This is a genomic window from Embleya sp. NPDC020886 (assembly GCF_044333915.1).
Taxonomy (GTDB): domain Bacteria; phylum Actinomycetota; class Actinomycetes; order Streptomycetales; family Streptomycetaceae; genus Embleya.
The window spans coordinates 1-57,671 of sequence record NZ_JBIRRX010000023.1; the positions used below are offsets into that span (position 1 = coordinate 1).

At 70.6% G+C, this 57,671-nt stretch carries 47 protein-coding genes (1 of these 47 running past the window's edge); 21 read left to right on the top strand and 26 right to left on the bottom strand.

The window, feature by feature from the left end; genetic code table 11:
* The first annotated feature begins 283 nt into the window (after window positions 1-283).
* On the top strand, window positions 284-886 hold the full coding sequence (locus tag ACH4U8_RS42650) for a transposase domain-containing protein (protein ID WP_395783765.1): 603 nt from the start codon (window positions 284-286) through the stop codon (window positions 884-886).
* 1,479 nt (window positions 887-2,365) lie between these two features.
* Here ACH4U8_RS42650 and ACH4U8_RS42655 read toward each other — a convergent pair.
* Window positions 2,366-3,019 carry a cutinase family protein gene (locus ACH4U8_RS42655; protein ID WP_395783767.1) on the bottom strand — a complete coding sequence of 218 codons (654 nt, stop codon included), beginning with the start codon at window positions 3,017-3,019 and terminating at the stop codon, window positions 2,366-2,368.
* 551 nt (window positions 3,020-3,570) lie between these two features.
* On the opposite strand from ACH4U8_RS42655, the gene ACH4U8_RS42660 reads away from it, so the two are divergent.
* The 10 genes from ACH4U8_RS42660 (at window position 3,571) to ACH4U8_RS42705 (ending at window position 18,588) form a co-directional block, all read left to right on the top strand.
* On the top strand, window positions 3,571-4,182 hold the full coding sequence (locus ACH4U8_RS42660; protein ID WP_158696086.1) for a TetR/AcrR family transcriptional regulator C-terminal domain-containing protein: 612 nt from the start codon (window positions 3,571-3,573) through the stop codon (window positions 4,180-4,182).
* A gap of 152 nt (window positions 4,183-4,334) precedes the next feature.
* Window positions 4,335-5,210: an alpha/beta fold hydrolase gene (locus ACH4U8_RS42665; RefSeq protein ID WP_020552717.1), complete on the top strand. Its 876-nt coding sequence runs from the start codon at window positions 4,335-4,337 to the stop codon at window positions 5,208-5,210.
* Window positions 5,211-5,704: 494 nt separating this feature from the next.
* The gene (locus ACH4U8_RS42670) at window positions 5,705-7,960 is read left to right on the top strand and encodes an ATP-binding protein (RefSeq protein ID WP_395783769.1); all 2,256 of its coding nucleotides are present in this window, start codon (window positions 5,705-5,707) and stop codon (window positions 7,958-7,960) included.
* Between the two features lie 2 nt (window positions 7,961-7,962).
* Window positions 7,963-10,776, top strand: coding sequence for an ATP-binding cassette domain-containing protein (locus ACH4U8_RS42675; protein ID WP_395783771.1), 2,814 nt, complete (start codon window positions 7,963-7,965; stop codon window positions 10,774-10,776).
* An 83-nt stretch (window positions 10,777-10,859) separates the two neighbouring features.
* Window positions 10,860-12,167: an ABC transporter substrate-binding protein gene (locus tag ACH4U8_RS42680; protein ID WP_395783773.1), complete on the top strand. Its 1,308-nt coding sequence runs from the start codon at window positions 10,860-10,862 to the stop codon at window positions 12,165-12,167.
* Between the two features lie 88 nt (window positions 12,168-12,255).
* On the top strand, window positions 12,256-14,718 hold the full coding sequence (locus ACH4U8_RS42685) for a beta-glucosidase (protein WP_395783775.1): 2,463 nt from the start codon (window positions 12,256-12,258) through the stop codon (window positions 14,716-14,718).
* A 207-nt stretch (window positions 14,719-14,925) separates the two neighbouring features.
* Window positions 14,926-15,975, top strand: a complete 1,050-nt coding sequence (locus ACH4U8_RS42690; protein ID WP_395783777.1) for an SGNH/GDSL hydrolase family protein — start codon at window positions 14,926-14,928, stop codon at window positions 15,973-15,975.
* Window positions 15,976-16,296: 321 nt separating this feature from the next.
* On the top strand, window positions 16,297-16,812 hold the full coding sequence (locus tag ACH4U8_RS42695; protein WP_395783779.1) for a MarR family winged helix-turn-helix transcriptional regulator: 516 nt from the start codon (window positions 16,297-16,299) through the stop codon (window positions 16,810-16,812).
* A complete protein-coding gene (locus tag ACH4U8_RS42700; RefSeq protein ID WP_395783781.1) occupies window positions 16,809-17,564 on the top strand; it encodes an SDR family NAD(P)-dependent oxidoreductase in 756 nt (251 codons plus the stop codon). The genes ACH4U8_RS42695 and ACH4U8_RS42700 overlap by 4 nt, the downstream gene beginning before the upstream one ends.
* A gap of 70 nt (window positions 17,565-17,634) precedes the next feature.
* Window positions 17,635-18,588, top strand: a complete 954-nt coding sequence (locus ACH4U8_RS42705) for an SDR family NAD(P)-dependent oxidoreductase (protein ID WP_395783783.1) — start codon at window positions 17,635-17,637, stop codon at window positions 18,586-18,588.
* A gap of 159 nt (window positions 18,589-18,747) precedes the next feature.
* Here the strand turns inward: ACH4U8_RS42705 and ACH4U8_RS42710 are convergent, their stop codons facing one another.
* From ACH4U8_RS42710 to ACH4U8_RS42800, 19 genes are all read right to left on the bottom strand, one after another.
* Window positions 18,748-19,815, bottom strand: coding sequence for an XdhC family protein (locus ACH4U8_RS42710; protein ID WP_395783785.1), 1,068 nt, complete (start codon window positions 19,813-19,815; stop codon window positions 18,748-18,750).
* Between the two features lie 50 nt (window positions 19,816-19,865).
* Window positions 19,866-21,374, bottom strand: a complete 1,509-nt coding sequence (locus tag ACH4U8_RS42715; protein WP_395783787.1) for a carboxyl transferase domain-containing protein — start codon at window positions 21,372-21,374, stop codon at window positions 19,866-19,868.
* A gap of 188 nt (window positions 21,375-21,562) precedes the next feature.
* Window positions 21,563-22,315 (bottom strand): SDR family oxidoreductase, encoded by a 753-nt coding sequence (locus ACH4U8_RS42720; protein ID WP_395783789.1) that lies wholly within the window; start codon window positions 22,313-22,315, stop codon window positions 21,563-21,565.
* 8 nt (window positions 22,316-22,323) lie between these two features.
* The gene (locus tag ACH4U8_RS42725; protein ID WP_395783791.1) at window positions 22,324-23,955 is read right to left on the bottom strand and encodes an urease subunit alpha; all 1,632 of its coding nucleotides are present in this window, start codon (window positions 23,953-23,955) and stop codon (window positions 22,324-22,326) included.
* Window positions 23,952-24,623: an urease subunit gamma gene (gene ureA, locus ACH4U8_RS42730; RefSeq protein ID WP_395783793.1), complete on the bottom strand. Its 672-nt coding sequence runs from the start codon at window positions 24,621-24,623 to the stop codon at window positions 23,952-23,954. The genes ACH4U8_RS42725 and ureA overlap by 4 nt, the downstream gene beginning before the upstream one ends.
* A complete protein-coding gene (locus tag ACH4U8_RS42735; protein ID WP_395783795.1) occupies window positions 24,614-25,012 on the bottom strand; it encodes a (2Fe-2S)-binding protein in 399 nt (132 codons plus the stop codon). The genes ureA and ACH4U8_RS42735 overlap by 10 nt, the downstream gene beginning before the upstream one ends.
* Entirely contained in the window at window positions 25,003-28,275 is a 3,273-nt protein-coding gene (locus tag ACH4U8_RS42740; protein WP_395783797.1) for a molybdopterin cofactor-binding domain-containing protein, read from the bottom strand. Before ACH4U8_RS42740 ends, ACH4U8_RS42735 begins: the two co-directional genes overlap by 10 nt.
* Complete coding sequence (locus ACH4U8_RS42745; RefSeq protein ID WP_395783799.1) at window positions 28,272-29,069, bottom strand: ABC transporter ATP-binding protein; 798 nt, start codon at window positions 29,067-29,069, stop codon at window positions 28,272-28,274. The genes ACH4U8_RS42740 and ACH4U8_RS42745 overlap by 4 nt, the downstream gene beginning before the upstream one ends.
* A complete protein-coding gene (locus tag ACH4U8_RS42750) occupies window positions 29,066-30,010 on the bottom strand; it encodes an ABC transporter ATP-binding protein (RefSeq protein ID WP_395783801.1) in 945 nt (314 codons plus the stop codon). Before ACH4U8_RS42750 ends, ACH4U8_RS42745 begins: the two co-directional genes overlap by 4 nt.
* Window positions 30,010-30,831 (bottom strand): ABC transporter permease, encoded by an 822-nt coding sequence (locus ACH4U8_RS42755; RefSeq protein ID WP_395783803.1) that lies wholly within the window; start codon window positions 30,829-30,831, stop codon window positions 30,010-30,012. Before ACH4U8_RS42755 ends, ACH4U8_RS42750 begins: the two co-directional genes overlap by 1 nt.
* A complete protein-coding gene (locus ACH4U8_RS42760) occupies window positions 30,828-31,781 on the bottom strand; it encodes an ABC transporter permease (RefSeq protein ID WP_395783805.1) in 954 nt (317 codons plus the stop codon). The genes ACH4U8_RS42755 and ACH4U8_RS42760 overlap by 4 nt, the downstream gene beginning before the upstream one ends.
* A complete protein-coding gene (locus ACH4U8_RS42765) occupies window positions 31,765-33,393 on the bottom strand; it encodes an ABC transporter substrate-binding protein (RefSeq protein WP_395783807.1) in 1,629 nt (542 codons plus the stop codon). Before ACH4U8_RS42765 ends, ACH4U8_RS42760 begins: the two co-directional genes overlap by 17 nt.
* A gap of 11 nt (window positions 33,394-33,404) precedes the next feature.
* Window positions 33,405-34,790: an NAD-dependent succinate-semialdehyde dehydrogenase gene (locus ACH4U8_RS42770; protein WP_395783810.1), complete on the bottom strand. Its 1,386-nt coding sequence runs from the start codon at window positions 34,788-34,790 to the stop codon at window positions 33,405-33,407.
* Window positions 34,791-34,873: 83 nt separating this feature from the next.
* Window positions 34,874-35,830: a hypothetical protein gene (locus ACH4U8_RS42775; RefSeq protein WP_395783812.1), complete on the bottom strand. Its 957-nt coding sequence runs from the start codon at window positions 35,828-35,830 to the stop codon at window positions 34,874-34,876.
* Window positions 35,830-36,849 carry a dihydrodipicolinate synthase family protein gene (locus ACH4U8_RS42780; RefSeq protein ID WP_395783814.1) on the bottom strand — a complete coding sequence of 340 codons (1,020 nt, stop codon included), beginning with the start codon at window positions 36,847-36,849 and terminating at the stop codon, window positions 35,830-35,832. The genes ACH4U8_RS42775 and ACH4U8_RS42780 overlap by 1 nt, the downstream gene beginning before the upstream one ends.
* 69 nt (window positions 36,850-36,918) lie before the next feature.
* Complete coding sequence (locus tag ACH4U8_RS42785; RefSeq protein ID WP_395783816.1) at window positions 36,919-37,800, bottom strand: VOC family protein; 882 nt, start codon at window positions 37,798-37,800, stop codon at window positions 36,919-36,921.
* Window positions 37,797-38,051, bottom strand: a complete 255-nt coding sequence (locus tag ACH4U8_RS42790; protein WP_395783818.1) for a hypothetical protein — start codon at window positions 38,049-38,051, stop codon at window positions 37,797-37,799. The genes ACH4U8_RS42785 and ACH4U8_RS42790 overlap by 4 nt, the downstream gene beginning before the upstream one ends.
* Window positions 38,023-38,514, bottom strand: coding sequence for an aromatic-ring-hydroxylating dioxygenase subunit beta (locus ACH4U8_RS42795; RefSeq protein WP_395783820.1), 492 nt, complete (start codon window positions 38,512-38,514; stop codon window positions 38,023-38,025). The genes ACH4U8_RS42790 and ACH4U8_RS42795 overlap by 29 nt, the downstream gene beginning before the upstream one ends.
* Complete coding sequence (locus tag ACH4U8_RS42800) at window positions 38,511-39,836, bottom strand: Rieske 2Fe-2S domain-containing protein (protein WP_395783822.1); 1,326 nt, start codon at window positions 39,834-39,836, stop codon at window positions 38,511-38,513. The genes ACH4U8_RS42795 and ACH4U8_RS42800 overlap by 4 nt, the downstream gene beginning before the upstream one ends.
* Window positions 39,837-39,943: 107 nt before the next feature.
* On the opposite strand from ACH4U8_RS42800, the gene ACH4U8_RS42805 reads away from it, so the two are divergent.
* The 8 genes from ACH4U8_RS42805 (at window position 39,944) to ACH4U8_RS42840 (ending at window position 48,745) form a co-directional block, all read left to right on the top strand.
* Window positions 39,944-40,597 (top strand): GntR family transcriptional regulator, encoded by a 654-nt coding sequence (locus ACH4U8_RS42805; RefSeq protein ID WP_395783824.1) that lies wholly within the window; start codon window positions 39,944-39,946, stop codon window positions 40,595-40,597.
* 54 nt (window positions 40,598-40,651) lie between these two features.
* The gene (locus tag ACH4U8_RS42810; protein ID WP_020552687.1) at window positions 40,652-41,503 is read left to right on the top strand and encodes a polysaccharide deacetylase; all 852 of its coding nucleotides are present in this window, start codon (window positions 40,652-40,654) and stop codon (window positions 41,501-41,503) included.
* Window positions 41,500-41,817, top strand: coding sequence for a 2Fe-2S iron-sulfur cluster-binding protein (locus ACH4U8_RS42815; RefSeq protein ID WP_395783826.1), 318 nt, complete (start codon window positions 41,500-41,502; stop codon window positions 41,815-41,817). The genes ACH4U8_RS42810 and ACH4U8_RS42815 overlap by 4 nt, the downstream gene beginning before the upstream one ends.
* 13 nt (window positions 41,818-41,830) lie before the next feature.
* Window positions 41,831-42,970 carry an NAD(P)/FAD-dependent oxidoreductase gene (locus ACH4U8_RS42820; RefSeq protein ID WP_395783828.1) on the top strand — a complete coding sequence of 380 codons (1,140 nt, stop codon included), beginning with the start codon at window positions 41,831-41,833 and terminating at the stop codon, window positions 42,968-42,970.
* Window positions 42,949-44,322 carry an amidase gene (locus ACH4U8_RS42825; protein ID WP_395783830.1) on the top strand — a complete coding sequence of 458 codons (1,374 nt, stop codon included), beginning with the start codon at window positions 42,949-42,951 and terminating at the stop codon, window positions 44,320-44,322. Before ACH4U8_RS42820 ends, ACH4U8_RS42825 begins: the two co-directional genes overlap by 22 nt.
* 150 nt (window positions 44,323-44,472) lie before the next feature.
* Window positions 44,473-45,699 (top strand): CaiB/BaiF CoA transferase family protein, encoded by a 1,227-nt coding sequence (locus tag ACH4U8_RS42830; protein ID WP_395783832.1) that lies wholly within the window; start codon window positions 44,473-44,475, stop codon window positions 45,697-45,699.
* Window positions 45,700-45,805: 106 nt separating this feature from the next.
* Window positions 45,806-47,440 carry a CocE/NonD family hydrolase gene (locus ACH4U8_RS42835; RefSeq protein ID WP_395783834.1) on the top strand — a complete coding sequence of 545 codons (1,635 nt, stop codon included), beginning with the start codon at window positions 45,806-45,808 and terminating at the stop codon, window positions 47,438-47,440.
* A gap of 630 nt (window positions 47,441-48,070) precedes the next feature.
* Window positions 48,071-48,745 (top strand): hypothetical protein, encoded by a 675-nt coding sequence (locus ACH4U8_RS42840; protein ID WP_395783836.1) that lies wholly within the window; start codon window positions 48,071-48,073, stop codon window positions 48,743-48,745.
* A gap of 147 nt (window positions 48,746-48,892) precedes the next feature.
* Here ACH4U8_RS42840 and ACH4U8_RS42845 read toward each other — a convergent pair whose 3' ends face one another.
* Window positions 48,893-49,108 carry a hypothetical protein gene (locus ACH4U8_RS42845; RefSeq protein ID WP_395783838.1) on the bottom strand — a complete coding sequence of 72 codons (216 nt, stop codon included), beginning with the start codon at window positions 49,106-49,108 and terminating at the stop codon, window positions 48,893-48,895.
* Between the two features lie 143 nt (window positions 49,109-49,251).
* Between ACH4U8_RS42845 and ACH4U8_RS42850 the strand changes: the two genes are divergently transcribed.
* Window positions 49,252-49,410 carry a hypothetical protein gene (locus ACH4U8_RS42850; protein WP_395783840.1) on the top strand — a complete coding sequence of 53 codons (159 nt, stop codon included), beginning with the start codon at window positions 49,252-49,254 and terminating at the stop codon, window positions 49,408-49,410.
* A gap of 1,319 nt (window positions 49,411-50,729) precedes the next feature.
* Here ACH4U8_RS42850 and ACH4U8_RS42855 read toward each other — a convergent pair.
* From ACH4U8_RS42855 to ACH4U8_RS42865, 3 genes are all read right to left on the bottom strand, one after another.
* On the bottom strand, window positions 50,730-52,028 hold the full coding sequence (locus tag ACH4U8_RS42855) for an MFS transporter (RefSeq protein ID WP_395783842.1): 1,299 nt from the start codon (window positions 52,026-52,028) through the stop codon (window positions 50,730-50,732).
* Window positions 52,029-52,129: 101 nt separating this feature from the next.
* A complete protein-coding gene (locus tag ACH4U8_RS42860) occupies window positions 52,130-52,864 on the bottom strand; it encodes a TetR/AcrR family transcriptional regulator (protein ID WP_395783844.1) in 735 nt (244 codons plus the stop codon).
* Between the two features lie 10 nt (window positions 52,865-52,874).
* A complete protein-coding gene (locus ACH4U8_RS42865) occupies window positions 52,875-54,122 on the bottom strand; it encodes a serine hydrolase domain-containing protein (RefSeq protein WP_395783846.1) in 1,248 nt (415 codons plus the stop codon).
* 162 nt (window positions 54,123-54,284) lie between these two features.
* On the opposite strand from ACH4U8_RS42865, the gene ACH4U8_RS42870 reads away from it, so the two are divergent.
* Entirely contained in the window at window positions 54,285-54,530 is a 246-nt protein-coding gene (locus tag ACH4U8_RS42870) for a hypothetical protein (protein WP_395783848.1), read from the top strand.
* 329 nt (window positions 54,531-54,859) lie between these two features.
* Here ACH4U8_RS42870 and ACH4U8_RS42875 read toward each other — a convergent pair whose 3' ends face one another.
* Window positions 54,860-55,390 (bottom strand): hypothetical protein, encoded by a 531-nt coding sequence (locus ACH4U8_RS42875; protein WP_395783850.1) that lies wholly within the window; start codon window positions 55,388-55,390, stop codon window positions 54,860-54,862.
* A 99-nt stretch (window positions 55,391-55,489) separates the two neighbouring features.
* On the bottom strand, window positions 55,490-57,671 hold the 3' portion of the coding sequence (locus ACH4U8_RS42880) for an ABC transporter permease (RefSeq protein WP_395783852.1). It continues 353 nt past the right edge of the window; 2,182 of the gene's 2,535 nt are visible here — the last part of the coding sequence; the start codon falls outside the window, past its right edge; its stop codon occupies window positions 55,490-55,492.

The following is a 57,671-nucleotide window of genomic DNA, read 5'->3' on the forward strand; positions in this document are numbered from 1 at the left end:
CCGCTGCGCCCTGAGGCATCCCCATTCGAACCGCACAAAATCTCAACGCATCCCACAACACCCGCGAAACCCATTACAAGTGCGAAAACCCCAGCTCACACACACCACCGAGCCCGCCGAACACCCACCCCACACCCCGAAACCCACCCCGCCGGCCCCGCGCCCGGAACAACCATCCCGACACAACCACGAAACCCCACCCCACACCCCCCACAACCAACAACCACTCACATTGGGAGTCTCGTTGCCTCTGCAATCCGTTGATCGCACCGCCATGGTGGGCGTGTCACGAACCGTCCGGGTCGCGGCCGGGGTGTTCGCGCCCGGCCACCTCGGAGAGTTGACGCGCTACGTGCCCTTCGAGTTGGTGGACGCGGTCCTGGAGGAGACCAGGACCCGCGAACGCCGACTGCGGGACCTGCCCTCGCGCGTGGGCGTGTACTTCCTGCTCGGCCTGGGACTGTTCTCCGGCATCGGATACCTGCGGGTGTGGGCGAAACTGGTCGCCGGACTGGACGACCTGGACGTGCCCCGACCGTCGGAGAAGGCCCTGCGCGACCTACGGCGCCGACGGGGGCCGGCGCCGATGAAGGCCCTGTTCGACGCGCTGGCCAGGCCGATCGCCGGCCCCCGAACGCCCGGCGTGAGCTATCGCGGGCTGCGCACGGTCGCGATCGACGGCTGCAACTCGCTGAAGGTCCCCGAGACCGAGGCCAATCGCACGTGGCTCGGGCTGCGCAGGAATCCCAACGGCTGGGCGGGCTATCCCACGCTGCGGCTGGTCGCACTGGTGGAAACCGGCACCCGCGGACTGCTCGCTGCGGCCATCGGTTCCTCCCGGAGCGGGGAACTCACGCGCGCCCGCTCGACAACGCCCGGACCTTGACGACCTGATCGACCTGACGGCAACGCGGGCAATGGATCACTCTGGTCTCCTCCCACGGGAACGATTCGACATCGGCCGAGCGGCGATCGTCAGGCGGGCGGGCAACGCACCACGCGCCGTGCAGGGTCGAACGCGACCGCCCCGGACCGACGGCGCGCGCCCGGCGAGCGGCAGGAGCAGTCGCTCGTGAGAGACGGCCGCGAACGCGTGGACGCGCATCGATCGACGCGGCGGCAAGGACATCACACCAACGGCGCCCGAGGCGGACCGGCGAAACCTCATGCTGCCGGTGCCTTTCCCCGCCCGCGCCGTCACGACCGTTCCACATCAGTCAACCACCCAAGCACTCACGCTCGCACGGGAGTTCGGAAGACCGACCGGGCACACGGCGACGTCGTCGGTCGAGGCCGACTCCTGCGGGACCTGCGGAAACGGCCCGGAGGCGAGGCCTGATACTCCCCCACCGCAGGGTCGCTCTGCAGGACGAGGGTGGCGGGTGTCGATGGCCCGATGGGCCGGTTCTTCGCGGTGTGTCGGCGAAGGGGAAGGTCGAGCCCTCGAGGAAGGGGCCGCGGTAGGTGTCGAGTGCGCGCTCGCGCAGCGCGGCCCGGGCATCGGAGTCCTTCGCGTCGACCACATCGCGCAGGAGTGTCGTGAATTCCGCCGGCCGCTGGTGATTTCCCGGGAGTGCAGGTGGTGGCGGTCGCCGGAACGGGCGAAGAACCACGCCGTTGTTGCCTTGATTCGTTCAGGAGTAGGTGGGTGGATGTGAACGGGTTCGCCATTTTGCGCGTGGTGCCCTCGGGGCGGCGAGCGGGTTCGGGTGGTAGGCGATCTTCTTGCCGCGCACCCCGTTGGGATGCGCGGCAAGAAGTCCGAGGCATGCGTGCACACCGTCCTCGAGGTGGCGCCAGGGCGACGGCCTGTCGTCGACGTCGAGGCCGAACGAATCCGGCAGCCGCGGGCGCAGTGCCGGTATCGCTGCCGGCGCCGTCCGCCGGGTCGGACGGTGCGACGGGGGTGCCGGGGTGGTGCGTTCAGGGGCTGGGGCGAGCGAGGTGGTGGTGTCGTTGCCCGGGGCTTGGGCATCGGGATCGTGTCGGTTGCGGCAGGCGGCGGCAACCGACACGCCCCGCGCCGCAGGGCTCGCCCGCCACGATGGCCAACGGGCACCATCGGGCCACCACACGGGCCGCTTTACCGAAATCCGTCCCTTACGGGAGCGAGCGCGGTCGTCGCGGCACCACCCGATGGCAAGCACCTCACGCCATCGGGTCGCCGTGTCGGGACGTGGCGCGGTGGCAGGTGCCCGCGTGGCGACCCGACCACACTCGACATGCAATGGGCATGAGAACGGGGGTTTGGGGCCGGGCGGGGTCCGAGGTCGCGTTCGGCGTCGGCCGAACGCGTGGTGATCCCGACCTGGTGACCGGGTCCCCGGCGGTGCGGAGACCCGGCGGATGGCACGCTTGGCGTCGGTCAGATGCGTACCGCGATGAAGTCCGCGGCGGGGACGCTGTGTTCGGGTCGGGAGTAGGACAGGTGGGCAGCCGGGTCGACGCCTCCTCCGCAGGCGGGGTCGCCAGTGGCGCAGTCGTCGAGAGTGCGGGCCCGGTAGGTGCCGGTGATCGTGGTGGGCTTGTACAGCGGTATTCCGCGCTGCGGGCTGCCGTAGAGCACGAGCGCTGCGACCCGGGGTTCGATGTTTGCCGGGATCACGGCGACGATGGGCGCGCCGGTGAGGGAGCCGAGGCTGCCGACACCGACGGAGTTGGACACGACGTTGGCGCCCTGTGAGTAGCCGACCGCGGCGAATTTCTGGTTCGGACAGGCAGCGGCCTGGGCTTCGATGTGCCGGACGAGGTCCCAGTTGCCGACGGACGCGGACCAAGGCTCGAGACTGGCAGGGTAGTTCACGCGGTGGTATGAGACCGTCTTGGTGCCGCCGAGGCGGGTGTCGATTGCGGCGACGAGGGCGTCGTAGACGGGGTCGGGGTCGGATGGTTCGGACGGGCCGAACTGCGTGCCCATGGCGTAGGTTACGTCGATGTCGGCGCACGAGCCGGTGGCAGCCGAGGCCGTGCCGGACGTGACAGTGAGGGTGCTTGCCGCCGTCACCGCGGCAGTTGCCATGGCGGCGAGTCTGGCGGCGGTACGGGTTCGTGACATGGGGGCCCTTCGGTATGGCGCCGAACGAACCGGCGCACGCCGGTGTGCCGGAAGCCGGCAATCCAGCGCCCCCGCACGGGGGGCATCGATACGTCGCGGCACCGCAGCCACACCGCTGAATCGCATCAGCTCGGATTTTGTACCACCGGGTAACAAAGGTTGCAAGCGAAACCGATCGGGTGGAGCCATGCACGTCGGCGGCGACCGCTCGTCGATACCCGCGCGCCGCCGGCGGGGCGTGCGGAGCCGGGGCCGAACTCGCGGACGGCCGCGGGGAATCACTCGGAGGCGCTCCGACCGGCGGGTCCACCGGCCACGACGATCCGCGGCGGTCGCCCGGCCGCGCGGCGCCCGATCGCACGCCCGTGAAAGAATCTCGCCGAAGATTCCCACTCGCGGTGCGCCGGTGGCGGCTGCCCCGGAGATTTGCGGGAGAACACATTGCGGGAGGTCGGAGCATGAGCGGCGGCCGACGTGGACGTGGACGGCCGGCACGTATCGACCGCGACCGCATCGTGCAGGCTGCCTTGGAGTTGGACGCGGCCGGCGAGCCCTTGAGCATGAAGGCCGTGGCCGACCGTCTGGGGGTGCACGCGCCGAATCTCTACCACCACGTGGGCGACCGCGATTCGCTGGCGGCGCTGGTGGCCGCGGCGCGGATCGAGCGCGTACTGGACGAGTCGTGGATGCCTGCGCCGGACGCGGACTGGCGCACCTGGCTGCGGGCGTTCGCCTACGCGACCCGCGACGCGTCGTTGACCTTGCCGGGGCATGCGGAGTACTTCGCGTTCAGCGGACCGGCCGGGCGGCGGCAGTTGGACCAGATCGAGCGGCTGCACGAGGTCTTGGTGGACGCGGGCTTCGACCCGGTCGTCGCGGGGCGGTGCGTGACGCTGATCGGCGAGTTGGTGCACATCAACGTTCGCTCGGTCTTCATGCTGCGCGCCCAAGGGCAGGAGCCGCATCGGGCAACGATCAGCGAGATTCTGCGCGATGAGCCGGACGCCCTGCCGCTGATGCGCGCCGCAGGTCATGGCGGCTACGACCCGGACGCGCAGTTCGCCTTCGACTTGGACGCGGCACTCGCCGGTCTGGCGCCTTCGCCTGTCGACCCCGGCCGGGGCTGAACCCAGCGGCCCCGCCGAGCGGCCCGAGCCTCCTCGACGTGCGGGCCGAGTCTTCCCTTGCACTTTTGGTGGTTCTACACTCGACGCCTCCCGGCCGCTGACTCGTTTCAGCGCCGTTTCCGGAGCCGCATGTGTCAGATCGAGGAGTGCCCATGGCCACCGCTGCCGACCCATCGCTCTACCCGACCCAGCTGCCCGAGTCCGCCCGGCGGATCGAACTGCGCACGACCGGCGGGCCGCTCGCGGCCTTGGAGATCACGCCGCCCGAAGGCGTCGAGACGAGGGGCACCGCAGTACTGGTGCCCGGGTTCAGCGGTTCGAAGGAAGACTTCCTGCCGATGCTGGAGCCGTTGGCCGCCGAGGGGTATCGCGTCGTGTCGTACGACCAGCGCGGCCAGTTCCAGTCACCCGGCCCGACCCGGTGGCGGGAGTACGACGTGACCGCCTTCGCGGCCGAACTGGCCGAGGTCATCGCGGCCGTCGACACCGCGCCCGTGCACCTGCTGGGACACAGCTTCGGCGGGATCGTGGCGCAGCGTGCGGTGGCGGACGCGCCGTCGAGCGTGCGGAGCCTGACGCTGCTCGGCACAGGCCCGGGCAACACCGAGTTCGCGGGCGCGAAGATGGTCGGGCCGCTGGTGTGGATCCTGCGGATCGGGGGGACGTCGCTGCTGTGGATGCTCATGCGCGGCCAACTGAGGAAGGCCGGACTCGCGCACGGCTCGCAGGTATGGCTGAAGCACCGGCTCGTCCACACGCGCAAGGCGAACCTGATCGGGATCATCCGCACGATGCTGGGAGAGCCGTCGCGGGTGGAAGTGTTGGCACAAACGGATGTGCGCTTCCTGGTGATGTACGGGGAGAACGACATGCCGTGGACACCCGCGACGCAGGCGAAGATGGCCCGGAACCTGAACGCGCGGCACGTGGTGATCGCCAACGCGGGGCACACGCCGAACGAGGAACAACCGGAGGAGACCGCGAAGGCGCTGGCGGACTTCTGGGTTTCGGTGGACGCGGAGAGCTGAGCGACCCACCCGGCCGACCACGGCGGCGGATCCCCGCACCCCGCCCACGCGGTGATCCTCCGGACGCCGACCCGCCGACCCGCCTGGCTGCTCCCCCGGGGGGAGTCGACCACACGCCCTGCAGGCCCGATGCCTGCAGGGCGTTTGGCGTTCTCGGCCGCGATGGTGGTCGGCACACCCCGACGCGGCGCCGTGCCTGAACGGCCCCGAGAAGTCCTCCCCTTCAGGGTCTGGACATTTATTTAATCTGGAATAAACAATTGGGCTCCGCACCGGGAGACGTCACGGCCGCATACGCGCGGTCGGGGGTGTCACGCCTGCGGGTTCGTCTGTGTGGTGACCGTTCCGAGCCGCGAAGGATGCCCGATGCGTACGACCTTCCTTCCCCCTGCGCCTGATCCGTCCCCCGGGCGGCACGGCCCGCGATCGCGCCATCCGGCGCGCCCGCAGGTGGCGGCTCGGCGCAACCGGACCGCGCGGTACGGGTGTTGCCGGTGAGCGGCACGGTGGACGACGCCACCGGGGACAATGCCACCGAGGCGGTCGCGCCGCGGAGCGAACAGCGCCGCTCCGCCGCGGGCCTGGCCGCCGAACTCGTCGATGCCGAGGCGGAACGTACCCAGGCGGCCGAGGCCGAACGTGAGGTGCTGTTCGCCGACGATCTGCTGCCCGGGGTGGGCGGCGAGCGGTTGACCCTCCGCCGGGGCCTGGCCGCGGGCGGGTCGGCGACGTTCCTGACGCTGATGGCGCTGTCTGCGTTCGACGAGTTGGAGACCGCGACGCTGGGCGTGCTCGCCCCGGACATCCGCGACTCGTTCGGGATGAGCGACGGCGCGATCGTGTTTCTGTCGGCGGGGTCGGGCGCGTTCCTGGTGCTCGGTGCGCTGCCGATGGGCTGGCTGGCGGACCGGTACCGGCGCGGCAAGGTCGCGGGATGGGCCGGACTGGCCTTCGCCGCCTGCGTGTTCGCGTGCGGTACGGCGGCGAACGTGTTCCTGATGTTCCTCGCCCGGCTGGGCGTCGGGGTGGCCAAGGCGAGCACCCTGCCGGTGCACGGCTCGCTGAACGCGGACACCTACCCCATCGGGGTGCGGGGCCGCATCGCCGCGGCGACCGGTATGGCGGGCCGCCTCGCGGGAGTGCTGAGCCCGCTGGCGGTCGGCGGGATCGCCGCCGTGGCCGGTGGCGACGACGGCTGGCGCTGGGCGTTCTTCGTACTGGGCGTGCCCACCGCGCTGGTGGCGCTGTACGCCTTCCGGCTGCCCGAACCCCCGCGCGGACAGCACGAGATGAAGGCGGTGCTCGGCGAGGTCATCACCCACGACAAGCCGATGCCGATCTCGATCGAGGCGGCGTTCGCCCGGCTGATGCGCATCCGCACCACCAAAACGGTCATCCTGGCGTTCGCCGCGATGGGCTTCGGCCTGTTCACCGGACCGGTGCTGACGAACCTGTGGATGGAGGACCACTTCGGGCTCGGCACCTTCGAGCGCGGGGTGTACGGCACCCTCGGCGGCCTGGGCGTGCTGGCCGTCCTGCCGTTCGTCGGCCCCCGCTACGACAGGCTCTACCGCACCGACCCGGCGCGCGCCCTGAGGCTGGTCGGCTACCTGATCCTGCCGGTGGCGGCGCTGACGCCGGTGCAGTGGTTCATGCCGACCGCGCCGGCGTTCGTCATCGCGCAGATGTTGCCGCTCGTCCTGCTGTCCGCGGCGTTCGCGATGATCGGCCCGGTCATGCAGTCCGTGTCCCCGTACCAACTGCGCGGATTGGGCACGGCGCTCGCGGCGATCTACATCTTCTTCATCGGCGCGACCGGCGGCTCGCTGCTGTCGGCGCTCATCCTGGACTCGTACGACGCGCGCGCGGCGGCACTGGTCATCGGCGTCCCGGCGACGCTGGTGGGCGGCCTGATGCTGATCCGTAGTTCCTCGTTCATCAAGAACGACCTGGCATTGGTCGTCGGTGAACTCCGGGAAGAGCTCGCGGAGCGGGACCGCCAGGCCCAGGACCCCGAGCAGGTTCCGGTGCTCCAGGTCAACGACATCGACTTCGAGTACGGCAACGTGCAGGTGCTGTTCGGTGTCGGGTTCGAAGTCCGGCGCGGCGAAGTCCTCGCGCTCCTGGGGACGAACGGCGCCGGCAAGTCCACGATCCTGAAGGCGATCTGCGGCCTCGGAACCCCCTCTCGCGGCGTGGTCCGGCTCAACGGGAAGACCATCACGTACGTGGCGCCCAAGCAGCGCGGCCGGTACGGCATCCGCCTGCTGCCCGGCGGCAAGGGCACCTTCCCCGGCATGACCGTGGCGGAGAACCTGGAGATGGCCGCGTTCGGGCTCCGTGATCGGGGCCGGGCGCACCGCGACGCCAGGCTCGCCTACGTGCTTGACGTGTTCCCCGACATCAGCGCCCGCCTCGCCCAGCGGGCGGGCAGCATGTCCGGCGGCCAGCAGCAGCAACTCGCCCTCGCCATGGTGCTGATGCACGACCCCGAGGTGCTGCTCATCGACGAACTCTCGCTCGGCCTCGCCCCCGTCGTGGTCCAGGACCTCCTCGCGGTGGTCGAGCGCCTCAAGGCGGACGGCATGACGATGATCATCGTCGAGCAGTCCCTGAATGTGGCGCTGGCGATCGCCGACCGGGCGGTCTTCCTGGAGAAGGGGCAGGTCCGGTTCACCGGTGCCGCCCGCGAACTCGCCGAACGCGACGACCTCGCCCGCGCGGTGTTCCTCGGCAAGGACGGTGGCTGACCATGATCGAGCTCACCCGGCAACTCGCCTTCGACGGCGTCGTCAACGGCATGGTCGTCGGCCTGCTCGCGATGGGCATCGTCCTCGTCCACCGCTCGACCCGCATCGTCAACTTCGCCGTCGCCAACATGGGCCTGGTCGGCTCGGCGCTGTTCGCCCTGCTGAACCTGCGCTACGGCGTGCCGTTCTGGATCGCGCTGGCCATCTCGCTCGTGGTCGGCACCGCGTTCGGCGCGGTCGTCGACCTCGTCGTGGTGCGGCGCCTGTTCGCCGCGCCCCGCGTGATCCTGCTGGTCGCCACGATCGGCGTCGCGCAGTTGGCACTGGTGATCGTGATGGCGTATCCGGAGGTCGACGCCGCGAACAGGTATCCGGTGTGGTCCACGGCGAAGTGGAGTCCGGCCGGCGTGGAGGTGACCGCGACCCAACTCGCCGTGCTCGTCGTCGTTCCGCTCGTCGCCGTCGTACTCGGCTGGTTCCTCGCCCGTACCGTACTCGGCAAGGCGGTCAAGGCCTCGGCGGACAACCCGGACCTGGCCAGGCTCAACGGCGTCAGCCCCAAGGCCGTGTCCACCGCGGTGTGGGCGATCGCCGGGCTCGTCGCGACGATCTGCCTGATCCTCATCTCCGGCCGCACCGGATCGGTCGGTTCCCCCGCGGTATTGGGCATGACCACCTTGATGAGGGCGCTGGCGGCCGCGGTGATCGCCCGCATGGTCTCCTTCCGGATCGCCTTGGTCGCCGGGGTGCTCCTGGGGTCCCTCGAATCCGTCGTCCAGTTCAACTGGATCGACCGGCCCGGCCTGACCGACGTGGTCGTCTTCGCGCTCGTCCTGGTCGCGGTGTTCGTCGTGGGGCGCGGCCGGGACACCGAGGCGTCGACGTTCTCCTTCGCGCCCAAGGTCCGTCCGATCCCGGTCCGCCTGCAAGAGCTGTGGTGGGTGCGCAACCTGGAGCGGTTCGGCCTGGCGTTCGTCGGGCTGATCGCGGTCCTCGTGCCGCTGCTCGTGACGCAGCCGTCCAAACAACTGCTCTACACGACCATCCTGGCGTACGCGATCTGCGCCGCCTCGGTCACCGTGCTCACCGGCTGGGCCGGGCAACTCTCCCTCGGGCAGATGGCGTTCGCCGGGATCGGCGCACTGACCGCGGCATCGCTCTCGCGCGGACTGCGGCTGGACATCGGCGGCGGCAACGTCCTCGTGGTCCAGCGCCTGACGTTCCCCACCGCCGTGTGCACCGCCGCGCTGCTGACTGCGGCGCTCGCCGCCGTGATCGGCGCCGGCTCACTGCGCGTGCGCGGACTGCTTCTCGCGGTCAGCACCCTCGCGTTCGCGGTCGCCTGCGAGCAGTGGGTCTACACCCAGGACCTCTTCCACGACGGTCCGACCCGGACCGCCGCGTCCTTCCCGCGCACCGACGTCTTCGGGGTCGACGTCACCGCGCAACGCCCCTACTACTACGTGGTGCTGGCCGTGCTCGTGGCCGTGCTCGCGGTGACCGGCAGGCTGCGCCGCACGGGCGTGGGCCGGACCACGATCGGGGTACGCGACAACCCGGCGACCGCGTCCGCGTACACCGTGCAGGCGGTGCGCGTAAAACTGCGGGCGTTCGCCCTGGCCGGAGGCGTCGCCGGACTCGGCGGAGCGCTGCTGGCGGGCGCGCTCCAGACGGTGCCCTACAGCGACGCGTACTTCCGCAGCGCGGACTCCCTCATGCTGGTGTCCGTCGTCGTCATCGGCGGCCTCGGCGCCACCTCGGGGCCGATATGGGGATCGTTGTGGGTGATCGGCCTGCCCGCCGTCTTCCCCGGCAACTCCATCGTGCCGCTGCTCGCCTCCAGCCTCGGCCTGCTGATGCTGCTGCTGTACTTCCCCGGCGGTCTGGTCCAGATCGGCTACGCGCTGCGCGATGCCGTGCTCTCCTGGGCCGAACAACGTCTGGGCCCGGCACCCGCGAAAACCGTCGGCGCCGTCCCCATTTCGCTCACCCCCGCCAAGCGCGCACCGCTGCCCGATGGGAAGCCGGTGCTGGCGACCTCGAACATCCGCGTCGGCTTCGGCGGCGTCACCGCCGTCGACGGCGTGGCGATCGAGGTCATGCCGAACGAGATCGTCGGCCTGATCGGCACCAACGGCGCCGGCAAGTCCACGCTGATGAACGCCATCGGCGGGTTCGTCCCCGCCACCGGCACCATCGAACTCCTCGGCCGGGACGTGTCCACACTGGCGCCCGCGCGCCGCGCGTCCGCCGGCCTGGGCCGCACCTTCCAGGCCGCGACGCTCTTCCCCGAACTCACGGTCACCGAGACCGTGCAGATCGCCCTGGAGGCGCGCGGGCGTACCGGACTGCTGTCGTCCGCGCTGTGGCTGCCCAAGTCGCTGAAGGCGGAGCGGGCCAAGAAGGCCGAGGCACACGACCTCGTCGATTTCCTGGGCCTCGGTCGATATGCCAACGCCTTCATCGGGGATCTGTCCACCGGCACCCGGCGGATCGTCGAACTCGCCGGGCTGCTGGCGCTGAACGCCGGCGTGCTGTGCCTGGACGAGCCGACCGCCGGTGTCGCACAGCGCGAGACGGAGGCGTTCGGCCCGCTCATCGTGGAGATCCGGCGTGAACTCGGCGCGTCCATGCTGATCATCGAGCACGACATGCCGCTGATCATGGGGATCAGCGACCGCGTGTACTGCCTGGAGACCGGCCGCGTCATCGCCGCCGGTGCGCCCTCCGCCGTGCGCAACAACCCCAAGGTCGTCGCGAGTTACCTCGGCACCGACGAACGCGCCATCGAACGCAGCGACCCCGTGCCCACCTGAGCCGGTCCCGCCGCCTGTCACACCCCGCCTTCTGGTGCTTTGCCCTCCAGTTGTGCTCCGCCCTCCGAAAGGACTCCACCGGCATGACCTCCACCAGACGTATCCGTCCGACCGCCCGACGCGCCACCTCGATACTGGCCGCGCTGTGCGTGGCGGCAGCCGCCGCAGGCTGCACCGTCGAGGACAAGAAGTCGCCCACCACCCCCTCGGGTTCGAACGCTCCGGCCATCTCGGCAGTGGCGCCGGGGGTCGCTGCGGACAGCATCAGGATCGGCGTCGTCTATCCCGACTTCGCCGCGCTCAAGCCGTTCGTCAACCTCGACGCGGGTGATTTCGAGGTCGCCTACAAGGCGCTGATCGCCAAGCTCAACGCCGCGGGCGGGATCAACGACCGCAAGATCGTCCCGGTGTTCGCGAAGATCAACCTGCTGGCTCCGGCCTCCACGCAGGAGACCTGTGTGAAGCTCACCGAGGACGAGAAGGTCTTCGCGGTCCTGGGCATGCTGCCCATCGCCGACCAGACCTCGTGCTACGTCCAGGCCCACAAGACCGCGCTGATCGGCGGGGCCATGCCGGCCGCGCTGTACGCCCAGGCCCAGGCACCCTGGTTCACCGACATCGACGGCGACGCCTCCGCCAAGGCCGTCGACGCGCTCGCGGCGCACGGCGACCTGAAGGACCGGAAGGTCGCCGTCGTCGCCGATACCCAGGGGCAGACGGACGCCGAGAACATCCTCCTGCCCGCGCTCAAGCGCAACGGCGTCACGCCCGTCGCCACCGGATACCTCGCGTCGACCGTCGGCGACCCGGCCGCGACCCAGCAGCAGGGCACCGTCCTCCTGCAGAAGGCCCGGACCGCGGGCGCCGACACGATCCTGCTGACCGGCGGCGCGGCCTCGCAGATACCGGCGATCCTGGAGAAGTCGGACTGGCGGCCGCGCCTGCTGTTCAGCCTCAACCCCTCGGGCTACACGCAGGACAAGGGCCGGCACGACTTCGGCACGCTCACCGGCTCGGTGGTGGTCAACCCCGTTCTGGACTGGACGGAACCGCAAATCGTGGACTGCGTGCACACCGTCGAGCAGGCCGACCCCTCGCTCACCGGCAAGCTCGTCGACCCCACCACCGTTGCCCCCGGCCTGCCGACGCCGGGTGGGTCCGTCCAGACGGCCTGCATCAACCTCTCCCTGTTCAAGTCGATCGCCGGGAAGGCCGGCAAGGACCTGAACTACAACAGCTTCCAGCAGGCCGGGTTCGGCCTCGGGAAGTACCGCCTGCCCAACTACCGGGACGACGCGACGTACGCACGGCAGACGCCGAGCGGCGCGCTCCCCTTCCGGGTGCAGGCGTACGAGCCGGGCACCAACCGCTTCATCGCGGTGCCCTCCTGATCGCTCGGCCGCTTGCTCCCCTGATCGTTCGGCCGACTGTTCCGCAGCAGCCGGGCAAGGCACCGACACGCATGCCATGGAGTCGAACATGAACCACCTCATCCCGTCGGACCCGGCCGACGCCCACGACCTGACCGCCCTGCTGGGCCGGCTCACCCTCGAAGACAAGGTGCGTCTGGTCGCCGGCCACGACATGTGGTCGCTGGCCGAACTGCCGCAGATCGGACTGCGCGCGCTGCGCATGTCCGACGGCCCGGCGGGAGTGCGCGGCACCGGCATGGGCGAGCACGAGACCTCGCTGCTGTTCCCGTGCCCCACCGCGACCGCGGCCACCTGGGATCCGGAGACGGCACGCCGAGTGGGCCGGCTGATGGGCACGCAGGCCCTGGACAAGGACGTCCACGTCCTGCTGGCACCGACCGTGAACATGCACCGCACCCCGCTGGGCGGACGGCACTTCGAGTGCTACTCCGAGGACCCGCTGCTCACCTCGCGGACCGCCGTCGCGTTCGTCGAGGGCGTCCAGTCGACCGGAGTCGCCGCGACGATCAAACACTTCGTCGCGAACGACTCCGAGGACGAACGCATGTCCTACGACAGCCGCGTCGGCGAGCGCGCGCTGCGCGAGGTCTACCTCGCGCCGTTCGAGGCGGCGGTCCGCGAGGCCCGCGCGTGGCTGGTGATGTCGGCGTACAACTCGGTCAACGGCGCGTCGATGACCGAGAACTCCCGGTTGCAGAACGACGTCCTCAAGGACGAGTGGGGCTTCGACGGCGTGGTGATCTCCGACTGGACGGCGGTCCGCTCCACCGAGCCCGCCGCCCTCGGAGGCACCGACGTCGCCATGCCGGGCCCCACCGCGCAGTGGCTCGAACCACTTGTCGAGGCGGTCCGAGACGGCCGGGTCGAGGAGGCCGTCCTGGACGACAAGGTGCTGCGCGTCCTACGGCTCGCCGCCCGCGTCGGTGTGCTCGACGAGGAAGTCGCGCGAAGCCACACGTGCACTCCGGCGGACGCCACGGCGCAACTGCGCGCGGTTGCGGCCCGCGCCATGGTGCTGCTGGAGAACGGTGCCCAAGCGCTTCCCCTGGACGCCTCGGCGCTGCGCCGGGTCGCCCTGATCGGCCCGAACGCCGTACGCCTGTCCGCCCAGGGCGGCGGCTCCGCGCACGTCAACCCCGAGCACATCGTCGGGATCCCCGAGGGACTGCGAGCCGCCCTCGCTCCCGACGTCGAACTGACGGTACGGTCCGGCGCGTTCACCCACCGGTACCTCCCCGCGCTGCCCCGCGACGCCATCGTCGACCCGACCACCGGCGAGCCCGGCGTCGGCCTGGAATACCGGGCCGCCGACGGCACCGTGCTGGACACCACCGTGCGCCTCGACCCCGGCATGGTCTTCTGGCCGGGCACCTTGGTCGAGGGCACCACCGCCGTGGCGATGCGCACCGGACTCACCCCGGTCGTGGACGGGACCCACCTGATCGATGTCGTCGGCGCCGGCGCGTTCACGCTCACGGTCGACGGTGTGTCCCACGAGATCCATTCGGCCGCCGAGAGCGCCGACATGGGCGCGATGCTGCTGCGCCCGCCGCTGCGGCGCCTGGACGTCGACGCGCGGGCCGGCGTGCCCGTCGAGATCGAGCTGGTCTTCCACAGCGTGGTCGAGACCCTGTTCGGCAAGATCGGCATGGGCTGGGGCACCCCGCGGCTGTCCGACGACGAGGAACTCATCGAGGCGATCGCCGACGCCGCCGCGGCCGATGTCGCGATCGTCGTCGTGGGCACCACCGACGACATCGAATCCGAATCCTTCGATCGCAGCAACCTGGCACTGCCCGGCCGTACCGACGAACTGGTGACCAGGATCGCCGAGGCCAACCCGAACACCATCGTCGTCGTCAACGCGGGTGCACCGGTTCTCATGCCGTGGCGCGACCGGGTGGCCGCGGTGCTGTGGGCGTGGCTACCCGGCCAGGAAGGCGGCGCGGCACTGGCCGACGTCCTGACCGGCGGGGTCGAACCGGGCGGCCGGCTGCCCTCGACGTTCCCGGCCGAGGAGGAGCACGTCCCGCTGCTGTCGACGAAGGTCGTCGACGGCGGAATCGACTACACCGAAGGCCACACCATCGGCTACCGCCTGTGGGCACGGCACGGCACCAAGCCCGCCTATCCCTTCGGCTACGGACTCGGCTACACCGACTGGCGCTACGACGACGCCCAGGTCGAGGGCGATGCCGACCGCGGCCTGACCATCGACGTCACACTCACCAACGCCGGCACGCGGGACGGCCGCGAGGTGGTGCAGGTGTACCTGGAACCCGCGGACGGCACGCTGTTCGGCGCACCCGAACCACTCCGGCTGATCGGATTCACCGCCGTGGACGTCCCCGCCGGTGCCACCGAGGCCGTCCGCGTCCATGTCACACCGCGGACCCTCGAGCGCTGGGACACCGAGGCGAACGCCTGGACCACGGTGCCCGGCACCTACCGACTGGCCATCGGCAGGCACGCCGCCGACCCGCACATCACTACCACACTCACCCTCTGATGCTCCGCCGGTGGTGCACCACCACCGGCACCGAGCCGGGGCTCGTGCGCGAGCAGGGCGACCGCACGCCGGCGTAGATGCCGTGGGGGCCGCCGTCGCGGCACGGGACCTGGGGCCGTGCCGCGACGGTGGGGATCGAATGCGCGACAGAGGGCGGCAATATCGATTTCGCCATGCCCGTAAATTGAATTATTCACACGGATCGGCATGTGGGAAAAGGCCGCAGTAATCATGGGAATCAACCGGAGATCTACTTTCCGTATCTCTGGACATGTTGGTGACTCGGCAGTAGCTTACCGGCCGGTACTACAAACAGATCCCCATGAAGGTCATCCGGGAGGAATTGTGCTCCGCACGATCCTGAAAAGATCCCCCGTTCTACTCGGTAGTGCCGCGCTACTCGCCGCAACGGTCCTGACCGGGCCGGCCACCGCGCAGGGTGCGCCGTCCTATTCGAAGTACACCGCGCTCGGCGACTCGTACGCCGCGGGCGCGGGCATACCGGATGTGTCCGCCGGTGCGTGCCTGCGGTCGAACCACAACTTCGGAAGTGTCGTCGCGGCCTCGCTCGGCGTGGCCGACTACAGTGACGCGACCTGCGCGGGTGCGAAGGTCCTCGATCTGACGGCATCCCAGGTATCCCCGGTGCCACAGCTGGATGCCGTCGACAGTGACACCGACCTGGTGACGCTCGGCATCGGCGGCAACGACCTCAGCGACTCCCCGCTCGGTGTCGTCGAAGTCATTCTCAAGTGCATCCTGGTATCGGGGTCGGACCCGCTCGGTGCTCCGTGCCACAACCAATACGCCGACCGGCACTTCGACTTCGGCACAGCGTCATGGGTGTACGAGAACGACACCCTCGCCGCCGCCATCACGGCGACCGCACCGCGACTCGCCTCGGCCCTCCAGGCGATCCACACCAAGGCGCCGGGGGCGAAAATCGTCCTCGTCGGCTACCCGTCGGTCCTTCCGGACAACGAGTGGACGTGCTTCGGACGCCAGCCGCTGGCAATCGGCGACGTCGCGTACCTGCGCGGCATCATCACCCAATTGAACGGCATGCTGGCCACCACCGCAGCCGCGAACGGCACGACGTACGTCGACACGGCCACTCCGAGCAAGGGCCACGACGTGTGCTCCGACCAACGGTGGGTCGAAGGCCTGATACCGGGTTCACCCGCACTTCCCTTCCACCCGAACGCGGTCGGTGAAAGCGCCATGGCCAAGGCGGTGCTCACCGTACTGAGCCACTAGCCGACCTGAATTCCGCGCCGCTCGAAGCGGCATCATGAAAGCGGTTTGAATTACCGTCGCGGCACGCGAGGCGAACACGGGTTCCTCGGCCGAAGATCTCCGGCCGGGGAACTTGTCGCGCACCGGATTTCGGGTATCGGATTTCCGGTTCCCGTCCGGAGCCGGATTCCCGGGATATGTTGCACACCGCCCACGCGCCCCTCAGGCGACTCACCCGCCGACGCGATTCACCCTCCGCACCTCCGCGACCGAGCCCGCAAGTCGGATCCGATCATCCCGAATGCCTTGTATCCATGTACTGATGCATGCAAAACTGACGCCATGTCAGATGAACGAGCCGTGCGCCGGATCGAAGCGTTCGTCGGCCAAGTGGCCGACATGGCGCGGCTGCCCGGCTACCGCAACCGGCTGCTGGCGGTCGCCGGCGTCGAGTTGCACCAGTCCGGACTGTCGATCCTGTCCGTCCTCGAACGCGAAGGCTCCCTCGGCGTCAGCGAACTGGCGGTGCGCCTCGGCGTCGACCAGTCCACGGCCAGCCGCCAGGTCCGGCCGCTCGAGGTCGCCGGGCTGGTCGCGCGCGGTCCGGACCCCGCCGACCGCAGGGCCAGCCTGCTCCGCGTCACCGAGGCCGGCCTGCGTCTGCGCGCCCGGGTGCGCGACACATGGCTCGCCGACATCGCCTGGGCGGTCCGCGACTGGGACCCCGCCGAACGCGAGCAATTGGGTGAGCTCCTGGAGCGGTTCGCCGCACGCTGGCGCGACGCCGCCGCCGGGGCCGGCCTCGACGCCGCACCCCGCACCGACCCCGGACCAACCGACGAACAGGTGACCTCGTGACCGACCGATTCGACCTCACCGGCCGCGTGGCCATCGTGACCGGCGGCAGCCGCGGCATCGGCCGCGCCATCGCCCATGCCTACGCCCGCGCCGGTGCCGCGGTCGTGATCGCCGGCCGCAAGGCCGACGCCTGCAAGACCGTGGCCGAGGAGATCGAGGCGGCCGGCGGGCAGGCCATGGCCGTCGCCACCCACCTCGGCGAACTCGACCAGCTCGAGGCCCTCGTCGATGCCACCGTGGCGCGCTTCGGGCGCCTGGACATCATCGTCAACAACGCCGCCAACGAACTCGCCCAGCCCGTCGGGCACATCACCCCCGAAGCCTGGGACAAGTCGTTCGCGGTCAACCTGCGCGGCCCGGTCTTCCTGGTCCAGTACGCGCTCCCGCACCTGATCGCCAGTGGTCGCGCGTCGGTCGTCAACGTGGTGAGCGCCGCCGTGTTCACGCGCGCCGAAGGCAAGGGCCTGTACGCGGCGGGCAAGTCCGCGCTGGTGGCCTTCACCCGCACGATGGCCGGCGAACTCGCCGTCCACAACGTCCGCGTCAACGCGATGGCGCCCGGCACCGTCAAGACTGACATGGTCCTCAAAACGACACCCGACATGCAGGAACGCATGACCAAAGCGGCCCCGCTCAAGCGCATGGCCGACCCCGAGGAGATGACCGGTCTCGCCCTGCTGCTCGCCTCCGACGCGGGCAGCTTCATGACCGGCCAGATCGTCAGCATCGACGGCGGCCTCACGGTCCACTGAGCCACCGCGCCACTCGGCGCGACCGCACACCGACCCACCGACAGGCCCGTCGACACAGGAAGAGACAGACATGGACTTCGAGAATCGCGTCGCCGTGGTCACCGGCGCCGGAGGCGGGCTCGGCCGCGGCTACGCCCTCGAACTCGCCCGGCTCGGCGCCCGCGTCCTGGTCAACGACCTCGGCGGCGGCAGCCACGGCGAACCGCCGGCCGACGACTCGGCCGGGGCGAACGGCCCGGGCGCGGCCGAGCAGGTGGCCTCCGAGATCCGCGCGGCGGGCGGCACCGCGCAAGCGGACACCCGCGACATCACCGTCGACGCGGCGGGCGTCATCGGCGCCGCCGTCGAGACCTGGGGCCGCGTCGACATCCTCGTCAACAACGCGGGCATCTCCGGCGGCGGGGAGATCGACGCCATCCCCGACGCCGAGTTCCGCCGCATGGTCGACGTGCACTACTGGGGCACCGTCGAGATGATCCGCGCCGCATGGCCGATCATGCGAGCGCAGGGATACGGACGCGTCGTCAACTCGTCGTCGACATCGGTCCTGGGCATCCCCCACACCAGCCACTACATCTCGGCAAAGGCCGGCGTCCTGGGCCTGACCCGGGCCCTCGCCCAGGACGGCGCGGCCCACGACATCAAGGTCAACGCGATCATGCCGACCGCGTACACCCGGCTGACCGCCGAGATCCCCGACGACGGACTGCGGGGCCTCCTCGAACATTTCTTCAAAGCCGAATACGTCGCGCCGTTCGTCGCGGTGCTCGCGGACGAGAACGCCCCGTGCACCGGCGAGACGTTCACCGTGGGCGCGGGGCGCGCCGCGCGAGTCTTCCTGGGAGTGGCGCCCGGCTACCTCTCCCCCGATCCCGGCAGCGCGACGCCGGGCGAATACCTGGCCAACTTCGACCGGATCCTGGCGACCGAGGGTCACATCGTGGCGACCAGCGCCATGGACGAAGTGGTCCTCTCCGCCGAAATGCTCGGCATCGACGCGGGCACCCCTACCGTCGGCACGTAAGCCGGGCTCCCGCCCTCCCGTTCCCTCCCGGGATGACCCCGCAGGATATCCGCCCGAATCACACGCCGCGCGGATCTCCATCTCGCCATCTGTCCGCGCCCGTCATAAGGAAAACCGTGTTCCGCTGTGCGTCCTCGGCCCACGATGCGGCCCCGGAAATCAGCTCGCCGTGGCTCCGTCTCGGCGGATTCGACCGGTGGTGTGGGACAGATGAGCGCCGGTGCCTCCTTGGGTCGCGCTGATGATTTCGGCGAGGATCGCGATGGCGGTCTGTTGCGGGGTGCGGGCGCCGAGGTCGAGGCCGATGGGTGAGTGGAGGCGGGTGAGTTCCCCGGGTGTCACGCCTGCCTGGCGAAGTCGGTCGAGGCGGTCCCGGTGTGCCTGGCGGCTGCCCATGGCTCCGGTGTAGGCGACGGGCAGGCGCAGGGCGCGGGCGAGCACAGGTACGTCGAATTTGGGGTCGTGGGTCAGGACGCAGACAGCGGTTCGGCGGTCGGTGTGCGTACGCGCGAGGTAGCGGTCCGGCCATTCGACGACGAGTTCGTCGACGTGCGGAAAGCGGTCCTGCGTCGCGAAGACGGCGCGGGCGTCGCAGACCGTGACCCGGAAGCCGGTGAAGGACCCGACGGCGGCGACGGCGCTGGCGTAGTCGTTCGAGCCGAAGACCAGCAGGCGGGGGCGCGGCAGGTGGCTGCGGACGAAGACGGTCTCGTGTCCGTCCGTTGTGTGCACGACGCCGGTCTTGCCGGCGGCGAGCATGCGGTCGGCGAGGGCGGCCAACGGGCCCACGCCGCCGGAGAGTACGTGATGGCCGATGCGGCGGCTGTCGGGGCTTGCGATGACGGTGGCGACGGCGACCGGGTCGCCGTCGTCGCGCAGGGCGGCGAGTACGGCGGGGAACTCCCGGTAGCGCAGGGTGTCCACCGGTTCGACGAACACCTCGAGCGTGCCCCCGCAGGTCAGTCCGGCCATGAGCGCGTCCTCGTCGCTCACGCCGTAGCTCGCGGTCTGCGCACGGCCGGTCTCGATCACCTCGCGGGCGAGTTCGTAGACCGCGCCCTCGACGCAGCCGCCGGACACGCTGCCGAGGGCCGTGCCGTCCGACGACACGGCCATGACGGCACCGACTTCGCGAGGTGCGCTGCGCAGTGTCGACACGACGGTGGCGAGCGCGAACGTCGCTCCGGTGCGGTACCACGCTTCGAGTTCGCTACTCAAGTGACGCACGTTTCATCGGCCCTTCCCCGGATGTCGGACGACAACAGCGGCGGTCCTGCTCAGCGGGGTGTTCGGCCACCGGCGGCCGCGTGTGTCGCTTCCGTGCCGCGAGAACGGGCGGTGCGGCGCTCGGTGTCGTATCCCGCCTGGACCGCGGCGGACAGTTCCGCCTCCACGACCACGCGGAGGTTCGCCATGAAGGTGTGCGGGGCATCGCACGCGTCGGGGCTCTCGGGGATGATCCGATCGACCGTCCCGGACGCGAGGAGGTGTTCCGCACCGACCCTCTGGGCGCGGCTCATGTCGGCCGCGTACAGCGGGTGCCCGTGCACGATGGCGCTGGCTCCTTCGGGAGGCAGCGGTGCGACCCAGGCGTTTTGTGCGGCGAGGACGCGGTCCGCCGGGAGGAGTGCCAGTGCGCCGCCACCGGTGCCCCGACCGAGGAGGAGGGACACCGTGGGGGTTCGCAGGGTGGTCAGTTCGGCAAGGCAGGCCGCGATCTCCCTGGCGAGTCCGCCTTCCTCCGCCGCCACCGACAGGGCCGCTCCGGCGGTGTCGATCACGGTGAGCAGCGGCAGGCCCAGTTCCTCGGCCAGGCGCATCCCGCGACGCGCGGTGCGGAGTCCGGCGGGGCCGGCCGGACCGGACTCCGCTTCGGCGGTGCGGTCGTGCCCGACGACCACGCACGACGCGTTGCCGAAGCGCATGAGCCCGAGGTACATCGACGGTTCGCGCTCGCCGTGGCCGGTGCCGTTGAGCGGGACGACGTCCTCGGCGCGGTCGACGAGTTGACGCAGTCCCGGGCGTCCGCGCCGCCGGGTGCGTCGGATCGCGTCCCAGGCGTCGACCGCGGGGGTGGGGTGATCGCCGGGCGGGCACGGGCGGCCGGCGGGCGTGATGTCGTTGAGGCGGACGATCCGCGAGACCAAGTCGGCCAGTCGGGTCGCCGGTACGACGGCGTCGACCAGTCCGTGGGCGAAGAGGTTCTCTGCGGTCTGCACGTCGGCCGGGAAGGCGGTCCCGGTGAGCGTTTCGAAGACGCGGGGGCCGAGGAAGCCGAGGAGGGCACCGGGTTCGGCGGTCGTGATGTGGCCGAGTGCGCCCCACGAGGCCATCACGCCGCCGGTGGTGGGGTGGCGCAGGTGGACCAGGTACGGCAGGCCGACGCGCTTGTGGCGGACCACGGCCGCGCAGATGTCGGCCATGTGGACGAAGGCGGGCGTCCCTTCCTGCATTCGCGTTCCTCCCGAGGCCGGGAGGGCCAGAACGGGGAGCCCCGCACGTGTCGCGCGCTCGAGCGCGTCGACGATGCGTTGGGCTTCGCGCACGCCGATGGACCCTCCCAGGAAGCGGAACTCGCTGACCAGCAGGGCGATTCGCCGCCCATGGATGCGGCCCTCGCCGGTCAGCACCGCGCCGTCGACACCGGTCTTGAGACGTGCTTCCGTCAGTTCGCAGTCGTACGCCGCGTCGAGCCCGGCGGAGACGATCGGCGTGTCCCAGGACGCCCAGGAGTCGGGGTCGAGTATCGACGCTATGAGGTCGCGTGCGGTCTGCCGCTCGGGCATGTGCGGTCCTTGCCTGGTTCAGAGCTTTCGGGGTGGTTCGGGGTTGTTCGGGAAGGCTCAGGATGGATCCGGGTCGATCACGGGGTTCGGATTCGAGGGCACCGGGGCGTGCGGCGTCCGACCCACGGGCGGCGCGCCGTTCGGGGTCACGGCGGCGAACCGCGAGGCTCCACGGCACCTCGCGGAAGTCAGCGGACCGACAACCCTCCGTCGGGGCGCAGGACTTCGCCGGTCATGCCGCAGGCCTCGTCCGAGGCCAGGAAGCGGTACAGCGGGGCGAGTTGGGCCGCGCTGAGGACCACGCCCAGGGGGTTCTGGCTGCGAATCTCCTCGCGCATGGCGTCGGGGTTCTCGGCGAACAGCTCCACACCGTCCACCTCCCGCAGTCCGGTCACAATGCCGCTGGGAGCAACGGCGTTCACGCGGACATGCGGTGCCAGATCCGCGGCGAGATGGCGCACCAGACCGAGGGCGGCATGCTTGGCGGCGGTGTAGGCGATGCCGGCCCCCAGGTCCGAAGCGACCATGAACGAAGCGTCGGACAGGGTGAACACCATCGTGCCGCGTGATGTGGTCAGCGCCTCGGCGGCGGCTCGGGCGGCCAGCAGGTAGCCGACGACGTCCACGTCGAGCACCCGCCGGGTCAGCGCGGCCAGTTCGGCCCCGGACCGGTCGAGCAGCCGCACCTCGCCGTCGTGGATCCCGGCGTTGCCGACCAGCAGGTGCAGCGCGCCGTACCGGTTGAGGGCGGTGTCGACGGCGCGCTGGTTGTCGTCCGGGCTGGTGACGTCGCCGAGGACGAAGCCGGCCCCGCCGATGTCGCCGTCCGGCTGCTCCCGATCCAGCACCACCACGTCGTAGCCGTGTGCGGTCAGATCCGCCACGATCGCCCGTCCGATGCCGGACGAGCCGCCGGTCACCAAGGCCACACGCTTGCTCATGCTTGCACTCACAGGAAGTAGAGGCGATTGAGGGGGACCGAGTCGACGGCGTCGCTGTGGATCGGCATACCGTCCAGAGTGACCCGTCCGGTGGTGGACTCGACGCGGACCGCGCCGGTACGCCGGTTCAGCACCATGTCGGGAAGCCCGATACCGCGTGTTCCTTGCACCGCGACCCTTCGCCGCCGCGTGGGCAGGAGATCGGAGCCGATGAACCCCTGATTGACGAACGCGACGGAGATCTCCGCAGGTGTGGCGCCGTGCGCACCGAACTGCGGGCCGAGCACCCGCGGTTCGGCGCTCTCCACGGCGGCGTTCGGGTCGCCGGTGACGCCGTATGCGGGGAAACCCGACTTCAGGACGAGTTGCGGCTTCGCGCCGAAGTAGGCGGGCTCCCACAGCACGATGTCGGCCATCTTGCCCGTCTCGATCGACCCGATCTCGTGTGCGAGGCCGTGCGCGATGGCCGGGTTGATGGTGAGCTTGGCGAGGTAGCGCAGCACACGGTCGTTGTCGTGGCCGTCGGTCTCGCCGCCGCGCATCTTGGCCGCGAGTTGCAGCGTGCGGCGCACGGTCTCGCCCGCGCGCCCCATGCCCTGCGCGTCCGACGACGTGATCGGGATGACGCCGAGCTCGTGCAGCATGTCCTCGGCGCCCATGGTCCCGGCCCGAATGCGGTCGCGCGCGATGACCACGTCGGACGGCAGTTCGGTCTTGAGTCCGTGGCAGGACACGATCATGTCGAAGTGCTCGGCGAGCGCATCGCGGCCGAACGGCAGCGTCGGATTGGTCGACGAGCCGATCACGTTGGGCTCGCCGGCCAGGCGCAACACGTCCGGGACGTGGCCGCCGCCGCAGCCCTCGATGTGGAAGGCGTGGATCGTGCGTCCGTCGAGAACGGCCAGGGTGTCCGCGACCGACAGGCTCTCGTTGAGGCCGTCGGTGTGCAGGGCCACCTGGACGTCGTATTCCTCGGCGACGGTCAGCGCGGTGTCCAGGGCGCGCGAGTGCGCGCCCATGTCCTCGTGCACCTTGAACCCGCACGCGCCGCCCTCCCGAAGTGCGCGGACCAGGGACTCCGGGTCGGAAGCGGATCCGCGGGCCAGGAATCCGATGTTGACCGGCCACGCGTCGAAGGCGCCGAAGGCGTGCCGCAGAGCCCAGGGGGAGTTCACCCCGACGCCCCACACCGGGCCGAACTCCTGCCCGATGATGGTGGTGACGCCGGATGCCAGCGACGCTTCCATGATCCGTGGCGACATCAGGTGGACGTGGGTGTCGATCGCTCCGGCGGTGGCGATCAATCCCTCTCCGGAAATGATCGTCGTGCCGGTCCCGGTGACGACGTCCACGCCGTCGAGGGTGTCCGGGTTGCCGGCGCGGCCGATCGCGCTGATCCGCCCGTCGGTGATCCCGATCGAGGCGGTGCGTATCCCGGCCACCGGGTCGAGGATCAGGACGTTGCTGATGACCAGGTCGCACGAGGTACCCCTGGCCCTCAGGTGCAGGCCGTCGCGGGCGGTCTTGCCGAAGCCCGCGAGGAATTCGTCGCCGGGCCGCTGCGAGTCGTGTTCCACCTCCACGACGAGCCCGGAGTCGCCCAGCCGGACGCGGTCGCCTTTGCGGGGGCCGTGGATCACTGTTCCTCCTCCATGTATCCGCAGGCCAGTGCCTTCGCCAGGGCCTGTTCGAACGCGCCGGGCGCGTCCAGCGGCCCGTCCACGAGGCCGGCGAAGCCGATCACCACGCGCTCCCCGCCGATCGGGACCAGGTCGACCGTCCGGCTCGTGCCGGGATCGAAGCGGACGGTGGCGCCGGCGGGTATCGCCAGGCGTCTGCCGTACGCCTCAGCCCGGTCGAACCGCAGCCTCGGGTTGACCTCGAAGAAGTGGAAATGCGACGTCACGCTGATGGGCACCGTCGCGGAGTTCGTCACCGAGACGGACACGACGTTGTCGTACACGACCGGGTCCTGCTCGGCCTCCTCGACCCAGGATCCGCCCTCGACGCCGAACGGATCGGTGACGACGGCGAGCCGGGTTCCGTCGTCGAACACGGCCTCGACCTGGACCTCGAAGACGACGTCCACGACACCGGGCAGCACGTCGTCGGGCCCCAGCAGCGTCCTGCCCGCCGCGATCGCTTCCGCGAGCCGCAGTCCGTCGCGGGCGGCTTCCGCCACGGTGTCGGCAATGAGCGCCGTTGCCTCCGGGACGTTGAGGCGCAGCCCGCGCGCGCGGCGGGCGCGGGCGAGTTCGGCGGCGGTGAACAGCAGGAGCCGGTCGCGTTCCGTGGGATTCAGGAGCATGCCGACTCCCTGGCGCGCAGGATGCCGGCGTAGCCGGTACAGCGGCAGATGTTGCCGGACGGGTCCGCCCCGCCATACGCGGCTACCACCTGGCCGGGCGTGCAGAACCCGCACTGGAACCCGCCTTCTTCGGCGAACGCGCGGCACAGCCCCGGGGCGGCCTCGGCCACGCCCTCGACCGTGGTCACCTCGCCCGAGACACGGACGGCCAGGGTCAGGCAGGACACGACGGCTCGGCCGTCCACCAGCACCGTGCACGCCCCGCATTCCCCGACGCCGCAGGCCTCCTTGGTGCCGGTCAGGCCGAGCGGCCCGCGGATCACGTCGAGCAGGCGGTCCCCGGGCGAGGCGTCTACCTCGTGCGGGGTGCCGTTGACCATCAGGCGCATGCTTCCTCCAGGAGACGGGTCAACAGGCCCGTCCCGGCGTCGAGTTTCCAGGCGTTGTCGCGCAACGGGTGCGCATCGCGCGTCCACGCGCCGGCCGCGTGCTCGGGCGCCGCGCCGGCCAGGACGAGGCGTTCGACCTCGTGGGCGCGATACGGCACCGGGGCCACGCCACCGAGCACGACCCGGCATTGCGAGCGATCCGCGGCAATCGACACCGCCGCCGAGACGGTCGCGAATCCGCCGTCCCACAGTCGGGACTTCGCGAAGACCGTCGTGCGTCGGCGCGCGGCGGCCGGCACCCGTAGGGCGATGACGATCTCGTCCCGGCCGATCACCGTCTCCCCGGGGCCGCTGTACAACTCGGCGACGGGAAGGGCGCGGGTCTGCGTGCGCACCACGGCGTCCAGCGCGGTGAGGGTGGTCGCGAGGTCGGACGGGGTCACCGCCTGGCAGCGATGACCGTCGATGACCGCGTGGTGGAACCGGTGGTCGCCCAGGACCGCGTAGCACGGTGACGCGGGTCCGCTGCGCTTGTAGCAGTCGAACCCGTGACGGTAGAACCAGCAGCGCTTGTCCTGGAGGAGGTTGCCCGCCACGGTCGCCATGCCGCGGATCTGCGTCGAGGCGATCTGCCGGGCCGTGTCCCGCAGCGCCGCGCCGACGGCGTCGGACCGCTCCAGTTCGGCCAGCGTGACGGCCGCGCCCACGTGCAGGTCGCCCGCCTCGTCGACCACGACGCGCCCGAGTCCGGGGACGCGGGTGAGGTCGACCAACACCTCGGGGGCCACCAGCCGCTGCTTTCGCGCGACCAGCAGGTCGGTGCCGCCGGCGATGACCTTCGCCGTCTTGTTCGCGGCCAACAGCGTCGCGGCCTCGGCGACGGTGGACGGTTGGTGGACGGCGTCGATCGGGCCGGTCCGCGGCGGCCGGGCCAAGCGGGTGCCGAATCGGTGCAGGACCGCGTGCAGGCCCCTGGGGTAGGCCCATCGGATCGCGCCGACCCACCAGCGGTTCGGCCTGCGCCACACCGGCCGGACCGGGGTGCTTCGGCCGAGCGCTCCCAGGATCCGATCGGGCGTCAGCGGTGTCTCCCGCACACGGGTGCCGAGCGCGTGGCCGACCGCGTTGACGAGCGCCGCGCCCGTGGGCAACAGCGTGATCTCGGCCAGACCCTTGGCCCCGTAGGGGCCGATCCGATCGTCGGAGCCCACGAAGTGCACGTCGATCTCGGGCACGTCGGCGGCCCTGGGCATCGCGTAGTCGGCGTAGCCGGAGTTGACCACCCGCCCGCCCTCGAAGATCAGTTCCTCGCCGAGCACGGCGCCGAGGCCGATGACGACACCGCCCTCGACCTGGCCACGCGCGGTCAACGGGTTCAGGATCCGGCCGGAGTCGTGCGCGGCGACGACCTTGACGACGGTGACCGCGCCGGTCGCCCGGTCCACGTCGACCTCGACCGCGTGGGCGGCGAACGAATACGTGGCGGAGATGTCGCCGCCGCCTGTGCCGTCGTCGTCCTCGAAGTCGCCGACGTACTCGGTCTCGACGCTCAGTTCCCCCTCCAGGACCTCGACCAGGTCACCGATGGGCAGGCCGCCTCCCGGACCGGTCGCCTGCCCGTCGGCGAGGGTCACCTCGCCCGGATCGCACGCGAACTTGGCCGCCGCCAAGTCGCGCAGCGCGGCGGCGGCGGCACGTGCGGCCTTGCCGACCGCGTGGGCCGACACGAACGTGCCGCGCGAGGCGCCCGCGCCGGTGTCGTGCGGCGTGCGCTCGGTGTCGGTGGTCACCAACTCCACCCGGTCGAGCTCGACGCCGAGTTCGTGGGCGACCACCTGGGCGAGCATGGTCTTCTGACCGGTTCCGGGATCGCCGACGCCGGTCCGCAGGCGGACCCGGCCGTCGCCGAGGATGTCCACCGCGGCGCCGGACTCGACCATGCCCTCCCTCCGCAGCCCGGTGACGTGGATGGTCGCCGCGACCCCGACCCCGCGCCCGGAGCCGGCCGCCGCGCGCTTGGCGTCCCAGTCGATCTCCCGGCGCACGGTCTCCAGGCATTCCACAAGCCGGGAGGACTTGACGTGCCATCCGGTGACCGCGGTCTCGCCGGGTTCGCCGACCGCGTTCTTGATTCGGAAGTCGATGGGGTCCATGCCCACCGCGTCGGCGAGTTCGTCGGCGATGATCTCCAGGCCGAAGTTGGGCGGGTAGCCGCCCGCGCCGCGGAACGACGACGGGGGCTGTTTGTTGGTGTACACGCAGCGCCCGTGCGCCTCGTAGCCGCGTACCCGGTACGCGGACCCGAGCGCGCTTGCCCCGTAGTGGATCTCGCTGGGCCCGGCCATGTTGTAGGCGCCGTTGTCGCTGACGAAGTCCGCGGCCAGGTAGGTGACCGCGCCGTTGGCATCCGCACCGAACTCCAGTTCCATGTCCCAGGATTGGCGGGACTTGGTGAACGCGAACTCCTCTTCGCGGTCGTGGCCCAGGCGCACGGGTCGCCCGGTCTTCATGCTCAGGGACGCGGCCAACGACTCCAGGTGCGAGATGTCGACGCGAGATCCGAAGTCGCCGCCGACCGCCACCTCGTTGAGGTGCACCTGCTCGGGGTCGAGTCCAAGCACGTGCGCCAGGTCGGCGTGGATGGCGCGGGGGCCTTGGGACGGCGCCCACATCTCCAGTCGCTCGCCGGTCCAGTGCGCGACGACGGTGTGCGGCTCCATGATCGCGTGGGCCTGTTTCGGCGAGACGTATCGGCCCTTGACGACATGCACGGCCGCGCGACGGCCGGCGGTGATGTCGCCGTGGCTCTGCCGGGTCTCGGAGGCGAGGTTGCCGCCCGGGTGGATCGACGGCGCGCCCGAGGCGAGCGCGTCGGCCACCGTCGGCGCCGCCCGCAGCCGCCGGTACCCGACCTTGATCAAGGCCAGTGCCCGGTCCACCTGTTCGCGCGTCTGGGCCGCGACGATCGCGACGGGCTCGCCCACGTGTCGCACGACGTCCCGGGCCAACGGGTACCGGTCCGCGTACGGTCCGCCGTAGTCCAGGTAGCGGCGGTCCGGCAGGTCGTCGGCGGTCAGCACGCACGCCACGCCCGACAGCGCGACGGCCGCCGAGACGTCGATCGACGTGATCCGGGCGTGCGGGTGCGGACTGCGCAGCACGCCGCCGATCAGCATGCCGGGCAGCGCGAGGTCTCCCGCGTAGATCGCACTGCCGCCGGTGCGAGCCTGCCAGTCCACCGGTGGTACGGGGTGCCCGATCACGCGGCGCCTCCCGATGCGAGGGCCTTGCCCGGCACCCAGCCCGGTCCCGGGACACTGGCGCGCAGCCGCCGCGTGTATTCGTGCTGCGGCTCGTCGAGGATCTTGGCCGTCGGGCCGCTTTCCACAACGGCACCCTGGTACATGACGATGGCCTCCTCGGTGATCTGGCGGACGACGGCCAGGTCGTGCGAGATGAGGATGTAGCTGATGGACGTGCGTTCGCGGATGTCGGCGAGCAGGTTCAGCACTTGGGCCTGGATCGAGACGTCGAGCGCCGCGACGGCCTCGTCGAGGATGAGTACCTCCGGCTCGGCGGCCAAGGCTCGCGCGATGGCCACGCGCTGTCGTTGCCCGCCCGACAGCGCACCGGGGCGACCCCGGAGCATGCGGTCGTCCAGGCCCACCAGGTCGGCGAGTTCGCTCACCCGGGCGGCCCGCTGCTCCGCCGACATCGGGAAGTGCACCCTGAGGACCTCGTCCAGGCAGGACGCGATGGTCTGACGCCGGTCGAGTGAGCTGTACGGGTCCTGGAACACCATCTGGATCTTTCGGGCGCGCTCCCGCCGCCGCGCGGTGGATCGCGCTCGCCCCAGCGGCTCGCCGTTGAAGACGATCCGCCCGTCAGTGGGCGTCTCGAGTCCGACCAGCATGCGTGCCGTCGTGGTCTTACCCGAGCCGGACTCGCCGACGATGCCCAGTGAGCCGCCGCGGGCCAGCGCGAACGACACGTCCGCGACGGCGACGTTCGCGCCGAACGTCTTGCGCAACCCGTGCGCCTCGAGGATCGGTGTCATGACAACTCTCCCGCCCGATGGCAGCGCACGCCGTCGACGAAGTCGGGCGCGGTCTCCCGGCATTGGGCGATCGCGTGCGGGCATCGCGGTTCGAACGCGCATCCGTCCTCCACCTCGAACGCCGACAGCGGCTTGCCCGCGATGACCGGCAGCCGCCGGGCGGTCGCGGTCAGGCTGGGGCGCGAGGTCAGGAGCCCGCGGGTGTAGGGGTGGCGTGCCGTCTCGTGGAGCTCTGCCGAGGACAGCGTCTCGACGATCGAACCGGCGTACATCACGCCGATCCGGTCGCACACGGCGCCCGCGAGTTCCAGGTCGTGGGTGATGAACAGCATCGCCACGCCGTGGTCGGCGCGCAGCCGGTGCAGGATGCCCATGACCTCGGACTGGGTCGTCACGTCCAGCGCGGTCGTGGGCTCGTCGGCCAGCAGCAGCTTCGGGTCGCCCATGAGCGCCGAGGCGATCATGACGCGTTGCAGCAGGCCGCCGGAGAGCTGGTGCGGATGCTGGCGCAGCCGCCGGCCGCCGTCGGCGATGCCGACCTCGGCGAGCAGGGCGACCGCCTTGTCCTCGGCCTCGCGCCGCCGCATGCCGAAGTTGGTTCTGGCTCCCTCGGTGAGGAAGTCGCCCACGGTACGCACCGGATTGATGGACGCCCGGGGATCCTGGAAGATCATCGCGACGTCGGCGGCGCGGTACTGCCGCAGCTCGTCCGCCGGGAGCGCAAGCACCGCCTTCCCGTCGAAGGCGATCTCCCCAATGCATTCCGCGCCTTCGGGCAGCAGACGCGCCACCGCCCGGGCGGTCATCGACTTGCCCGATCCGGACTCGCCGATCAGGCCGAAGGCTTCGCCCGCGCCGATCGTGAGCGACGCGTCGTGGATGACGGTGCGCTGCTCGCCTTCGACGCGCAGCCGCACCCGCAGGTTCTTGATCTCCAGCATCACCGGGTCCATTCGTCCAGGCGGTCGCCGAGCAGGTTGAACGCGGCCACCACGACCACGATCAGCGCGCCGGCGTACAGGCATTCCTGCGGGAAGCCCTGAATGATGGACGGCTGGCCCGAGGCCACCATCACGCCCCAGTCCGCGGTCGGCGGCTGCACGCCGAGGCCGAGGAAAGAGATCGCGGCCAGGTCGACCATCGCGTAGCCGAACGTCAGCGTGGACTGCGCGAGGATCAGCGGCATCAGGTTGGGGATCAGGTGCCGCCGGCAGATGGCGAACCCGCTGACCCCCTGGATCGTCAGCGCCATGATGTACGGCCGGCTCCGCTCGCTCAGCGCCGCGCCGCGGACGATGCGGGCGATGTACGGCACGTACGAGATCGCCAGTGCCGCGACGGCGACGGTCAGGCCGGCGCCGAACAACGCGACGACCAGGATCGCCAGGAGCACGCCCGGGAAGGCGAACAGCACGTCCAGGCACCGCGAGACCACTGCGTCCAGCCATCCGCCGCGCCAGGCCGACGCGACCGCGATGACCACGCCGAGCACGGTGGCGAGCACGACGACCAGCAGCGGTCCGGCCAGGCTGGACCTCGCGCCCCAGATCAACCGGGAGGCGAGGTCACGGCCCGACGCGTCGGTGCCGAGCAGGTGCTCGGCCGAACTCCCCTGGAAGGCGTCCATCAGGTTGATGGCGTCCGGGTCGTGCGGCGCCAGCCAGGGGGCCAGCAGTCCGACTACGGCGAGCAGGAGCACGATGCCGAGGGCGACGGCCCCGGAACGTCCGGCAGCCTTGCCTGGTAGCGCAATTGCGGTCATGTCCGGCCCCCTGGGTCGATCCGGGAGTCGATGAGCCTGTAGAGCACGTCGACGACGGTGTTGAGGATCACGAACGTGGCGACGAACAGCAGGACGATCGCCTGGATCACCGGGAAGTCGGACTTGGCGACCGACTCGATCAGGAACGCGCCGACCCCGTTGAGGGTGAAGGCGCGTTCCACGACCAGCGACCCCACCACGAGGCCGGCGACGGTCAGCCCGGAGACCGTCGTGATCGGGACGAGCGCGTTGCGCAGCACATGCCGGCGGATGACCAGCCGGCGCGGGATGCCCCGGCTGACCGCCGTCTCCACGTGCTCCTTGCCCAACTCCTCGCGGATGGCCGCCCGGGTCAGCCGGGCGACCAGCGCGGTGGCGGAGACTGCGAGCGCGATCGCCGGCAGGGTGAGGTGCCAGAGCTCGTCCGCGAGGCCGTCGCCCGGGCCGAAGACGGGGAACCAGCCCAGTCCGGTGGCGAAGACGATGATCAGCACGATCGCGGTGAGGAAGCTGGGTACGGCCATGCCGGCCGTGGTCACCAGCATGATCGCCTTGTCGATCGGCCCCTTGCGGAGCGCGGCGACCAGGCCCAGCGTGATCCCCGCGGTCAGGATGAGCAGCGTCGCGTAGCCGACAAGCAGCACCGTCGTCTGCATCCTGGAGCCGATCAGGTCCACGACGTCCTGCCCGTTGATGATCGACCGCCCCAGGTCGCCGTGCAGCAGGTCGGTCAGCCATTGCCAGTACCGGCTGAGGAACGGGTCGTCCAGGTGATAGTGCGCGCGCAGCGAGGCCAGGGTGTCCGGGGCGACCGGCCGTCCTCCGGTGAGGACTGCGATCGGATCGCCCGGGGCGAGCGACGTGGCACCGAACACCACGAAGCTCGCCGCGAACAGAGTCAACACCAGGCCGATCAGCTTGCGGGCCAAGAATTTACCGAGCTCCGACATCGGCTGCCCACGGGTAGTAGAGGTAGACGAACGATGCCGGGGCGCCGGTGATCCGCTTGCCCAGGAACAGCCGGTTCGCCGGTTCGACGATCGGCAGCACGGAGGAGTCGGCGTTGATCTGCGCCTGGACCTCGATCACCAGCTTGGCCCGGGCCGCCTCGTCGGGGGTCCGTACGGCCTCGTTCAACTTCTTGGTGACCTCGGCGTTGTCGTAGCCGCCGAAGTTGTAGAAGTCGCCGGCCCGGAAGCTGCCGTACATCTGCAGCGGCTCGGGAATGTCGGTGTAGTTGGTGGTGAAAAACGCGTCGACCTGGTTGCGCGCGTCCTTCTCGAAGAAGAACGTGGTGTACGTCGAGGTCGGGAAACCCTGGAGCCGGACGTTGAGCCCGATCTTCTTGCCCGCGTCCTGGACGACGGTGGCCATCTGCGAGTAGAGCGGGAAGTCGGAGACCGCGGCGATGACGATCTCTTCCTTGGGCGAACCGGCTTCCTGGACGAGCTTCTTGGCCGCCTCGATGTCGGTCCGCGCCTCCGGCAGCGCGTTGTAGGCGGCGGAATACGCCTCGGGCGCGTAGCCCCAGGTGCCTGGGCCGACGTAGGCGCGCAGCGGGACGGCTGTGCCCTTGTAGATCTGCTCGACAATGCCCTTGTAGTCGATCGCCAGGCGCAGCGCCTGCCGGATCTTCGGGTTCTGGAGGGGCGACTTCTTCTCGCTGGGCAGCAGCGTCAGCGTCGCCTGCGTCTTGCCCAGGTACAGCGCTCCCGCGCCGCCGGTGCGCAGTTGCGCCAGGCCGGACAGAGGCACGTCATAGGTGCCGTCGATATCCCCGGTCAGCAGGGCGTTGGTGGCCGCGGCCTCGTCGACGACGAAGGAGAACTCGAAGGTTTTGGCCTTGGCCTTGTGCCCCCAGTACGCGTCGTTGCGGACCATGGTGATCGACTTGCCGCTCGTCCAGGACTGGAGCTTGAACGGGCCGGTGCACATGAGCCCGCCGTCGGCCGTGCCGAACTTCTCGCCGGCCGCCTTGGTGTAGGCCGCGCTGCCGATGTTGCCCGCGGGTGTTGCCATCCAGCGGTCGAACATGGCGTCGGGCTCTTTGAGCTTCACGGTGACCTGGTCGGGAGCGGTCTTGGTGATCGACTCGACCTTGTCGTAGTACGTCGCCCAGAAGGAGCCGCCGTCGGGGTCGAGGTGCCGGCTCAGGCTGTAGACCACGTCGTCGGCCGTCAGCGGCGAGCCGTCCCAGAAGGTGACGCCCTGCCGGATCTTGTAGACGTAAGTGTTCGGGTCGGGGTTGGTCGTGGACTCCGCGAGCGCGGGTACGACCTTGAAGTCGGGAGTCAGGCGGTAGAGGCCCTCGCACATGTTGGCGACGACGGTGTTCTCGGAGTAGCTGTAGGCCTTCGCCCAGTCCACCGATGCCGGTTCGCCGTAAGGGAGGTTCCAGACGACCCTGTCGATGTCACGCGACGCCGCGGGCGTCAGGACCGTGTATTTGTCGGCGCCGGAACCGCCGCCGTTCCCCGAACCATCGGTGCTCTTGCCGGTACATCCGGCGGTGACGATCATGCAGGCGGCCATGAGCGCCGCATACGCGTGGATACGTCTCATGAGATCTCCTGTCACCAACAGGTGGCTATGTATTTGGTCTCCAGGAACTCCAGGAGCCCGTCGTGGCCGCCCTCGCGGCCGATTCCGCTCTGCTTGACCCCTCCGAACGGCGCCGCGGGGTCCGACACCAGGCCGCGGTTGAGCGCGACCATGCCGAAGTCGAGTTGCTCGCCGACCCGCAGGCCGCGGGCCAGGTCGCCGGTGTAGACGTACGCCGCGAGCCCGTACTCGGTGTCGTTGGCCGCTGCGACGACCTCGGCTTCGGAGTCGAACCGCACGATGGGGGCCACCGGGCCGAAGATCTCCTGGCGCAGGATCGGCGCGTCGGCGGGGACGTCGGTCAACACCGTTGCCGGGTAGGCGAATCCGGGCCCGGCCGGGATCGCTCCTCCGGTGAGGACCGTGCCGCTGTCGGCGACCAGGGCGTCCACCCGGTCGCGCGCGCCCGCGCTGATGAGCACCGTCTCCTGGTCGGCCAGTGCGGCGGTCAGCCGTGCCGCGAAGTCGTCCGCGATCGACGACTCGACGTAGAAGCGGTTCGCCGCCGTGCAGGCCTGGCCACCGCCGCGCATCTTGGCGATCAGCGCGCCCTCGATCGCGGCGTCGAGGTCGGCGTCGGCGAAGACGACGAACGGGGCGTTGCCGCCCAGTTCCATCGCACAACTCACGACCGTGTCGGCGGCCTCGCGGAGCAGGATGCGGCCGACCTCGGTCGAACCCGTGAACGACAGCTTGGCCACCCGCCGGTCGTGCAGCATGGCCGAGACGACCGGGCCGCTGCGTTCCGCGACCACGACATTGACCACGCCGTCGGGCACGCCCGCCTCGGCCAGAATCTCGGCCACGAGCAGCGCCGTGAGCGGCGTCTCGGACGCCGGCTTGAGCACCACCGTGCAGCCCGCGGCGAGCGCCGGACCGATCTTGCGGGTCGCCATCGCGGCGGGGAAGTTCCACGGGGTGACCAGCACGGCCACGCCGACCGGCTGCCGCAGCACCAGGATCTTGTTGCCGCCCGCCGGGGCGGTGCGCAGGTCCCCGTCGATGCGGACGGCTTCCTCGGAGTACCAGCGGAAGAACTCGGCGGCGTAGGCGACCTCGCCGAGTGCGTCGGCCTTCGACTTGCCGTTCTCGGCCACGATGAGGTCGGCGATCTCCTCGCCGCGCGCCGTCATCAGGTCGAAGGCACGACGCAGGATCTCCGCGCGGGCCCGCGGGGGCGTCGCGGCCCAGGCAGGGCCCGCGTCGTGGGCCGCGGCGACCGCCGCGAGCCCCTCGTCGACGTCGCCGGCGGCGACCGAGGCGATGGTGTCGCCCGTGGCGGGGTCTACCACCTCGATCCGTCGCCCGGAGGCGGCGGGAAGCCAACGGCCGCCGATATACAGATCGGTGGGTGTCACGTGTACGTCTCCAGGAAGAAGGATGTGCGGGATGTCACCGGTCGCGCCGGCCACTGGGCGCCGGCGCGACGGCGCGACCGGGATCAGAGGTTCTGCTTGCGGCTCGTCACGGGCGCGACGAGCCGACCGACGCCACGCTCCTCGGCGCGGCGCAGGATGTGCGCGGCCAGCACGAGGTCCTGTTCGGGGCTGCCGATGGACTTGAACACGCTGTACGGCTGCGCCGGGCGGGGCGGCGCGGCCAGCGCCGCGCCGAGCAGTTCGTACGCCTGGGGATCGAGGGCGGCCTCGATGAGGTCGCCGGACTCTTCCAGGGCGTCCTCGGTGTCGATGACCACGCGCCCGGCCCGGGTGAACAGCTCACCCGAGGCTTCGCGCTGGTCCGGTGCGGTGGACCCGATGGTGGCGACGACCAAGGCGCTGCCCAGGTCGTCCGGCCCGTAGACCACGCTGCTCGCCGCCGTGGCGGAGTAGACGAGGTCCGCGCCGTCCGTCGCCGCGCGGACGGAGGCCACCGGGTGGACCGGGATGCCGAGTTCCTCGCTCATCCGCGCGGCGAAGGCCTCGCGGTTCTCGGACCTGCGGCTGAACACCCGGGCCTGTGGAACGTCGACCACCCGGGTGAGGGCGCGCAGGCCGGCTTGGGCCTCGGCGCCTGAACCGATGACACCGACCACGCCTGCACGGCGCGGCCCGTACAGGCACTCGACCCCGACGGCGGCGGTCGCCGCCGTGCGGAGCGTGGTGATCGAGGCCGCGTCGACCACGCCGATCGGCACGCCGTCGGAGGCGCGGAACAGGTGGCACGCGTACCGGACACCGCTGCCGATCCAGTGGAACTGCTTGTATCCGAACAGGTCCAGGGAGGGCAGCGCCGCAGCGAGGAAGCGGGTGCCGGACTCGCCGCCGGCCCACGCGAACTGCAGTCGTCCACTGACGACCTGGCCTTCGGCTCGGGCAATCGCGGCTTCGCGCGCGGCGGCGAGCGTGTCGTCCAGCGACACGAGGGCGGCCAGGTCCACGGCATCGATCAGACGCATCACTTCGGGTGCCTCCCGACGAAGAACTCGGCGTCGTCGTCGCCGGTGACCGGCAGACCGGCGTTGACCAGCCCACGGCGCAGAGCGCGCATCTGGCCGTCGTCTATGCGCATCTGCGGGAAGCGCACCGGGCCGCCGTTGAACCCGTTCAGCCAACCCTGGTACTTCCACTGCATGCGGTGAACCAGGTTCGCGCCCGCGACGGCCGTGCTGCCGACCGACGAGACGACCCCTCGGGCCGGGTGCAGCCGCCAGTAGATGTCCATGCCCGCCTCGAACGTCTCCGGGTTCTGGAGCAGTTCGAACATCCGGGGGATCTCGGGGCCGTAGTACTCGTAGTTGGAGGTCCCCATCCACGGCATCCCGAAGGTCGGGATCCACGCCGCGCAGTTCATCTCCATCGGGTCGGCCACCAGCACGCGGTCGCGGAACTGCTTGAACACCTGCGCGTTGCCGGAGATGCCCGGGTAGCCGATCTCGTTCTTGATCGCCACGACGTTGGGGATGGTGTCGACCATTTCCTCGAGCCACGCGGGGGCGAACCCGGAGGGGTGCAGCCGCTCGAAGTTCCACATGTCGAGGGCGAAGACCACCATGCCCATGTTCGTGGCGTCGGCCACGGTCTTGGTGAACTCCACGACCTCGTCCGGGCTCTGCGGGTAGAAGGTCAGCGGGTAGGACATCAGGACCAGGTCCACGCCCGCGGCCTCGGCGTCGCGGACCAGGGAGAGGGTGTCGGCGAGTGTCGGCTCGGAGGCCTGGAGGATGGTGACCATGTCGTCGCCGACCTCGTCGACGACGATGTCGATGAAGCGGCGGAACTCCGTCGGCGTGGTGCCGCACTCGGAGACCAGCAGCGCGCCGGTGAAACCGAGCTCGCGTTCGAGGGAGGCGTCGTGCCGGATGGCCGCCTCGTTGAGGTTGTTCAGATCGCCGGTGAACGTCGGCATGAGGCAGCCGGCCACCCCCCGCAGCTCGGACTGGGCCCACGCCCGTGCCTGACCGGGTTCGAACTTCATCAAGTACTCCTTGCTAGGGGCCGCGCACGGCCCGGGGATGGGACCGTCACGGCTTGGTGCCGGGCACCGTTACGGCTGGAGGTAGGGGTCGGGCGCGCCGGTCATCAGCGCGATGCCCTCGTCGGACGGGTCGCCGGTGCCCCAGACGTTGTCCTGCTCGGGGTCGTCCATCGGCCAGACCTTGGCTTCACGGGGATCGGCCTCGTCGAAGACCTCGAGGGCGGAGGTGTACTCCACGACCACGCCGTTGGGGTCGCCGAAGTACGAGAAGACGTTGTCGCCGGGGCCGTGTCGGCCCGGGCCCCACACGGGATCGCTGCCCAGGCCCTGCAGCCGGGCCGAGTCGCGCATGACGCCGTCGATGCTGCCGACCTCGAACGCGATGTGGTTGAGCGAGGTGTGCTCGGCTTGGCCCAGCGCGACCGAGTGGTGGTAGCGGTTGCAGCGCAGGAAGACCATGTAGTCGCCGTAGCGGTCGGAGACGGTGAAGTCGAACAGCTCGCAGTACAGCTCCGCGGTCGCCTCCAGGTCCGGCGTGTTGAGCACGACGTGGCTGATCAGCATCGGCCGGTCGAGGAAGGGCACGTGGGGAACCGGGTCGGGCCGGGCCTTGTCGGCGTGTGCCACTTCGAGCAGCAGCCCGCTGCCGTCGCGAAGGCGGGTGCGGTAAGCCCCTTCGTCGTCGACGCCGGGCTCCTCGACGAGCCGCAGCCCGAGCCTTTGGACGCGGGCGGCGACGTCGTCCACGGCGCGGCGGCTCGCGGCGCCGAGGGAGATGTGGTCGATGCCGAGCGCCGGGCCTTCGCTCAGCCTCACCAGCGGGCGGGCGTCGGCGGTGCCGCGGAGGCCGGCGTCGGTGGGGACGAGCCCGAACGCGTCGCCGAGGAAGGAACCGGAGGCGTCGGGGTTCGGCATCCGGAGTGCGACGTGGCGCACGGAACGGACGGTCATCGGTCGTTCTCCGTCACGAGGGTGAGGATGCGGGAGATCTGGTCGGGGGTGAGTCGCGTGATGGCATCGAGGGCCATGGGGTCGAGCAGGACCGTGCGGTCCTGGCGTTCGGAGCGCACCTCGATGCGGGATGCGTTGCCGAAGCGGACCTTGCGCAGTCGGATGCTCGCGAACTCGTTGGCGAGACGCAGCTCGGGTCCGTCCGGGCCCGGGCTCGACGCGTCAGTAGACGGGGATGAGCTGGCCGGCACTGGGCACCTCCACATCGAGGTGGACCGTGCGGGCCGCCAGCAGGAATCCGCGCTCCGGGTCGCCGCGCAGGACGTCGACGCGCCCGGCGGTGGCCAGCGTGTTCTCCTCGCTGGAGCGCGACCTGGCGACGAGAACGTTGCTGCGCACCTCCCACTCGTCCGGGCCGAGCGGGCACACCCGGATGTTGGAGACGAAGTGGCGCAGGAAGTGCCGCGGCCGGTCGCTCCAGGCGTACTCGGAGGAGACCCGGTCGAAGCGCATCCGCAGTGAGCCCTTGGACTCGCGCGAGATGGGCATCCGGCTGGAGTACTGCTCCTCGTCCGGGCTCTGCGGGGTGATCGGCTGCGGTACTTCGTACCGGAAGTCGTCGGCGAGCAGCGCGAGCCAGTCGGAGTACCGGGCCTCGTCGAGCGCCGCCGACTCCTCGTACAGGAACTGCCCGATCGCTTCGGTGAGGGTCACGCCCCCTCCTTCGTGTCCTTCATGTACCGCAGCCAGGTGCCGTAGAAGGCCCGGTGGGTGTACTCGCTGTGGTCGTGCGGTACCGATTCCCCCGGCCCGGCCCAGTCGTCGGGATCCGGCCTGGGCAGGTTGGTGCCCAGGGAGTAGTCCAGGTCGGTGTCGTGGGCGAGCGCCCCGTCCGCCGTGACGCTGACGCAGGTGAAGTTGTCGACGTCGTCCCCCTCGAAGAGCACCGCGGCGGCGCCGTGGGTACGCACGCAGGCCACGACCGACTTCTGCTTCCACTCCTCGTCGGCGCCGCGCGGCACCAGGGCGAAGTTGTACAGCTCGGTCGTGTCGGGGGTGACGGGCTGGGCGAGGCGCAGCACCGTGAAGGAGACGGGTTCGGCTTCGTCACCCGTGTAGGTGATGGCCGTCTGGATGAACGACAGGTTCGGGAAGACGTTGCCGTGCACCACGTCGGAGTTGGCGAGCACGCTCAGCGTCTCGGGCCCGGCATTCGCCGCCAAGTCGTCCCGCAGGTTCTCGGGATACCCGGGGTAGGGCGGCTCGGCGTACTCCGGCGGCAGGTAGCCGACCCGCGCGGTGTGGCCTTGCGGGGTCCAGACGACGCGCCCGGTGGGCTTGCCGACCTCGCCCCCCTCCTCGTCCTCGCCGAACAGGCCCGACTCGATCGGCACCCGGTGGGTGTAGGGCAGGTGGTAGCCGTCGCCGCCGAAGTTCTCGCAGCTCAGCTTCCAGTTCGCCTTGATCGTGTACCGCTGCGGCGGGCCCGCCACCTCCCAGCCGCCGGTCGCGGTGCCCAGGAGCGCGTCGAGGTACCACGCGATGTCACCGAGCGACTCGGCGAGCGACGGCCCGTCCTCGGCCCAGGTCGCGAAGACCAGGCCCTGGTAGACCTCGGTCCGGGCGCGGCGCAGGTCGCGCGAGGGCTTGTCGAAGCCACCGTAGGAGGGTCGGGCCTCCGGGACGCCGCGCAGGCGTCCCGAGTTGTCGAACGTCCAGGCGTGGTACGGGCACATGAAGTGCGAGGTGTTGCCCAGTGTCGCCTTGCACAGGAGCGTGCCCCGGTGCGTGCAGGCGTTGCGCATCACCCGGACCTGCCCGTCCTCGCCGCGGGCGACGATGACCTGGTCGCGGCCCATCCGGCGGGTCACGTAGTCGCCGGCCTCGGCGACCTCCGACTCGTGCGCGACGAAGAGCCACGTCTTGGTGAAGATCCGGGTCAGCTCCGCATCCAGGACCGCTGCGTCGCCGAAGACCGATTGGGGCACCGAACTGCAATCCGGCGCGAACCGGTCGAAGATCTCGGTGAGAGTCATGAACACCTCTCTTGTCTGCAAGTTCCGCTCATCTTCCATGCAAGTTGCCCGCAAGGCAATACTCATGTTGTATTGTTTTGGCGACGGCATGCATATACCTTCCATGCATGTCGTCAACAAGAACTGGAAGCGGGGGCTTGTCCGCCCCCGAGCGGGCCTACGCACACATTCGCGAGCGTCTGTTCGACGGCACCTACGCCGGTGGCATGATGCTCAGCGAGGGTGAGATCGCCGAGTCGCTGGCCATGAGCCGGACACCGGTCCACGAAGCCCTTCTGCGCTGCGAGTTCGAAGGCCATGTCCGCCTCTACCCCAAGCGGGGCGCCCTCGTCCTCCCGGTCAGCGCCAAGGAGATCCAGGAAGTCCTGGTCACCAGGGGGCTGATCGAGGTCTATGCCGTCGAGCAGGCCGGCGCGTCGGGAGCCCTGGGCCCCGGACTGCTGGAGATGGTCGACGCGCAGGCCGCGTTGCTCGCGGAAGGCGAGGACGACAAGTTCTCCGCCGCCGACGACGACTTCCACCGCCGGATCGTGGTGGCCACCGGCAACAGCCTTCTGAGCAAGGCATACGCCCTGGCCCGAGACGTCCCCCTGCGGGTCGGCAACAGCAACCTGCGGAACGACCCCGGGCGTGCCGAGCAGGTCATCGCCGAACACCGGGCCATCGCGCAGGCCGTCGCCGACCGCGACCCCGCCGCCGCCCGGGCGGCGGTCGAAGCCCACCTCGACCACGCCATGCAGAGCCTTCTCCGCGCCATCTGAAACGGCGCCCTCAGACGTCCCTCAGCACAAACCGTGTCTCTTCAAGGAGTCCCCATGTGGCCTGACAACGCCCAGGTAGCCGTCGGTCTGACCATCGACTTCGACGCCGAGGAGCTGTGGCTCCACGAGTCCGGCGGCGTCAACGTCGGCAAGCCCGGCGTCCTGTCGCAAGGCACCTACGGCGGCCGGGTGGCCGTTCCGGAGCTGCTCAAGCTGCTCGACAAGCACCGCCTGCGGGCCACGTTCTTCGTGCCCGGCCGCGTCGCCGAGGTGTGGCCGGACCGGGTCCGCGACATCGTCGCCGCCGGCCACGAGCTCGCCAACCACGGCTACAGCCATGTCTCGCCCACCAAGCTCACCCGCGAGCAGGAGGAGCGCGAGCTGGTACGCGGCCACGAGATCCTCACCTCGTTCGGCGCGGAGGTCACCGGCTACCGCGCCCCCTCGCTCGAACTGACCGTGCACACCCTGGAGTTGCTGGAGAAGCACGGCTACAACTACAGCACCAACATGATGGCCGACGTGCGGCCGTACTGGCACGAGGGCACCCGCGTCCTGGAGCTGCCGACCTCGTGGCCCACCAACGACTCCGTGCACTGGTGGTTCGACACCGAGTCGTGGAACAAGAAGATCAGCACCTCGGAAGAGGTCCGCTCGATATGGAGCGAGGAGTACTACGGCATCAAGGACCTCGGCGGCGTCTGCATCTACACGACCCACCCGCAGATCATCGGACGCCCGATGCGGCTGCGCTTCCTCGACAAGTACCTGGAGTTCCTCACCGCGCAGCCCGACACGTGGATCGCCTCGCTCGACGAGATGACCGCGCATCTGACCAAGACGGGCTACGACGTGTCGAGCAACCACGTGGAGGTGGCGCGGAACCTGCGTGTGGTCGAGGCATGACCGGACAAGCCCACGTGACCGCCGCCGACGGCAACACCCGGACCGTGCCGGTCCGCTACGGGGTCAAGCTCATGCCCGAGCTGCGCTCCGCACGCGTCGGAGTCGTCGGGATGTGCGGCGGCAACGCCGCCTGCGGCACCTGCCACGTCTACGTGAGCCCATCGTGGCTCGGCGCCCTCAAGGCGCCGGGCACCGACGAGGCGGACATGCTCGACGAGTTGGAGTCGCGCAGCCCACAGTCCCGACTGGCCTGCCAGATCACCTTCAGTCCCGAACTGGACGGGATGGAACTGGCCGTGGCGCCCCATGATTGAGCGAATCCTCGTCGTGGGGGCGTCACTTGCCGGCGTACACGCCGCCGAGGAACTGCGCGCGGCCGGCTTCGAAGGCGAACTCACCATGCTGTCGGCCGAAACCGAGCCGCCCTACGACCGGCCGCCGCTGTCCAAGCGGTTCCTCGCCGGACACTGCGGCGAGGAGGAGCTGAGCCTGCGGCCGGTGGACTCCTACGCCGCGCTCGGGATCAAGCTGCACCTCGGGGCGACCGCCACCGGACTCGACCTCGGCCGGCGCGAGGTGCACACCCAGGACGGGACCGTCCACCCCTTCGACGGCCTCGTCATCGCCACCGGGTCGCGGCCACGCTGGCCCGCGGCGCTGCCCCGCCTCGCGGGCATGCACACCCTGCGCACCGCCGCCGATGCCCGTCGCCTGGCCGACGAGTTCGCGGGATCCCCGCGCGTCGCCGTGCTCGGCGGCGGATTCATCGGCGCCGAGGTCGCGGCGACCGCCCGCGGCCTGGGCCTGGAGGTCACGATCGTCGAGGCGGCCCCCACCCTCATGAGCAGGGCGCTGGGCCCGTCCTTCGGCGACCTGATGGTCCGGATCCATCGCGACCACGGAGTCGACGTCCGATGCGGCGCCGCCGTCGTCGACGTCACCGGCGACATCCGCGTCGACGGCCTGATGCTCGCGGACGGCACCCGCGTCGACGCCGACGTGGTCGTCGTCGGCGTGGGGAACGCGCCGGTCACCGGCTGGCTCGCGTCCTCGGGCCTGGAACTGGACGACGGCGTGGTGTGCGACGAGACCTGCGCCACCGGCGTCCCCGGCGTCGTCGCCGCCGGCGACGTGGCCCGCTGGCGACACCCCCGCCTGGGGGTCACCCGTTCGGAGCACCACTCCAACGCGGTGGAGCAGGGTATGGCCGCCGCGCGGACGCTGCTGGGCCAGGCCGCGCCGTACGCACCGGTGGGCTACGTCTGGTCCGACCAGTACGAGCACAAGATCCACGCGCTCGGGTCCTGGCAGCCCGGTGCCGAGACCCGCATGATCGGCCCCTCGCTCGCGTGCTTCGTGCGCGAGGGGCAGGTCGTGGGGGCGGCCGGCATCGACGCCCGTCGGGAAGTGATGCGCCTGCGCAAGGTGATCGAACAAGGAGAACCGTGTCCAGTCTCCACCGGCTGACCGCGACCGAACTGGCCGCGCGAATCCGCCGCCGCGACGTGTCGAGCCGGGAGGCCGTGCAGGACCATCTCGACCGGATCGAACGGGTCAACCCCGAGATCAACGCCATCGTCACGCTCACCGCCGACCAGGCCCTGGCCGACGCGGACCGGGCGGACCGGGCACTCGCCCATGGCGTCACGCCCGGTCCGCTGCACGGCGTCCCCGTCGTCTACAAGGACCTGCACGACACGGCGGGCGTGCGCACGACGTACGGATCCACAATCTACGCCGGCCACGTCCCCACGCGGGACGCGCGAATCGTGGCCCGGATGAAGCAGGCCGGCGCGATCACCCTCGGCAAGACCAACACCCCCGAATTCGGCACCGGTTCGCACACCTACAACGCCGTCTTCGGCGTCACCCGCAACCCGTACGCCCCGGACCGGAGCGCGGGCGGAAGCAGCGGCGGCTCCGCCGCGGCGCTCGCCGCACACATGGCACCACTGGCGAGCGGCACCGACATGGGCGGCTCGCTGCGCAACCCGGCGAGCTTCTGCGGCGTCGTCGGTCTGCGGCCCAGCGCGGGCCTGGTACCCGCGTCCGGCGACTGGTGCACACTCGCCGTCGACGGACCGATGGCCCGCACGGTCGAGGACGTCGCGCTCATGCTCAGCGTCATCGCGGGCCACGACCCGGCGAGTCCGCTGTCCTGGCCCGGCGACGGAGCGCGGTTTCGCGACCTGACGCCGCACCCGATGCGGGGCCTGCGGGTCGCCTGGGGCAGGGACCTGGGCGGCCTCCCGGTCGACCACCGCGTCACGGGCGTCCTCGACACCGCCGGGCGCCCGGTCTTCGAGGGGCTCGGCTGCTTCGTCCAGGACCGGGAACCCGACTTCACCGGTGCCGACGAAGCCTTCCGCACCTGGCGCGCCTGGTACTACGCGCAATGGTTCGGCGAGGAGGACCGCGCCGCGCTCAACCCCGACACGCTGTGGAACATCGACGCCGGACTCGGCTTGTCGGGGCCGGAGCTCGCGCGGGCGGAGCGGCACCGGATCCGGCTGTACGCCGAAGTCTCCCGATTCTTCGACGACTTCGACGTCCTCGCGCTGCCCGTCGCGCAGGTGCCGCCCTTCCCGGTCGAAACACGGTGGCCCGACGAGATCGAGGGCGTCCGCCAGACCGGCTACTTGGACTGGATGCGCTCGGCGTACTACATCAGCGCAACCGGCCTGCCCGCGATCTCCGTGCCGTGCGGATACACCGACAACGGACTGCCCGTCGGGATCCAGCTCGTCGGCCGACCGGCCGGCGACCTGGAACTCCTGCGGATCGCCTACGCCTTCCAGCTCGCCAACCCCACGTCCTGACGCCGCGATCTCGCGACCTCCGCATTCCCGGACCCGATCCGCCTCCGCACACGCCCCCGCACACGCTCGCAGGACCGGCGAGCGGCGCGGAGCGCCCCGGCGACCCCGCGAGCGCGCCCGTGCCCCGCCGCCCTTCAGAACGGAGTACACATGCCTGTCCCCGGGACGACCTCGCCCTGGCTCGAGAACGACGGAGCACTCGCCGGGCTGCGCGTACTCGACCTGTCCCGCATCCTCTCCGGCCCCTTCTGCACGATGATCCTCGGCGACCTCGGCGCAGACGTCATCAAGGTCGAGAACGTCGAAGGCGGCGACGACACCCGCGCCTGGGGCCCACCCTTCCAAGGCGCGGACGCCGCGTACTTCCACACCGTCAACCGCAACAAGCGCGGCATCGCCGTCGACCTGAAGAACCCGCAATGCCGGGAGCTGGTCGAGGAGTTGGCCGCCACCGCCGACGTCGTCGTGGAGAACTTCCGCCCCGGCGCGGCCGCCCGCCTCGGGCTCGGCTACGAACAGATACGCGAGATCAACCCGGGCATCGTCTACGTCTCGGTCTCGGGATACGGGCAGACCGGCCCCATGTCCCAGGAGCCCGGCTACGACGCGATCGCCCAGGCACTGTCCGGCATGATGAGCGTCACCGGCGAATCGGACGGCCCGCCGGTACGCGTCGGCGTCGCCGCCGCCGACCTCGCCGCCGGGATGTGGGCCTGCATCGGCATGCTCGCCGCCCTGCGCGCCAAGGACCGCACCGGTGCGGGCCAGTGGGTGGACGTCTCGCTCCTCGACGGCCAGATCTCCTGGCTCACCTACGTCGCCGGCGGCTACTTCGTCACCGGCGACACCCCGCCGCGCTACGGCTCCGCCCACCCGACGATCGTCCCGTACCAGGCGTTCCCGACCGCCGACGGCCACCTCATGGTTGCCGTCGGCAACGACGGCCTGTGGCGCCGCTTCGCCGCCGCCGTCGGCCTCGGCCACCTCGCCGAGGAGCCCCGGTTCCGCACCAACCCCGACCGCGTCCGCAACCGCCGTGAACTCCTGCCGCTGATCGAAGCCGCACTCGCCGAACGCTCAGCCCACGAGTGGGGCAAGATCCTCGCCGACGTCGGCGTACCCGCAGGCCCCATCAACACCGTCGACCAGGCCCTCACCCACCCTCAGGTCCTGGCCCGGGACATGATCGCCAAGATCGACCACCCCTCCGCGGGCACCATCACGATGGTCGGATCCCCCCTCAAGCTCTCCCGCACCGCCACCACCATCCGCACCGCGCCCCCCGAACTCGGCCAACACACCGACGAAGTCCTCACCGCCCTCGGCTGCACCCCGAAGGACCTGGCCGACCTCCACGCCGAGGGCGCGGTGCGCTGAGTCAACCGAAAAACCACGTAATACAGCGATATTTCACCATCCTTGGGCGCGACCGGTGGCACGTGCATGCCCGCCCGTCCAAGCCGCTCGACAGTCAGGGGAAGTCATGTCCTTCGAGTTCACGCGGGTCACCGCCGCGCCGGTGCCGTCGACCGCCCGCCAATCCATGGTGCGGATGCGCGACGGCGTGCGCCTGGCCACCGACGTCTACCTCCCCGAAGGCGAGGGCGACGGGCCGGTGCAAGCGGTCCTGGTCCGCCTGCCCTACGACAAGAACAGCAGCTTCGTCTTCATGGACACGGTCGCCGAGCGCTTCAAAAACCGCGGCTACGCGCTCGTCGTCCAGGACGTCCGCGGCAAATTCCGCTCCGAGGGCGAGACCGCGGCGTGGAGCGGCGAGGTCAACGACGGCTACGACTCCATCGAGTGGATCGTCAACCAGGAGTGGTCGGACGGCATCGTTGGCATGTTCGGCGACTCGTACTACGGGTTCGCCCAGTGGGCGGCGGTGGCCGGCCGGCACCCCGCGCTGCGCGCCATCGTCCCCCGGGTCACCTCCACGGCCTGGGCGCCGCACGTGATGAACCCCGGCGACCCGTCGATCCGGCGCGTCCCGTGGATGGAGGGCGCCCTCTACCTCGCGTCGCACTGGGTGGACCGCGACACCTACGAGTACGAGCCCGACTACTCGGCACGACCGCTGCGCGACGCCTTCGAGCAGGCCTTCGAGGCCATCGGCGCCCGCTCGTCCGCCTTCGACCTGACCGTGCCACGCCCCGTCCCGGTCGACGCGTACGGCACGGTCCACCCCTACGACGCACGCCCGGTGCCCGTACTGCAGTGCGTGGGCTGGTACGACAACATCGGGGCCGCCCAGATGTACGACTACACCCAGCTCGCCAAGCGCCCCGGCTGGGCCGCCGTCCAGTACCTGTCGGCGGGCAGCAGCGACCACAACGGCTACCCGCTCCACGACGCACCTCACACCGACGACAGCATGAGCGAGGAGTCACTGGACTCCTACCTCGGTCCCGCCCTCGATTTCTTCGACGTCTTCCTCAAGGGCACCAAACCGCTGGACATCCTGCCCAAGGTGCGTTGGCACCTCGGCCACGTCGGCTGGCGGACCTCCGACGTGTGGCCCCCCGAGGGCGCGCGGACCGTCTCGCTCTCCCTGGCCGATGCCCAGGCCGCGACGGGCGCGGCCCCCGGCGGCAGTCTGAGTGAGCAGCCCGACGCGTCCGGTTCCAGCGTCGACTGGCGGTACGACCCCGAGGCACTGGTCCCCTCCACCCTGCCGATGACGTGGATTCAACTGCGCTTCCACCCCGACGAGCAGGCCGTCGCCGACCGCGACGACGTACTGCTGTTCTCCGGCCCCGTGCGCACCGAGCCGCTGGACCTGGCCGGCCCCGTCGAACTGACGCTGGAGGCGGAGAGCACCGCGCCGACCTTCGACGTGCTCGCCAAGCTCCTCGACGTCGCCCCCGACGGCACCGCCCGCATGATCGTGCGCGGAGACGCGCAGAGCACCGATCGCGGCGAACTGCGCCTCGATCTCGGCCACACCGGCTACCGCGTCCGCCCCGGCCACCGGCTCGCCCTGATGATCGCCGGGAGCGACTTCCCGCTCTACGTCCCCAACTCCGGCACCGACGAGAGCCCTTGGCTGGCCACCGTGCTCAAGCCGAGCACCCAGACCCTGCACGCCGGCTCGCTCAGCATCACCGTGCTCGGGTAAGCCCCCGGCCGGCCACAGACACAATCCACATCGGACCGGGCCGAGTCGCAGGAGCTCTTCAGCCAGGCGCAGGCGCTTTACGCGTCCACGGGGGTGGGGTTGTCGGTGGCCTCGCAGGGTGGGGTCGGTGATCCACAGCGACCCGGGTTCGTCCCGGTCGCCAAGCGGGTTCGAAAGATCGCCTCCCAGGCCGGGGGCTCGGCATGCCCAAGAAGCCCAAGGCCCGAAAGACCTCCGCGCGCCCGCGACCCTCCGTTCGGGAACAGGCCGCGGGTTGTGACCTGAGTCGTCTGCGTCCGCCGGGCGGGCTCTACCTGACTGGTACAACGTCCCGCACGCCGACTGGGACGGCACGCTCCCCGACGACCCGCACCTGCCTGCGGAAGCCCGTGATCTGTGGCGCCGGTTGAAGACGCCGGGCCCGCGGTACGGCGGCTCGTTCCCCCAGGCCGCAGTCGTGCTCGACATGATGCTCGACAGCGACCGGCTGACGATGATGCAGACCGACGGCCGGATCACGCTGATGGATCCCCGGTCCTTCGGCCCCGGCGGCCCGGACCCGGACCGGTTCCGCGAGGGCATCACGAACTCCACGCCGCGGCCGCGCTCCCGGAGGCGGACGATGACTGTGTGCGCCTGGTGGCGTCGCGTCCCGAACGTCCCGGCGGGCAATGGATCCACGAGGACGAGCCCGAGGCCCGTCACGTGCCCTCGACCTGCATCCCGACGCGGGCCGCCGAGGAACTGTCGGTCGAGCAGTACGCCGCTCTGGCGATCCTGCGCCGTCCCGGAACCCGCGGCCCTGAGGACGCGATCCGCAAACTCACCGCACGCTCGGACGAACTCACCGCGCGGCAGGCCCGGGCCCGGTCGACGCCGTCGTCGCCTCCGAGTGGGTCGACGCCAAGGGCTGCGACGCCTGCCCCGACGCCGCGCACCGCACCCGGGAGGACCCGACTGAGGGAGCTGGTGATGCTGGGCCGTCGCCTGTGGATCGCCCCGATCGATCCACACTGCCTGCAATGCGTAGCCGCCACGGTCCGCAGCCGCCGACGCCGGAACCCCCTGGAGTACGGGCAGATCATGACCATGTTGCAAGTGCAGCTGGGCGCGGTGGGATACGTCCACGCCTACAGGCCCTTCGGCACCGACCGCGAGGTGGCGAGCCGATGGCTCGCCCAGCACTGTACCGTCCGCGACACACCCGACGCCGTGGACACCGATACGACCGAACTGCGACCGTTCCGGCTCGACACCGACGGCCACCTGGTGCGCCGCTACCGCACCGACGCCCTCATCGACTGAACCTGCGGCGTCGGCCTCGAAGCCGCGACCGCGAGGCCGAACACCCAGGTGCGGGCCCCCCGGCGGTGGTTCCGTGATCGCCACCTCATACGGCATCGGACATTTGAAACCACCCGCCAGGGCAATCGATCGGCCGTGGTGGCGTGGTCAAGTCCAGATGCCGAGGGCGAGGATCACCAGCGTGGTGATCGCCAGGATGAACAGGCCGCCGCCGCCGTCGCCGGAGGCGGACTTCTTTCGCGATCGCGATCCGCCGAGGCGTTTGCCGCCGGAGTGCCTGCCGCAGTAGCGCTCGCCGGGTCTGGCCTTGCGCCCGCAGGTCTTCCCGGTGTTGCCCTTCGTCGACCTTTGGCACGTACCCATGGGTGTCCCCCTCGATCGTCGGTGACTCCATGTTGTCGAAACCTCGCGTTGTGTTCGGGAGTTCGCGCGGACTGGGTGGATGTGCGAGGTCTGCCGGTCGTGTCCCTCGGCGCGGCGGAGGCCCGGGGAGAGGGAGGACCGCGGTGGGATGGTTCGGGCGTTTCCAGGGTGATTTCTACTTCGAGGAGGTCGTCGGCGAGGGCGTCATCCCGCCCACGTACACCGACGACGGCGTGGTCCCGGACGCCGAGATCCACGACGCGTGCGTCGACGAGGGGGGTCGCCTCCGGCCGGACGAATGATGCCGCCGGCAATGGTGCGCCGGCACGGTTCGAGCGAGCGCGGCCGAGTCCGGACAACCCTCGACGACCTGCGACGCGGCACGACGCCGGCGCGCCGGCCCGTGGCCCCGGGGCCGGCGGGTCGTTGAACCGCTCACAGGGATTCGACGCCGGCGGACGGGCCCATGGACGAGCAGGAACGTGTCGCACCGGAGGCGGCGCTGCTGCGCGCCGCGGCCGAGGCCGTGCGGCGCGCGGCGCGCGGCGCGCGGCGGAACACCTGGAGCAGGGCGAGGACGCGGACCGGCGCGCGTCGTTGGTAACGACTGTCGTCGGCTGCACGCGTGTGGTCAGGCGGACGTGGCGTCAGGTGTGCCTGTGGCCGATCAAGTCGGTGTGGCTGCGGCCATGCGCCGGACGGTGGCGGGGATCGCGTCGTTCCAAGCGCGACGGGGCAGGCGGCCTCCGGTGCGACGGGTATTCGGTGGGCCGGGGTGGGGCTCGGCGCGAGGTGGACGTGAGGCCGGATGTGTGTGAGGTTCGGAGTGATGTCCGAGGGTGGTGCGGGCGGGCGAACCGCTCGGGCTGGCGTCGGCGTCTCGTTGCCGTGCCCGGCGGCGTGCGGGCGGTACCCCTATTCTCCTGCGCGGGGATCCGGGGTGAGGGGGCCGGATGCGGCGGGGCCCGACGGCTCACTGCGCGATGGTGCGAACGTCACCATGGGGAGCGACACGGAACGCAACAGGTCGGCGCGCGTCATTCTCTACGGCGCCGGCGCCGTGCGCTATGACCCGATCGGCTTCGAGACATTGTGCCGCACGGTCGAGGAACTACGGTCGCGCCGACCGGAGAAGGACTGTCTGCTGGTCGGAGTCAACGTCGAGGACACGCCGCCGGGCACCTGCGCGGGCCGGGCGTTCGACACGACTGTGCCCGGAGAGCCGATCCCGCACCCACATCGCCGCGGTGCCACGAGGGTTGGCCACCCGTGCGACCTCAAGGGTTCGCACCGGGATACCTGCCCTCGAACCCGAACCCATCGACACAGCCGCCCCCTCGCCGCAGTTCGCCTTCTCTCCAGCGAAGCAGCATTCACCCAAGTACTCAGCATGGCGAACAGAGGCAAATCCTCAAGATCACCAACGGCATCCCGAATGTGAGACAGAGCCGAACGTTTTACAGTCCCGCTCGACAGCCGCGAGGATCGGGCCGCTCTCGTCCAGGCGGCGAGAAGCCATCGGGACATCGGGCGATCGAGGCGCTTCCAGCGGAGGTGAGCCAGGTCTGCGGAGAGAGACTGCACGACACAGTGGGGCAAGTCTGTTTTCGGTTCAAGGAGTTCAGAACTTCCGAAGAGCCGACACGTCATGGCCGGCGGGCGGGCTCGCGCGGATCATGTGGAGCAGAGGAGCGGCACCGATGAAGGTTGCGGCGGCGAGGGCCACGCCCAGCGGCGTGTAGCCGATGGCGTCCAGCAGTGCTCCCGTGGCCGGCGGCCCCAGGGCCGTTCCCACTGCGATAGCGCCGGTGGCGGCGGCAATCCAGCGGCCCGACGGGTCGGCGGCGGCAATCGCGGCGAGGAGGATGACGAGTACCGCGAGGTAGCCGGCCTGCCAGACGATCGTGGCGGCGGCGTACGCCGTCGGCGAACTCGACGCCGCGACTGTGCACTTGGCCGCGGCCTCCACGATCACGCAAGCGGAGAGCGCGGCGAAGCGGCCGTATCGCCGTGCCGCCGCGGAGCCGGCCACGATGCCCGCCAAGGCGATCACCCCTGCGGCGGCCAGCACGGTGGAGACCGCGGATGTGCTCATGTGGGCGTGATCCTCGCCGAGCACCGCGGTGTACGACCAGGCGCCCTGGTCGGTCGCGGCGAGCAGGGCCACCCCCGCGAGGAGTGGCGCCCCGGGGTTGCGCGCGGCGGACGTGTCCCGCGCGGCGGCGACGGGGCGTTCCGGGAGCCGGCCGCACAGCGGCAGCACGAGGACGGAGCATGCGGCGAGGACGAGGAATCCCGTGCCGCTGCCACCTGCGCTGTTGGCCGCGGGGAGGACGATGAGCAGTAGCGCGGTGATCACCGTCGCGCCGAGCACGGTGACGGTCGAGGTGCGGTCGGGGTCGCCCACCGAGGCCATGCCGGCGGTGGAGGCCACCATCAGGGCGCCGAGTCCGGCGCCCGCGATCACGTTCGCCGCGGTGAGTTGCGCCGCGTTCCCGGCCAGTGCCGACGCGGCGAAGCCGATGGCCGCCGCGAGTGCGCCCAGTCGCGCAAGCCGGGCTCGGCCCGGGTGGTCGGCGCGTCGCGACAGGCCGATCGACGTCACGGCCGTGGCGAGGAGCTGCGCGGCGGCGACCACGCCGGCCTCGGTGTTGCCGAGGTGCATGCTGCCGCTGAAGTCGGAGAGGAGTTCCGGCATGAGGTTTCCGCCGGCGCTCCCGAGGGTGAGGCCGGCGGACAGTGCCGCGAGCACGGGTCTGGTCAGGGCGTTGCCCGCTGTGTCGGCGTGCCTGTCGTGCACGGGGGCGTCGGATCGCAGGGCGTCGGTCTCCGCATCTTTTGCCTTGCAGCCGTCGATGCCCGGGGCGGCGCTCGCGGCGGAGGCGGGTGTTGCGGTGGTGGGATGGAACCCCTCGGCCATGGGTGCCTCCTTGATGGGCCAACCGGTGTTGTCAACAATGGTGCGGAACGGGCTGCTGCAACCGACGTATCCGAACCGCGCGGCCGGGCCGCGCCGCGCGGCTACCGGCCGGCGTGCCCCGGGCGGGCGGTCGGTTCGTGTCCTCGGGCGCGGAGGGCGCGCAACTCGATGGCGTCCAGGATCAGTTCGATCGCGGTGTCGAACTGGTCCTCGTCGTCGAGGTCGGCCAGGTAGGGGGCCACCAGAGCCAGATTCGGATATCGCGCCGGCGAGGCGGCCAGGTATTCGCGCCGCCAGGCCAGTTCGTCGCCCTCCTGGGCTTCCTTGTCCATCGCGAGGTAGGAGGCCTGGAACGCGCCCATGGCGAGTCCGAGGTCGGCCAGGACCCGGTAGTACATGGCAGCCTCGCGGCCCTCCAACCCGGCTTCGAACAGCGCGCCGACCACCGTGTCGGCGGCGCGGAACTCCGGATCCCGGCGCGAGGTCCGCGCGGCCACCAGGACGGCGACGGCGGGATGGGCCAGGCACGCGTCGCGGATGCGGCGCGCGAGGTCGGTGAGGGTGGCTCGCCAGTGCTCGGCCGGTGCGAAGTCGCGCAGCGCGTCCTCGATCAGCCGCGCCGACAGGGCCAGCAGCAGGTCGTCCTTGTTGCCGAAGTGCCGCAGCACCGACGTGTGGTCGGCGCCCAGATCCGCGCCGAGGCGGCGGAAGGTGAGCGCGTCCGGGCCGTCCCGTTCGATCACCGCGATCGCGGTGTCCAGGATCAGGTCGGGATTGAGGAATGCCGCCGTGCGTCGGGGGCGCCCCGGGGACCTGGGCTTCGCGCTCGCTGTCATGACGACCATGCTAGGGACGCCCCGGCCGTGGGTCGGATGAGGACAGGTGGTCCGCGATCGCGCGCATCGTGGCGACGGATTCCGCGTCACGGATCGGGTCGTCGGCGGTCGGCCAGGCGCCCGTCTTGACGATCACGACCTCGGCCTCGGGGTCGATGTACAGGTATTGCCCGAACACTCCGACAGCGGTGTACGCGCGCCGCGCGCCGCCGAGCGTCCACCACTGGTTCGCGTATCCGTAGTGCGGATAGCCGCTGTCGCCGAGCGTGCCCACCTCCAGATGCGCAAGGCCGCGGCCGCGGCCGCGCTCGACCCACGCCGCGGGCACGATCCGTTCGCCGCGCAGTTCGCCGCCGCCCGCCACGAGCAGGCCGACGCGGGCGAGATCGCGGGTGGTGGCGTTGAGCGACCCGCCGCCGATGACGGTGCGCGGCCGGCCCCGGGTGAGCCAGTAGTACGCGTCGTGCTCGGCGCCGATCCGACTCCACAGCTTCTCGGCGGCGTACGCGTCCAGCGTGCGGCCGGTGGCGCCCTCGACGACCCAGCCGAGCACCTGCGTGTCGACCGTGGAGTAGTTGAACCGCGTACCCGCCGGGGCGGTCCGCGGCGCCGTCGCAACGACGTCGCGCAGCGACCCGCCGCCGGTGACCGCCTTCTCGAAGCGATTGATCAGACTGTCCGGGTTCGTCCAGTCCTCCAGGTCGCCCACGCCGCTGCACATGTCGAGCAGCCATTCCACGGTGACGTCGTCGTAGGCGGAGCCGCGCAGCCGGTCGACGTACGCCGTCACCGGGTCCGCCAAGTCCATGACCGCGCCTTCCTCGAGGGCGATCCCCAGCAGCAGGGAGGTGACCGACTTGGTGACCGAGTTCAGTTGGAATCGCACGCCGGGCGCGGCGAAGCGACCGGGGTACGACTCGTGCACGATCTCGCCTCGGTGGAGCACCAGGAACGAGGTGGTGTTCGTCCGCGCGAGCAGTTCCGCGACGCTGTGCTCGGTCCCGGCGGCATCCACGGTCAGTCCGGTCAGGTCCACCGGACGCTCCGGCAGTGTGAGCACCGGCCCGCTGCGCGGCACCGTCACCGAGGGCAGCAGCCGATCCATGTGCGTGAAGGACCACTCGTTGATCGGGCGGCGCATGATGAGTTCGCCGTGGTGCCGCCACAGCCAGAGCGCGCCCGCTCCTGCGCCGACGGCGCCGGCCGCTGCCGCGGCGCCCCGAAGAAGCCTGCCGGGCCCACTCCTGTTGTCCACCATGGCGGCTCCTGTCGATCACGTACCGGTCCCCACATCCTGGAGACGTGACACCAACGTTGTCAACAGTGGTGCATTAAATCACCGAGGTCCTTGTGGTGGCTTCCCACCGCAACCGGCCCCTGGTCGTCGTCGCATCGGAAGGGGCGGCGCGACCGGGTTCCGATGCCCGGCGAGGATGTCGAGGCGGGCGGGTTGCGCGTGCACACGTCGGTAGCCGTACGTCTGGTAGACGTCGTCGAAGACCCGGCGGACGATCGTTTTGAGCATCGCGCGGCGTTCGGTGCGCCCGGGCGGTCTTCCGCCCGGGCGTTCGCCGCCCGTCTGGACGCGGAGGCGCGACGCCCGGGCCTGGGCGTTGTGTTCGACGAACGCACTGTGCGGCGGTGGTTGTCCGGGCACAGTCGGTGACCCCAGCGGGCGCACCGCCTGGCGCTGGAGTGCACCATCCAACTCTCCGGCTTGGACCCACCGCGACCGACGTCGACCGCCACTGGCAGTCCTATCACTGGCACCAGGGGCCCATGCCCGCTGGACGAACAGTGTTCGGGGATCGTGGTCCGTGTCGCTCAGGGACCAGTGACAGGTTTCCTGTCCATACCGCCGGGCGACTCGCCGGCGCGCCGACCACGCCGCTCCTCTGCCGACACGACACCCTTCGCCGACAGCAGGAGCGGAGAGCCGCGATCAGAACCGACCCCCGCTCCTCGTCGCGTACGTCGCGGCCCGCTCGCGTGTCGTCAGCCCCGGATGAGTTGCCTCTTGGCCTGGATGAACTCGTCGTCCGTCAGAGCGCCGTGGCGATGCAGGACGGCGAGACGAGCGAGTTCGTCGAGTATCGCCGAGCCGTCGGGTCGTTGAGGGGAGACCTCGCCGGCATTTTGGGCCGCGTTCGCGGCCGCGGTGATCGCGGTGGCGACGGCTTCGCGCAGCGTTTCGACGAACGTCTCGGCCCGGACGACGTTTTCCCATCCGTACGCACCGCTGAAGGCGACGACCCTGAGAACGTTCCCGGTGAGCCGGGACCGCGTGGCCGTGATGTCGGTGATACCCGCCAGGGACACCGCCACCGGGGGCCGTCCCTCCTTGGCGTAGACCAAACGATGGGTGGTGAGCACCAGGGTCCCGTTGCTCCATTCCTGCCGGGCGCGGGCGGAGGTCGCCAGCATCGGAGTCTCCCCCGGTATGGCGGTGTCGTCGATGGCCCGCGTCACGGTGTTGGCCCGGTCCATCTGGTCGAGCGCCATCTCTGCGAGGTCACCCCAATCCATGATCTTCACCTTCCGTTCTCGACACATGCGTGTCGGCTGAGTTGACGGAGCAACGAGTGCTGACCGCTCCGGCCGGTGGTCGGAGCCGGGGCCGCGCGTTTAGTCGGTGCGCAGCGCGGTGAGGACGTCGAGCCTGGCTGCGCGACTGGCGGGCCAGGCCGCGGCCAGGACGCCCACGATCGCGGCGAGGACGAGGAAGAGCAGCATCCTGTCCCACGGGATCACCACGGTCAGGTCCTTCGTGGAGCGGGCCATGCCCTTCACTCCGCCGACCCCGGCGACCAGGCCGAGGAGCACGCCCAGGAGGCCGCCGAAGAGCGAGATGATCAGGGATTCGAGCCGGATCACCCTTCGGGTGCGCCGCCGGTCGAGCCCGATGGCGCGCATCATGCCGATCTCGCGGGTGCGTTCGAAGACGGACATGGCCAGCGTGTTGACCACGCCGAGCACCGCGATGACGATCGCCATGGACAACAGCCCGTAGACGATGTTGAGCATGATGTCGAAGAGCTTGTTGAAGTCCTTGCGCACCTCCTTCGCCGTCTGCACGTTGACGGCCGGGCTGTTGCCGACGGCCTTGCGCAGCGCGTCCCGCATGCCGTCCTTGGACCGCGGCGCGACCTTGGCGAGGACGAAGTCGTCGCCGACGACGTCGATGTGTGGCGACAGCGTCTGCAACGACACGGTCAGGGCACCGAGCAGTGGTGCCTCGTCGTAGATTCCGCCGATCGGCAGGCGGGTCTGTTGTCCGTCGGGGAAGGTGACGGGAACGGGCGTCCCGATGCGCCACTTGCGGTCGTCGGCGGTCTGCTTGGACACCAGCAGTCCCGTCGCCAGGGATTGCGGGCCGCCCTGGGTGAACCTGGTCGCGAGTACCGAGAACGCGTTCGCCGGGTCGACGGCGGTGAGCTTGTGCTCCTTGCCGTCGACGGTCACCTGTGCCTCGCGCACGGGGCTGACGGCGGTGACGCCGGGCACCTTGGCGATCGTGGCGGCGATCTCCGGGGTGAGCGTCTGCCCGTCGGAGGACGAGCTGAGCACGAACTCGGCGGTGATGCCCTTCGACAGGGTGCGGTCCACGAGTTGTTTGAGCGACGTGCTGAAGATGGTCAGCGAGGTGACCAGCACCATGCCGATCATCAGGGCGGACGCGGTGGCGGCGGTGCGCCGCGGGTTGCGGGCCGCGTTCTGGTACGCGAGCCGGCCCTCGACCGGATGCACGCGTTGCAGCAGCGCGCCGAACAGCCGCACCGCCGGCGTGGCGATGAGCGGGGTGAGCACGATGATGCCGACCAGGACGATTCCCGCACCGCCCATCACGGTGAACACCTTGGCGTTGCCGGTCGCCGAGCCCTTGATGCCCGCGAGCAGCACGATCCCGCCGAGCGCGAGGGTCAGCACACCGGCGATGTTGCGCCGGCGCAGACTGGAGGTGCTGGGCGGCAGGCTGGTGCGCAGCGCCGCGACGGGCGGGATCTTGGCGGCTCGGCGTACCGGCAGCCAGGCGGCGAGCAGGGTGACGCCGATGCCGACGGCCAGGCTCCACAGGGCGGTTGCGCCGGTGACGACGGTCGGTCCCGGGGTGAGGTCGGCGCCGATGTTGTTGAGGATGCCGCGCAGGCCGACCGCGAGGCCGATGCCGATGACGAACCCGGCGAGTCCGGCGACGACGCCGACCGCGAGGGCCTCGAACATCACCGATCGGGTCACCTGTTTGCGGGTGGCGCCGATGGCGCGCAACAGCGCCAGTTCGCGGGTGCGTTGGGCGACGAGCATGGCGAAGGTGTTGGCGATGATGAAGCTGCCGACGAACAGGGCGATGCCGGCGAAGACCAGGAGCAGTGTGCGCAGGGACGCGATCTCCTTGTTCACCTTGTCCCGGTCGTCCCGGCGCAGCGTGTCCCCGGTGAGGGCTTCGGCGCCTTTGGGGATCAACGGGGCTGCCGCGGCCCGCAGTTGCTCCTGCGACGTGCCCGGTTTGGCGTTCAGGCGCAGTTCGCCGTAGACGCCGGGTTCGAGGTAGAGCTCCTGGGCGGTGGCGGTGTCGAGGAGGGTGAGTGAGCCGCCGGCCTCGACGGCGGCGCTGTCGGTGGTGAAGACGCCGACGACGCTCACGTCGAGGACGGGTCCGCGGGCGACGATGCGGATGCGGTCGCCGACCTTGTATCCGGCGGCCTTGGCGGTCTCGGTGTCGAGCGCGACTTCCCCTGCCTTGGCGGGCAGGCGGCCGGCGGTCAGCGTGTAGCGCGGGTCCTTGCCGTCGCGGTCGGGTACCGCGTTG

What these genes read in the sequence shown, in the direction of transcription:
- ACH4U8_RS42655 (WP_395783767.1), bottom strand. Translation starts at nt 3,019, where the DNA reads ATGGCAACTGCCGCGGTGACGGCGGCAAGCACCCTCACTGTCACGTCC.
- ACH4U8_RS42665 (WP_020552717.1), top strand. Translation starts at nt 4,335, where the DNA reads ATGGCCACCGCTGCCGACCCATCGCTCTACCCGACCCAGCTGCCCGAG.
- ACH4U8_RS42675 (WP_395783771.1), top strand. Translation starts at nt 7,963, where the DNA reads ATGATCGAGCTCACCCGGCAACTCGCCTTCGACGGCGTCGTCAACGGC.
- ACH4U8_RS42680 (WP_395783773.1), top strand. Translation starts at nt 10,860, where the DNA reads ATGACCTCCACCAGACGTATCCGTCCGACCGCCCGACGCGCCACCTCG.
- ACH4U8_RS42685 (WP_395783775.1), top strand. Translation starts at nt 12,256, where the DNA reads ATGAACCACCTCATCCCGTCGGACCCGGCCGACGCCCACGACCTGACC.
- ACH4U8_RS42690 (WP_395783777.1), top strand. Translation starts at nt 14,926, where the DNA reads ATGTGGGAAAAGGCCGCAGTAATCATGGGAATCAACCGGAGATCTACT.
- ACH4U8_RS42695 (WP_395783779.1), top strand. Translation starts at nt 16,297, where the DNA reads ATGTCAGATGAACGAGCCGTGCGCCGGATCGAAGCGTTCGTCGGCCAA.
- ACH4U8_RS42705 (WP_395783783.1), top strand. Translation starts at nt 17,635, where the DNA reads ATGGACTTCGAGAATCGCGTCGCCGTGGTCACCGGCGCCGGAGGCGGG.
- ACH4U8_RS42715 (WP_395783787.1), bottom strand. Translation starts at nt 21,374, where the DNA reads ATGCCCGAGCGGCAGACCGCACGCGACCTCATAGCGTCGATACTCGAC.
- ACH4U8_RS42720 (WP_395783789.1), bottom strand. Translation starts at nt 22,315, where the DNA reads ATGAGCAAGCGTGTGGCCTTGGTGACCGGCGGCTCGTCCGGCATCGGA.
- ureA (WP_395783793.1), bottom strand. Translation starts at nt 24,623, where the DNA reads ATGCTCCTGAATCCCACGGAACGCGACCGGCTCCTGCTGTTCACCGCC.
- ACH4U8_RS42735 (WP_395783795.1), bottom strand. Translation starts at nt 25,012, where the DNA reads ATGCGCCTGATGGTCAACGGCACCCCGCACGAGGTAGACGCCTCGCCC.
- ACH4U8_RS42745 (WP_395783799.1), bottom strand. Translation starts at nt 29,069, where the DNA reads ATGACACCGATCCTCGAGGCGCACGGGTTGCGCAAGACGTTCGGCGCG.
- ACH4U8_RS42750 (WP_395783801.1), bottom strand. Translation starts at nt 30,010, where the DNA reads ATGCTGGAGATCAAGAACCTGCGGGTGCGGCTGCGCGTCGAAGGCGAG.
- ACH4U8_RS42755 (WP_395783803.1), bottom strand. Translation starts at nt 30,831, where the DNA reads ATGACCGCAATTGCGCTACCAGGCAAGGCTGCCGGACGTTCCGGGGCC.
- ACH4U8_RS42760 (WP_395783805.1), bottom strand. Translation starts at nt 31,781, where the DNA reads ATGTCGGAGCTCGGTAAATTCTTGGCCCGCAAGCTGATCGGCCTGGTG.
- ACH4U8_RS42765 (WP_395783807.1), bottom strand. Translation starts at nt 33,393, where the DNA reads ATGAGACGTATCCACGCGTATGCGGCGCTCATGGCCGCCTGCATGATC.
- ACH4U8_RS42775 (WP_395783812.1), bottom strand. Translation starts at nt 35,830, where the DNA reads ATGCGTCTGATCGATGCCGTGGACCTGGCCGCCCTCGTGTCGCTGGAC.
- ACH4U8_RS42780 (WP_395783814.1), bottom strand. Translation starts at nt 36,849, where the DNA reads ATGAAGTTCGAACCCGGTCAGGCACGGGCGTGGGCCCAGTCCGAGCTG.
- ACH4U8_RS42785 (WP_395783816.1), bottom strand. Translation starts at nt 37,800, where the DNA reads ATGACCGTCCGTTCCGTGCGCCACGTCGCACTCCGGATGCCGAACCCC.
- ACH4U8_RS42800 (WP_395783822.1), bottom strand. Translation starts at nt 39,836, where the DNA reads ATGACTCTCACCGAGATCTTCGACCGGTTCGCGCCGGATTGCAGTTCG.
- ACH4U8_RS42805 (WP_395783824.1), top strand. Translation starts at nt 39,944, where the DNA reads ATGTCGTCAACAAGAACTGGAAGCGGGGGCTTGTCCGCCCCCGAGCGG.
- ACH4U8_RS42810 (WP_020552687.1), top strand. Translation starts at nt 40,652, where the DNA reads ATGTGGCCTGACAACGCCCAGGTAGCCGTCGGTCTGACCATCGACTTC.
- ACH4U8_RS42815 (WP_395783826.1), top strand. Translation starts at nt 41,500, where the DNA reads ATGACCGGACAAGCCCACGTGACCGCCGCCGACGGCAACACCCGGACC.
- ACH4U8_RS42830 (WP_395783832.1), top strand. Translation starts at nt 44,473, where the DNA reads ATGCCTGTCCCCGGGACGACCTCGCCCTGGCTCGAGAACGACGGAGCA.
- ACH4U8_RS42835 (WP_395783834.1), top strand. Translation starts at nt 45,806, where the DNA reads ATGTCCTTCGAGTTCACGCGGGTCACCGCCGCGCCGGTGCCGTCGACC.
- ACH4U8_RS42845 (WP_395783838.1), bottom strand. Translation starts at nt 49,108, where the DNA reads ATGGGTACGTGCCAAAGGTCGACGAAGGGCAACACCGGGAAGACCTGC.
- ACH4U8_RS42855 (WP_395783842.1), bottom strand. Translation starts at nt 52,028, where the DNA reads ATGGCCGAGGGGTTCCATCCCACCACCGCAACACCCGCCTCCGCCGCG.
- ACH4U8_RS42860 (WP_395783844.1), bottom strand. Translation starts at nt 52,864, where the DNA reads ATGACAGCGAGCGCGAAGCCCAGGTCCCCGGGGCGCCCCCGACGCACG.
- ACH4U8_RS42865 (WP_395783846.1), bottom strand. Translation starts at nt 54,122, where the DNA reads ATGGTGGACAACAGGAGTGGGCCCGGCAGGCTTCTTCGGGGCGCCGCG.
- ACH4U8_RS42870 (WP_395783848.1), top strand. Translation starts at nt 54,285, where the DNA reads ATGCCCGGCGAGGATGTCGAGGCGGGCGGGTTGCGCGTGCACACGTCG.
- ACH4U8_RS42875 (WP_395783850.1), bottom strand. Translation starts at nt 55,390, where the DNA reads ATGGATTGGGGTGACCTCGCAGAGATGGCGCTCGACCAGATGGACCGG.